Origin of the sequence: Pantoea cypripedii (assembly GCF_011395035.1) — a bacterium.
Taxonomy (GTDB): Bacteria; Pseudomonadota; Gammaproteobacteria; order Enterobacterales; family Enterobacteriaceae; genus Pantoea; species Pantoea cypripedii_A.
Window position 1 is genome coordinate 917,864 of record NZ_CP024770.1, and the last position, 57,671, is coordinate 975,534.

Genomic DNA, 57,671 nt, shown 5'->3' on the forward strand with positions numbered 1-57,671 from the left:
GAGCGGGCTGTCCTGGCTTGCCTGGGCCGCGCAGATACCGGTAGTGCTGATCAGTGGCTTCAGCCTGCCGGGGGCGGAATTTTACACCCCGTGGCGCGTATTCAGCAGCCACGGTTGCAGCGGCTGCTGGGACAGCCTGCATGAAACGTTCGACCACCAGGACTTTTTCTGGTGCCCCCGCCACAAGGGAACCGACCGGCAATTCGAGTGCACCCGCCTGATTACTGGAAAGCAGGTCTGTCGCGTGACGGACCAGCTCCATGCACAGCTGCGTGGGCAGCCATAAAAACGACACACAAGGTGACGTGTTCATCTGCAAACACTAAAACAAGAGAGACAGGGAAATGAATAAAGCTTACAGGATCGTCTGGAGCGCAGCGCGCCAGGCGTGGGTAGTGGCATCCGAGCGGGCTGGCAGCGGTGGACGTCCACCGATGGCGGTGAAGAAAGCAGCATGCGCGATCCTGCTGCTGGGGAGTGGCATCACGTCGCCAGTATGGGCAGTGACTTATAGTGGGACCGTTGTTTCAGGAAGCCAGGTTTCACAAACACTGAACAGTGGTGATACCTCGATCGGCGTTACCGTGACCAGCAATGCCGACCAGTACGTTAGTAGTGGCGGTGTCGCGACATCAACCACACTGACCGGTGGCGGTAAGCAAACGATTTATGCCGGAGGTTCAGCGGTCGTCACCACGTTGAGTGACAGTGCTGCTCAATACGTCAGAAGTGGTGGCGTGGCCACAAACACGACGCTCAGCACCCGAGCGATACAGTATGTGTCATCAGGGGGAACTGCTGCTGCAACAATATTGAATAGTGGCGGAAGCATGACGGTGGCAAACAATGCTTTTGCCATCGATATGACGATTAACTCAGGTGGACGGGCGGTGATTGGAGGTGGCACAGCCAGTTTCATCGCGCTTAATTCAGGTGGATATTTAACCGTAGGGGCCAGCGGTGTTGCGACGAATATCACTCAGCAGTCAGGAGGATCATTAACAGCCGACACCAGCACTACGATCAACGGCACCAACAGCCTGGGGTCCTTTTATATCAGTGGCGGACATGCAGATAATCTCCTGCTGGAGAATACCGGCATATTAACTGTGCTGTCTGGCACCAGCGCGACCAACACCACCGTTGGCTCTGCGGGAGCGTTAGCAGTCAATAGCGGCGGAACAGCACTTGGGACCGTGGTGAACAGCAGTGGTAACCAGATCATCCTCAGCGGTGGTTCTGCCACTGCTACTGTCCTGAATGGCGGAATGGAGACGGTCACCGGGACCGCAACGGGCACCACGGTTAACCTGAACGGGGAGCAATACGTCAGCGCGGGAGGCCTTGCCATCGGCACTGTCCTGAATTCATCAGGGATCCAGCAAGTCTACGGCACCGCCACCTCTGCTACGGTGAATTCCCGCGGCACACAGTATGTTGAGAGCGGTGGCAGCGCCAGCGCAACCACCGTCGCGGGTGGAAATCAGTTCGTCAACATCGGTGGGTCGGCGACTGACACGGTGGTCAATTCCGGCGGCCAGATCAATAACCTCGGCAGCGTCACCTCCGCCACGCTTAATGATGGCGGATTTATGTTCCTCTACAGCGGCGGTTCGACTGATTCGACGCTGGTCAACTCTGGCGGCGGAGAATACGTCAATTCCGGCACATCAAGTACCTCAGCCATGGTGAACGATGGTGGTTACCAGACCATCTACGCCGGGGGTGAAGCCATCGCTGCCACCATGGCGGGTGGCACACAGCAGGTGTTTGGTGAGGCCACGTCAACCACGTTGAACGCTGGCGGCACCCAGTATGTCTACAGCGGCGGTACGGCTAGCGGGACGGTGATCGGTAATGATGCCGCACAGGGCATCTATGGAACGGCCAACTCAACCACGGTGGAGGCGGGGGGCGCACAGTATGTTTACAGTGGCGGCAACGCAAACTGGACTACCGTGACTAACAACGGTTACATGAACATCAACAGCGGCGGCACGGCATCCGATGCCACTGTGAACTCCGGTGGGACGTTGTATGCCGATGATGGCGCTATTGCCACCGGTCTGACGCTGGCATCCGGCGCGATATTGCATACCAGCACCGGCGCAACTCTGGCCGGTACCAATGCGCTGGGGGCATTTTCCATCAGCGGTGGTCAGGCGCAAAACGTGCTGCTGGAGAATAACGGTTTTCTGCATGTGGAAACCGGTGGCTCGTCGCTGGGGACGGTCATTAACCAGGGCGGCTGGGAGTACATCACCGGCACTGCCACTGGCACCACGGTGAACGCAGGCGGGGTACAGTCGGTGAAAGTGGGCGGCACGACGACCGGCACTATCGTCAACTCGGGCGGCGAGCAGGATGTTGAGGGCACCGCGTTCTCAACCACTGTCAACTCCGGCGGTACGCTTTCCGTATTTAACGGCGGCATCGCTTCCAGTTCGGTCATCAACGACGGCGGTCTCCTTGCGGTCAGCAGCGGTGGTACCGCCACTGACACCACGGTGGCGGCGGGCGGTTTGCTGAACATTGCCGATGGCGGCGTTCTGACGCTGGCAAACAGCAGCTTCGTCAACGACGGCGTCACCACCTATGACACCAGCAGTAGCGCATCCCTCAACACCGATATCACCGGCAGCGGCCAGCTCACCAAGACGGGATCCGGTACACTTACGCTGGGGGGCACCTTCAGCCAGACGCAGGTTAACCTGAATGATGGCGCGCTGATTATGGATGGCCTGCAGGCCACCACCAACATTGTGGCGCAGTCCGGTACGTCGTTGTCGCTGGTCAACAGTACCACCCTGACCGGTATCATCGACCCGACTGACGTGAACATTGATGATAGCAGTAGCTGGAATATCACCGGTGACTCACTGGTCGATAGCCTGACGAACGCAGGCAGCATTGCCTTCGTCCATTCATCGGGCGCGTTTACGCCGTATACGCTGACCGTAACCAACCTGATCGGCAATGGCGGCACCATCACGCTCTACACCGTGGCGGGCGACAGCAGTTCACCGATCGATAAACTGGTGATTGATGGCGGGCAGGCGACGGGTAGCACCGGTTTACTGGTGCTGAACCGGGGCGGACTGGGTGCACAGACCACCGGCAACGGCATCGCGGTGATCCAGGCGATTAACGGGGGCACGACCGATGTCGGTGCGTTTACCCTGAATCAGCCGCTGGTGGCAGGTGCGTACTCCTACAGTCTGTACCGCAACGCTGACCAGAGCTGGTACCTGACTTCACAGCTGACGCAGTCGACCGACACGGATACCGGGACTACCACGCCGGACGAGGGCAGCGACACCACGCCGGTCAGCGGTACCACCAACTACCGTGATGGCATGTGGAGCTACGCGGCTCTGCCGTCGCTGTCGCTCGACTTTGACCGCCTGGTCGCAGGCTCGGCTGATACGCGCTTCCACTACGCGCCAGACAGCCGTGTCTGGGGACGTCTGGTGGCGGGCCATCTGCGCCATGCTGACAGCGGCAGCCTGACAGGCGGCAGCGTACCGGAAAGCAGCAGCGCGTACAGCTTCCTGCAACTGGGTGGGGATCTCTGGCAGCTCGATGGTGCGAACGCCGCCTGGCGGGCAGGGGTGTACGGTGCCACTGGCCTGATGCGCAGTGACGTCTGGCGCGACGGCGGCAGCAGCGCGGCGGGCACGGATCGTGACACCTCTTACACCGGTGGTGTGTACCTGTCAGGCCGTAGTCACGCGGGTTTACATGTTGATGGTCTGCTGCAGGCAAGTCGCCACAGCCTCTCGACCAACTCGAACGATGGCACGCGTCTGTCGACCGACGGCACCGGCTGGCTGGCCTCGGCAGAAGTCGGACAGGCTTTCAACGTCGGATCCAACCTGTCACTGGAACCGCAGTTGCAGTACACGGTACAGGGTCTCAACGTGGATGATGCACAGGATGAGGCAGCGTCACTCAGCTGGTCCAACAGTCATCGCCAGTCGGTCCGGGCTGGGCTGAAGCTGAGTACCGCGCAGGATGTGAAGGCGAAGATGAGCTGGTGGGTTACCCCATCGGTAACACAGAGCTACGGTGGTCACAGCGGTGTGACGGCATCGGTGCCGGGCGTAGCTGGCTCGGAAGCGTCGTTCAGGAGCAACCTGTCGGGTACTGGTGTTGGAATCAACGGCGGCATGGACGCGCGTATCCGTCAGAACGTGACGCTGGGCGTGCAGGCTGGCTGGTCTGATGCGCTACACGGTGCGGAATCCGGCGGCTATTACGGCCAGGTCAGACTGGGCGTGTCGTTCTGATAATCAGTGGGTAACAGGCCGGGCATCACTGCCCGGCTTTTTTATTTTCGCTAATAACAACAGTCATTCCTCAATACTTCCTGGCCCTGTTATGGAGCATCCTCATCCCTAAAATAGTGCGCTGGATCTCACTATTTTCTGCTATTTCCTTGCCGAGCCGTACTCGCGATCCTTTCTGATCACCATGAGAAATACCTCATAACAAATTGATAAATAATCAATAAATTTATTAACGGTATCAGTAGCGCAAGATGGCACCCTTTATGCATTATCAAAATCATAATGGCATTATGAAAATGCACTTTATTTTGAGTGAGTGTGGGTTAAGCAGGCCAGGACTTACGTCTGGCGTCGTTTTGCTTCTATGAGGATCTCCCTGTGGCTAAATATGCAATCAGCTGTACCCGGCAAAGAAAAACCATCAGCGCTGTCGTTCTGACCAGCTCAATTCTCGGGCTGTTTGGCGTGAGTGGCACTGCATCCGCTAATCAACTTGCGGACATCAAAGCACATGGCGAGATGGTGTGCGGCACACTCTCCACCACCGAGCCGATGGGTTTTACCGATGCTAAAACCCGTAAAGTTGTTGGATTCGATGTGGATGTCTGTCAGGCATTGGCCGATCAACTCGGCGTGAAGATGGTGCAAAAAACCCTGTCAGTAGAAGCACGTATTCCTGAATTGCAGATTGGCCGGGTTGATATTCTTTCTGCTGCGCTCGGTTACACCGCTGAGAGGGCAAAGCAGATTGATTTCACTTCGTCACATTTCCAGGTGCCACTGAAAGTCCTGGTTCCGGTTAGCGATGGCGATAAATCGCTGGCGGATTTGGACGACAAGCGCGTCGGCATGACCTCCGGATCCACATCCGAATATTGGTTGCGCAAATCTTTCCCGAAAATCAGCGTCGTCACCTATCACGATTCCCCGTCGGCTTTTCTGGCTCTGCAACAGCGGAAAATCAGCGGTCAGGCATTCGCGCAAACGTCAGGCATACGTTATGTGCAGGCGGGTAAAGGTAAATATGCCTTTATTAACCAGCCGATTGGCTGGGAACCCAATGCGCTGGGCATAAGAAAAGGCGAGCCTGAATTTCTGGCGGCCGTTAACGCCGCCCTGGAAAAAATGGAACAGGAAGGCAAACTTGATGCCATCTGGAATAAATGGCTGGGTAAGGGAACCGTTTATAATATTGAGCGGGAGCACAAGTTAGAACCGATTGAACAAGTCAAACTCAGTACCGAATAAATCGCCTGAAAAAATAGATGATGACAATGCCGCATCTGCTGACGGTGCGGTAGCCATGATGTTTTTTTTGCACGCAACGACTGTCAACCTCTATACGCAGTTATCTCATTAATTTTTATTTTTACAGATCTCGCTGCGTTAAGGAGCTGAGTTGAAATGGTAAGTTTTGATCCTATGTCATTACTGCATGGTGCCTATTTGCAGTGGTTGATAACGGGGCTGGAAACGACGCTAAGTCTTTTTGTGTTGTGTCTGTTTTCCAGTTTTATTCTGGCATTATTTCTGACTGCAATGCGTATTTCAGGGATTACTCCTTTGCGGTGGTTTGTCGCTATTTATGTCGAATATCACCGTAATGTCCCGGTATTGGTTCAGTTGCTGCTGTGGTATTTCGGCTTATCGGCCATTTTACCCGATATGTTGTCGCAATGGGTCAATGCGCACGGCAGCGAATTCTTTTTTGCCTATGTGGCGTTGACGCTGAATACTGCAGCATTTATGTCCGAAGATCTCCGCAGTGGCTTACGTTCCATTGCCAGTGGCCAGATGGAAGCCTGTCGGGCGCTGGGGCTCACCTTCGCCCAGGCCATGCGGGATGTGATTTTACCGCAGTCGATTCGCGTCTCTGTCCCACCCTTAATTAATCAGTCACTGGCGTTGTATAAAGCCACCAGTCTGGCAATGGCCATCAGCGTTGCCGAGCTGACGTATGCGGCCAAACAGATTGAAAATGAGACTTTCAAAACCTTTGAGGCCTTTGCCATTGTCTCGGTGATTTATCTGCTGGGTTCGCTGCTGATCGTCGGCATCGGCTTTGCTTACGACCGCTTTATTTACCACGCCGGGAGCCGATAAGATGAACGATATGCTTTCAATCGTGGAGAACTATCGCGACCTGATTCTGGTTGGCGCTTATCCAGACGGCCCGCTGGGGGGATTAGCGCTGACATTGCTGATTGCGGCCGCCGGTTTGATCTGCGCATTCCCGTTGGCGATATTGATCGGCATTGCCCGTACCAGCAAACATAAAATCATCTATGTTCCGGTCACATTCTTTTCCAGCGTCATTCGTGGCCTGCCAGTATTGATGTTGGTTTTCTGGTCTTATTTTGCTGTGCCCTTAATATCCGGCCATGCTATTTCTGGCGTCAAGACGCTGACGGTGGCGCTGATTATCTACGAAATGGCTTTTTTAGGTGAGGTTGTCAGGGCAGGCATCAATGCTATTCCAAAAGGGCAAACTGAAGCGGCGCGCACCCTGGGGATTAGTTATACCCGAACGATGTTTGAAATTATTCTGCCGCAGGCATTATTCAACATGATCCCCAGTATTCTGAATCAGTTTATCAACCTGATTAAAAATACCTCGCTGGGTTATGTCATTGGTGTCGCCGAATTAACCTACTCTGCTTACCAGATCAATACGCTGGAATTAACTAAGCCGTTGCAGGTATTTGGCGTGCTGGCAATTATCTATTTCATTATCTGTTTTTCGCTGACGCGGCTGGTTGGAAAACTGGAAAGCGTTCTCAGGAAAAAACATTAAGTTAACGTGCAGGAGAGGGCAGATGTTAAGAATTGAAAACGTTGAGAAATGGTATGGACCCAATAAAGTCCTCAACAACGTCAGCGAAGTGGTCGATAAAGGCGAAGTCGTGGTGGTATGCGGACCATCAGGGTCAGGAAAATCGACCCTGATCCGTACCATCAACCGCCTGGAAGACATTCAGCAAGGACGGATTCTGGTCAACGGCGTAGACAGCCGTGCGCAAAATACTGACCTGAACCAGTTCCGCAGCAATATCGGTTTCGTTTTTCAGCAGTTCAATTTATTTGCCAACCTCACCGTGTTGCAAAACGTCACGCTGGCGCAGCGCCGGGTGCGCAGGAGCAGCAAACGCGAAGCGGACGAGGTTTCAGTGGCGCTACTGGAGAAGGTAGGGCTGGCGGCGAAACTGCACGCTTATCCCCATCAGCTCTCGGGCGGGCAGCAGCAACGCGTGGCCATCGCCCGCACCCTGGCGATGAAGCCTCCGGTCATGCTGTTCGATGAGCCGACCAGTGCACTCGATCCGGAAATGGTGGGTGAAGTCCTGCAGGTCATGAAGCAACTCGGAAAAGAAGGTATGACCATGGTGTGTGTCACCCACGAAATGGGGTTCGCCAGGGAAGTGGCCGACCGGGTGATATTTATGGATCGCGGTGAAATCCTTGAACGCGCTAAGCCAGAAGATTTTTTCCATCATCCCCAACATCCGCGCGCACAAAAATTCGTCGCCGATATTCGCCACTGACAGGACAAATAACCATGACCATTTTATCCAATACCCTCTCCCGGATTAAACCTTCCGCCAGCAATGCGGCCAGCCAGCTGGCACGAGATATGAAAGCGCAGGGGAAGGATGTTATCGCCCTGAGTTCAGGGGAGCCGGATTTCGATACCCCGGAGCACATCAAGCAGGCGGCATTGCAGGCGATGAACCAGGGCGAAACAAAATATCCACCCATCGCCGGTATTCCCGCCCTGCGTGAAGCGATCGTGGCCAAATTCAGACGCGACAACCAGCTGGCATATAGCGCTAAACAAATCATCGTCTCCAATGGTGCTAAGCAAATCATCTCCAACGCGCTGATGGCGACCATGAACGCAGGTGATGAGGTGATTATTCCCGCCCCTTACTGGGTTTCTTACCCGGAAATGGTCGCGCTGGCGGGCGGAACACCGGTCACTGTCGCGGTCAGTGAGGCGCAGGGATTCAAGCTGTCAGCGGAAGCGCTGGAACAGGCGATCACGCCGAAAACCAAGTGGCTGTTGTTCAACTCTCCTTCCAACCCAACGGGTGCGGTGTATTCCTTTGAGGAACTGCGGGCGCTGTCCGAGGTTCTGCTGCGCCATCCGCACGTCTGGGTGATGTGTGACGATATCTATGAACAACTGATTTATGACGATAACCAGTTTTACACCTTCCCGCAGGTTGAACCCGCGCTGATGGAACGCTCGCTGGTGATCAACGGCGTATCGAAAGCCTATGCCATGACCGGGTGGCGTGTCGGTTACGGTGCCGGTCCGGCCACGCTGATCAAAGCGATGGAAACTATCCAGGGGCAAATCACCTCCGGTGTTTCCTCTATTTCCCAATGGGCTGCCGTTGCGGCGCTGAATGGGCCACAGGATTTCCTGGCGGAGTGGCGTGCCAGTTTCGTTAAGCGGCGCAATTACGTGGTGGAGGCACTGAATGCTGCCCCGGGCCTGACGTGTCAGGTGCCAGCGGGGGCGTTTTATGTCTACCCCTCCTGTGCCGGTGTGCTGAATAAAACCACGCCAGAAGGACGCGTTATTCGTAGCGATAAAGACTTCACCGAAGCGCTGCTGGCTAGCGAAGGCGTGGCGTTGGTGCACGGCGACGCGTTCGGTCTGGCACCAAACTTCCGTCTTTCCTACGCCGCGTCAATGACGCAGTTACAGGAAGCCTGCACGCGTATCCAGCATTTCTGCCGCAGCCTGCATTAAGCCACTGCCCGGGCTTCCACCCGGGCCACATTGCAACCAGAACACCTATTTTTGGCCGATTCACGATGCTGACCAGCACTTTTCCTGTTTTTAAAGAACCGATGACCCGCAGGTATTTAATGGGGCAGGCTGCATCAATCCTCGGTTTATGGACGCAAAACGTTACCCTGAATTTGCTGCTGTGGCAGATGAGCCATTCACCCTGGCTGCTCGGGGTGCTGAACTTCTTGTTGTATTGTCCGTCGCTGGTGGTCCCGTTGCTGTTTGGCAGCCGCCTGACGCCCGCACGGGTGAAAACCATCATGATGAGGATTCTGTGCCTCTCGATGACCATCACCACCTTGCTGCTCGCCAGTGTGATCTTTGGTTTTATCACCCCGGCCTTTGTGCTGGGGGTGGCGGCAGTCGCCGGGTGCATCTCCTCGATGGAGCTGCCGACCCGGCAATTACTGCTGACCAGCAGTCTGCACGATAAATCCCTGATGTATAACGCCGTCGCCATGAACACCATGGTATTCAACATCGGGCGGATGTTTGGCCCCGCTCTTGCAGCCTGGAGCTTTAACCATGTTGGAGCCGTTGGGGGATTCGTCATTTCCCTGTGCGGCCTGACCACCATGTTCTGCGCGGTGCGCACTATTCAGGTGGTGGAAACGGACCACAGCCAGCGCCGTGCCGGGGGGATGCGCAACGCGCTCCGCTTCGTCTCACAGGACAGCTTTGCGCTGCGCTTTTTACCGATGCTGGCCTTCGTCGGGATATTCGCCGGTTCTTATCAGTCGCTGATCCCGGTGCTGGCGGCGCAGAGCTTCCACGACACCGCCCGCTACACCGGCTGGTTTTTCAGTAGTGCGGGCGTCGGTTCGCTGTGTTCAGCCGTGTTTATTTCAAGCCGGGTGTCACATCAGCAGCTGTTGCAATGGCTGCAAGTCGCGCCCTGGAGTGGCGTACTGGCGCTGGCGGGGATCGCCTTGTCCCATCAGCCGCTGCTGACCTGCCTGTGCTTTCTGCTGCTCGGATTATCCCTGACGTTTTTCTCCACCATGATCAATTCCACCCTGCAACACCGCAGCCCGTCAGAGCTGCGCGGCGGGGTGGTCGGCCTGTATAGCATGTCATTTCAGGGCACCATGCCGATCGGAAATCTATTAGTCGGGATGCTGGCTTCAGTGGGCAACATCACCCTGACTTTTCTGGTGATGGCGGCAGCACTGGCCGCTTTGCTCGCCGGGCAGTGGGGGATTTTGAAATGCCGATAACACCCTTCCATCACAACGTAATGAAAGAAAAGAAGATGAAAAAGACAATATTGATGGCGCGCACGCTGCCGGACGAGTTGGTTAAACAGCTACGTGAACATTATCACCTCGTTGGCCCCTTAACCCGTCTGGATGGCAGTGATTTGCCGCAGGGCGCTGAGGCAGCCGAGGTTCTGCTGACCATGAGCAGCATTAAAACCGATAAGGCGCTGATCGATGCATTGCCTAAGTTGCAGCTGGTGAGCTGCTACGGTTCAGGGGTGGAGTTTGTCGATTGCGAGTATCTGAAACAGCGTGGCATCGCCCTTACCAATGCCGCCGGAACCAATGCCAGCAGCGTGGCGGAATTCACCATGGGGCTGATTTTAGCGGGTTCCCGACATATTTTAGCGGGCGATCGTTTTCTGCGTACCGGTCTGTGGAAAGGCAACAGCGTCGAACGTTATCACCTCGTGCCGGGCTTACAGGATTGCCGACTTGGCATCTACGGACTGGGGGAGATTGGCGGCCGCATCGCCCGTCTGGGTGAGGCATTCAATATGTCCATCGGCTATCACAGCCGCAGCCGTAAGTCCGTTCCTTATCATTATCTGGCGAGCCTGGAACTACTGGCTGAATGGGCTGATATTCTGGTGGTCGCCACACGCGGCAGCGAAGAGAACTATCACGCCGTCAATGACAATATTCTTCAGCGGTTGGGGCCGCACGGCTATTTGATCAACATTGCGCGCGGGATGCTGGTGGATGAAACCGCGCTATGCAATGCGCTGGACGAAGGCCTGCTGGCCGGTGCTGCGCTGGATGTTTACGAGTCTGAACCCACGGTGTCTGCCCGCTTACGCGCCATGCAAAACGTGATTCTGACGCCGCATATCGCTGCCAATACGCATTATGCACAGGCCGCTCAACAGAAACGTATGCTGGATAATGTTGAATTATATTTCTCAGGCAGCCAGCTGATTGGCAGGGTATGTTAATGCTAGTACATTACTTTTTATTGAATAATGGCTTTTGTTTACCTGACAGGAAATTATGGCAAGGCAGAAAACTACCGATATCGATCGTTCCGTCAAAGCGGTTAAGCGTACCCTGGCGATCTTAGATGCCTTTGTTGATCACCCTGGTGGCATGACGCTCGGTGAACTGGAAGAAGCGACGGGTTTGTTCAAAAGCGTCATTATGCGTTACATGTTATCGCTGGAGGCTGAGCGTTATGTGTCCAAGCGGGTTGATGGTTGCTATGAACTGGGATCGCGCGCCTATCAATTAGGCTGTACCTATGAACGTACATTCAACCTGCGCGAACATGTTATGCCGGTGCTGAATAAACTGACCGAAGTGACGGTGGAAAGCAGCTCCTTCTTCGTGCGTGAAGGGGATTTTCGCCTCTGTCTGTATCGCAAAGATTCGCCGCAGCATATCCGCTCCAGCGTTCCCGTCGGCACCTTGTTGCCGATGGACGATACCTCTGCGGCGACGGCGTTACGCCATTTTGAGCAGGGCATACCGGAGGGCTGGACCTATTCACAAGGTGTGTTCACCTCGACCGGTGCCGGGAGCAACCTGCCAACCAGCCTGACGGCCTCAATGTCGGTTCCCATCTTCAGGCACGATAACCAGCTGGCGGGCGCATTGGGTATTTCCGGTCCGATTATCCGCTTCAATCCCGAAGATGCCGACAGCCAGCAGCTGTTAATTGAGGAAGCCAGAAAACTGTCCTATGCACTTGGGGCAACCATCTATGAATAAGGGAATGCCTATTTCACGCACCACTCTGCACAGTGAAATAGCCGATGCCATCCGGGAGATGATCGTCAGTGGTGAGCTGGAGCCGGGCGACAGAATACCGGAGAAAGATCTCTGTGAACGGTTTGGCATTTCCCGTACCCCGTTGCGGGAAGCGCTTAAGGTGCTGGCAACCGAGGGTATGCTGGTTCTGCTGCCGCAACGTGGCGCACGCGTGGCGATGCTGACCGATGAAGAACTGTATGAGCTGTTTCCCATCATCGCCAGCCTGGAAGGTCTGGCCTGTGAACTGGCCTGCGAGAAAATCACCGATGAGGAGCTGGCGTCTATTGAACAGCTGCATGCCGAGATGCTGCAAACGTATCAGCAGCAGGACAAACTGGAATACGCCCGGCTGAATCGGGAAATCCATCTCGCCTTATTTGCTGCCGCCCGTAATCAATCCTTGCTGACGCTTTACCGCAACCTGGAACAGCGCATCCGCAACATTCGCCATACCGTGCGCCAGTTGCCTGATGACTGGCGGCTGGCGATGCAGGAACATGAGGAGATCATGATCTGCCTGCGCGCGCGCGAATCTGTCCGGCTGGCGCAAACCATGCGTCAGCACGTCATGAACACCGCCAACGCGGTACGTAACGCGATGAACGCCAGCCGATCCGCGGCCGATTAAAGATTTAGCGGCGAGGCTCCCTCGCCGTTATCCCCTTAGTTTGACTTCCTATGCCCAGGCGCATGATGACGACTTTCTGCAATATGAATTCATTATACATTATTAATTTTCGTTGACGGGATCCTCGCCCACGCTTCATTCTGACCTCCAGCGCTTCCGCCTGCTGTCCCTGTCGGTAGCTGGCAACAGCCGAATTTTCCTTTGATTGCAGTATTTGGCTCACCTCGGAGAGATCATGAAACAATATCTGCCACTGTTAACCGTCATCACCCTGGGATTGTCTGCTTTGCCGGTCGCCGGCGTTGAACTCAACGGAACATTGAAGAAAATTGCCGACAGCGGACAGATTTCCGTCGGGCATCGTGATGGCGCGGTGCCTTTTTCCTATTACGACGACAAGCAGAAGCCTATCGGCTACGCAATGGATATCTGTGGTGCGGTGGTGGACGCGGTGAAAACCAGGCTGAACAAGCCCGACCTCAAGGTTGATACCATGGCGGTGACTGGTGCCACGCGCATCCCGTTGCTGGCGAATGGCACCATCGACATGGAGTGTGGTACCACCACCAACAACGCTGAACGACAAAAGCAGGTGACCTTCTCCACGACATATTTCGTCGCCGCCGTCCGCATCATGTCGAAGAAATCCGCACCGGTGGCGGATATGGCTGAGCTGAAAGGCAAAACGGTGGTCACGCTGTCTGGCACCACCAGCGTGAAGATCATCAACGAAGCGAATAATGCCCAGCATCTGGGGATGCGCATTCTGATGGCTAAAGACCTGGGGGAGGGGATGCTGACGCTGGAAACCGGTCGCGCCGCCGCCTTTATCTTTGACGATGTCTCTCTGGCGGGTGCCCGCGCCACCGCCAAATCGCCTGATGACTATCAGATCTCCGATCAGCCCTTATCGGTAGAGCCGTATGGCATCATGCTGCGCCGCGACGATCCGCAGTTCAAAGCGCTGGTGAATTCCGCCATTGAGGGGCTGTATAAAAGCGGAGCGATTAACGCCATCTATGCCAAATGGTTTACCCAGCCGATCGCGCCGATGAACGTCAACATGAACTTCCCGATGTCGGTACAGTTGACGAAAGCCATCGCTAATCCGACCGACGATCCGAATCCCGAACTGTATCGCTAAGCCGCGAGACATGGGCAGGATAAACGTATGAACTACCACTGGAACTGGGCTGCCTTTTTCGATGTGTCGCTGGACGGCGCCCATACTTACTGGGAAACGCTGATCATGGGGCTGGGGTGGACAGCGGCCACGGCGATCGGGGCTTTCGCCATTGCTTTGCTGCTCGGTTCGCTGGCTGGCGTGCTACGCAACGTACCGTCACCCTGGCTGAACTGTTGCGGCAGTGCCTTCGTTGAAGTGTTCCGTAACATTCCGCTGCTGATGCAGATGTTCCTGTGGTACTTCGTGTTGCCGGAAGCCTTGCCAAAGGAGGCCGGGGATTGGTTGAAACAACTGCCTGACGCCCAGTTTTATACTGCGGTGCTGTGCCTCGGTTGTTATCACGGCGCGCGCATGGCGGAAGTGTTGCGTGCCGGGCTGGAAAGCCTGTCCAAAGGCCAGCGTATGGCCGGGCAGGCGCTGGGACTGACGCTGCCCCAGACTTATCTCTATGTTCTGCTGCCGGTGGCGTATCGCATTGTGACGCCCGCCATCACCTCAGAGTTCCTCAGCTGTACCAAAAATACCTCGGTGGCACTGGCTATTGGCCTGATAGAACTGACGGGCAGCGCCAGGGCGATGCAGGAAAATACTTTTCAGGTCTTCGAGGCTTTTAGCGTCGCCACCTTGCTGTATCTGCTGCTCAATATGACGATCGTCTTCACGATGCGCGGCATAGAAAAACGGGCCGCGCTGCCAGGCTACGGGAAAAAAGGATAGGTTATGCTGTCGGGATTTGACGTTCAAAGCATCATCAGCGCGCTGCCTTACCTGCTTTTGACCGGCATGCGCTTCACCCTCAGCCTGACAGTCTGTGCCACGGTGATCGGCATTGTATTTGGCACCGCTCTGGCGATTATGCGCCTGTGCCGCTACCCGCTGCTGGTGATGATTGCCACGGGTTACGTCAACCTGATGCGTTCGCTGCCACTGGTGTTGGTGATTTTCTGGTTCTACTTCCTGGTGCCTTATCTGTTGCAGTGGCTGACAGGATCCGCGTTTCCGGTGCGGGTGGATCCGTTCTGGTCATCGGTGATTACCTTCACCTTATTCGAGGCCTGCTATTTCTGCGAGATCGTTCGCTCAGGGATCCAGTCGCTGCCGCGCGGGCAGAGCAATGCTGCGCTGGCGCTGGGCCTCACTCCGGCGCAGTCCCTGTTTCACGTGATACTGCCGCAGGCGATGCGCAACATGCTGCCGCTGTTCCTCACACAAACCATCATCCTGTTTCAGGACACCTCGCTGGTTTACGTGCTGTCGATCACCGACTTCCTCGGTGCCGCCGCCAAAGTGGCGCAGCGCGATGGCCGCCTGCTGGAGATGTATCTGTTTGCGGCGGCGGTGTATTTCCTGATCTCTTATGGTGCTTCGCGCGGCGTGCGCTATTTGCAAAAGCGCGTCTCCATTGTGCGCTAGCACGACATTTCACTCTGACGGATGCTCCGATGACTGTACCCCATACCGATGATTTCACCCTCTCCCCGAACGATCCAGATGCGCTGTTACGTGTGGCTGCGGGGCGGACTGAGACGCTGCAAAACGACCGTATCGTGCTCTACGCCGGAGCCAACCTGCCCAGCCCGGCCGCGATGGCCGCCTATGCGCCAGGGCTAAGTGCGTATCCGGCGATGGGTCCGGCTTTTGATAAAGAGCAACCGGATACCGGGTTGGTTTCGGCGCTGGAAGTCGCGCTAACGCAGGAAATCAATAGACTGCTTGGTTCAACCTGGGCAGAGACGCGCCTGCCCAATTGCACCACCGCCAATCTGGCAGTGTTCCACGCCTGCACTCAGCCTGGCGATTTATTGCTGGCACCGGCGGCGGCCCACGGTGGACATCTGAGTCAGCGCCGCGACGGGACACCGGCGCTGGCTGGCCTGCGTGTGGCGGATCTGCCGTTTGACGCAAATCATTGTTGCCTCGACGCGACAGCGGCGGCCGAACAGGTACGCCGCCTGCGACCAACGATGGTGATGCTGGGCCGTTCTGTGATGATCAAACCCGATGACGTGGCACCGGTGGTCGCAGCGGCACGCGAGGTGGGCGCGGTTACGGTGTTTGATGCATCCCACGTGCTGGGCCTGATTATCGGGGGTGTCTTTCCCAACCCGCTGGCACTGGGCGTTGATATACTGACCAGTTCTACCTACAAAACGCTGCCGGGACGCCCGCACAGCATCATTGCCGGGCGTGATATTGGGCAGGGGAAACACGTAGCGCAGCTTATCGGGCAGCGATTTATCGCCAACGCCGACGCCGGATGTCTGCCGTCACTGCTGGTTACCCTGCGCGAGGCGCGTGAAGACGGTGCGCGTTATGCGCAGCAAATTTGCCGCAATACGCTGGCGATGGCCGGGGCGCTGACAGGGCTGGGCATCACGGTAATGGCGGCGGCAGCGGAGCAAACCGCGACTCACCAGTTGCTGGTGCCGATGAGCGACGATTTACCGGCGAGTTGCGTCATCGACAGCCTGGCCCGTCAGGGGGTGCTGGTCGGTACCTGCAACGATCCTCAGGCAGCCGGGAAGTTTGCTTTGCGGGTGGGCACCCAGTTTATGACCCGACAGGGATGTGATGAACAGGCGTTTGTTGGATTCGCGGTACGGCTGGCCGGGCTATTAACGCGCGGGCCGGATGGACGAATGTTTTGCTCTCCACAGATTTCATAAGCGAAAAAGGCCGCCCTTTGGGGCGACCTCTTCCGGCACTTCCTTTTGCGACCATCCGTTATTTGTACAGTTCGGCGGTCATGTGCACACGGTTATTGGTGTTGGCTTCGGTAATTTTATACTGATCGCCATGCTGTGCAGCCTGAGCGGCAACCTGAGCTTCAGCACCGTCCAGAGTATCGGCGGTAACGGAGATGCTCTGTGCGAAGCTGGCAGCTGACATCAGAGAAAGAGCGGCTGCGGCGGCGATGGTCATTGCTTTGATAGTTTTCATGGTCTTATTCCTTAGTTTGTATGGTGGAAGACAGTGTGTCTTCGATGGGAATAATGATAACCATGGTAACCATTATCATATTAACAATAAATGCGGGTATTGTGATCATGCTAACTATTGCGGTGATAGGGAAAATCAATGAACATCATCCCCGGCAGGTTTCTGATATCTAAACCGACCCATAGTGGGTGGATAAGCAAATGAATGTGATGGGAAATATTTTCAGGCTTGTTGTTCTTAGTTTTTTTCTGTCCGGCCCTGTGCTGGCGGCCGATCCGGCGCAGGTCTTGCTGGTTGGAGGGCAGGCCAGAACCTTTGCCCTCCATGTGCCTGATGGCTCCCCTCCGGGTGGCGGATTTCCGGTGATTCTGGCCTTTCATGGCGGAGGAATGAAAGGAGCCGGGATGGCGAGAATGACTGGACTCAATGCGGTGGCCGACAAAGACCGTTTTATCGTCATTTATCCTGATGGCGTGGATAAACACTGGAATGATGGTCGCACCACTATCAAAAATCCGCAGGATGATGTCAGTTTCGTCGCGGCTTTGCTCGACCAGGTTCAGCGTAGCTATGCCGTCAATCGCAGGCGTATCTTTGCCACTGGCATATCCAATGGAGCATTGTTTACCGAGCGTCTTGGTTGTGATCTTTCATCGCGTATCGCCGCCATTGCGTCTGTGGCGGGTTCACTTCCTGCTGATCTGGTCCCGGCTTGTCGGCCTGAAAAGCCAGTTGCGGTGATGCAGATAAACGGCATGGCTGACCCCATCATGCCTTACGAGGGTGGATGGGTGGAAGATTTTGGCGGCAGGGGGGAAGGGGGACAGGTCACATCTGTGGCTGAAACGGCTGCGTTTTGGGGCAGACACAACGGATGTACTGGTCAGTCCAAACCCGTACTCCTGCCGGTTGTTGTGATGTCCGATCCCACAAGGATCGTGCGTACTGATTACAGCAACTGTCCACCTGTTGGTAAGGTTACCGTCCTTGCGGTGAGGGGAGGAGGTCACGTCTGGCCCGGTAACAGCCAGTCTTTCCATCCGCGTATTACCGGGCAACCGAGCCTGCAGATTAACGCCAGCGAAGTGATTGCACATTTTTTCTTATCTTTACCAGAGAGATAAACAGGCGGATAGATGGTATTAGTTACAACAAACTGAACCTGCCGAGTTAATCTTCCGCCCGGTGAATTCATTGCGAAGCTTACCAGCAAGCTGAGGACGCAATGTATTGAGTGATTCTTAGAGGCTGTTGTAACTAAGTGGCTTGCCTTCCCTGTACAAACAGGAAAGGCAAGATATTCCAGGGACAACGATGAGCCTATCGTTTAAAGCGGGGTTATTGCTGGTCGTATTGGGGAGTCTGCTGGCTATTTATGCCGGAACCAGGATCCAGGGGCATAGACTTCCTTAATAAGGTGTGGAAATCTAAACCCTGACGCGATAAAGGCCGGATTGCGAATGGGGTTCTGTATGGAACTTAATGACGGGTCACTTCATATCGAAGATAACATCACAGACGCGGTCTGGAATGATGTGAAATCATTGTTATTGGGCCTTGATGACATAGCATTAATTTTCACCAATGCCACTGTTTCCACTGAAATCATCGACATACCTGACTCCGTAAGTTCAATACAGTTTGAGGACTGTGACTTCAACGCACCAACTGAGCTATCTGGATTAAAAAATGGCAGAAGCGTTATTTTTAAAAATTGCAAACAAGATTTACTCATAGGTAACGTTACAATAAAGGAGATTGTTTGTAATTACTTTGAAATATCACAGGAAGGGATGAGTGATTCACCCGGCTTACTAATACCTGATATTAATGAATGTATTTTTAGTTCATGCGTATGCGTTGGAAAAATGCCAGCCGCATTTAAACATGTATCTTTTATAGATAAAATTAGATTCGCCAAAAATACTAAAACACCGAAGATTGTCGCAGAAATCACGGCCAGTGATGAGGAAGAAGAACACGAACATTTATTTTTTTATGATTGTATTTTCCAGGATTACACCGAAATAAACATCAACATCCACGCAAAAATTTCAATCCATCTCGAAAGCTGCCTTGTAAACAGTACTGGTGAAGAGTTTTATCCATCAATAACATTTCCTGCCAGTTCTGAAATTATAACGATAAAAATAGTAAAATCTAATCTTCGTAAATTAGGTTTATCCTTGTTTATGTCTTCCATCGAAAACCTGTCCATAAATGATAGTACTTTAGGAGCCTTGCAATTATCCACGATAGAAAACGATGAGAAAAACGCCATCTACGGCATAGCAATTACGAACTCCATTGTTGATGAGTTAAGTTTACGGTACCGGGATGTCGTACATGCGTTGGTATTAACTGATACCATTTTCAACACCGCACCTCAGATGTTTGGCGCGAAAATTTCCGAAGGAAGCCTGTTTCCCAAAAGGAAGTATTTCATGCGTAGAAAGGGGGAGCATGATGCCTCATGTTATCGAACACTCAGATACATCATGGAATCACAAAGAAACCGCGATCTGGAGGGCATGTTTTTTTCACTGGAACAAGAGAGCTTACTTAATACGAAAAATAAGCTACATCGATTATTCAGTATCAGTAATATGTATTATTTATTGTCAGATTACGGCACCAATTATCGCAGGCCATTACTCATCTTTCTGTTATCAATTCCATTGTTCACCATAATTTACTCGTTAATCAGATCTCATACTATCGCAGTTGAGTTACCGATAGACTGGAAAAACATCACCAACTCCTTAATATTCACGTTGAAGCAAACATTTCAACCTTTCGATAATCTTAAAAACACGCAAGAGATACAGAAGGGTGACTTAATAAAAACGATATTGTTATCATTCGTGGCAATAACGAACACCTTATTTTCTTTCCTGCTGCTTACTTTATCAGGATTAGCAATAAGGTGGCGTTTTAAAAGAGGGTAAGGGCAAATTGTACTGACTTTGAGCAACAAGTTACGCCGCGAAAATATATCTTAGTATTATTATGTTTTATGTGATTAATTTCGCTCTTTAATTGATCAAAAATGTTTAAGCGGGAATGCAAAAAGTAAACAATTGTGATGTCTGTTACATGGGTATATACTGCGCAGCCGTAATATAACTACATATATAGCGGTGCGCGTATTATGAATAAAACTTTTATCACAGCAATTCTTGTCGGTTTACCAGGGATAGTCAGCGCGGCAAATACAGCAGACACACTCCCTGGTGAAGTGGCAAAAACAAACTCACCCAGCGTGACTAATAAAACGTCTCAGAAGAATAAAGAAGGGCAAATGGTCGTAACCGCTGCCGCCACAGCGGACAGTGCCGCCGATAGCCAGGCCGGTGCCGGTTTTACCACCCCGGATATTAATGTCGGGCCTCTCGGCAATTTATCCTGGGTGGATACGCCTTACTCGACCACCACCGTCACTCATCAGATGATTGATAATCAGCAGGCGAAAAGCGTCAGTGAATTGTTGAAATACTCGCCCAGTACGCAAATGCAGGCGCGTGGCGGGATGGATGTGGGCCGTCCACAAAGCCGTGGCATGCAGGGTAGCGTGGTGGCGAATAGCCGCCTTGATGGTCTGAATATCGTTTCAACCACTGCCTTTCCGGTTGAAATGCTGGAACGCCTGGATGTACTGAATAGCCTGACTGGCGCACTTTACGGGCCTGCAAGCCCGGCGGGCCAGTTTAATTTTGTCGCTAAGCGTCCCACCGAACAGCCTTTACATCGCGTCACACTCGGCTATCAAAGCCGCAATGCTTATAGTGGCCATGTCGACCTCGGTGGACATTTTGGCGATGATGATAAGTTTGGCTACCGTCTGAATCTGTTGAATGAAGATGGCGAAGGGAATGTTAAAGACAGTACCTTGCGCCGCAAACTGATCGCGCTGGCACTGGACTGGAATATTCGCCCAGGCACCCAGTTGCAGCTTGATGCCAGCCATTATGAGTTTTTGCAAAAAGGCTATGTCGGCGGTTTTAGCTATGGTGAAGGTATTCAGCTGCCAAAAGCCCCGAGCTCGAAAAATAAAAACTATACCTTACCCACCGCCGGTAATGACCTGACCACCGATACCATCAGCACTCATCTGATTCATTACTTTAACGATAACTGGTCGGTTAATGCTGGCGTTGGTTACCAGCAGGCGGATCGTGCAATGCGCACAGTTTCCAATACGCTGACCGATAATGCCGGCACGATGAGTCGTTCGCTGAGCGATTCTGCTGCTGCCGGGCGTTTCAGAGTATTGAGCAACACCCTGACATTAAATGGTCATGTCGATACTGGCAGCATTGGCCATGATCTGGCCTTTGCAACGACAGGTTATGTCTGGTCAATTTATACTGCCAAAGGCAGCAGCCAGCGTTATAACCTGGGTACCACTAATTATTACGATCCCAGCGCGATGCAGGAACCGGGCGACGGGAAAATTATCACTGATGGTGCGCGTTATAAATCCAGCGTCACCACCCAGCAAAATATCACCGTGGGTGACACCGTCACGTTCAATCCACAGTGGTCGGCAATGATGTATCTCAGCCAGTGTTGGCTTGAGACCAGTAACTACAATAATTCCGGGCAAAAAACCGGGGTGATCAGTCAGGACGGTTTAAGTCCGAACCTGGCATTGATGTATAAAATTACCCCATCGTTGATGGCCTATATCAGCTATGCCGATTCCCTTGAGCAAGGGGGAACCGCCCCTACGGGTGAAGGGGTGAAAAACGAAGGCCAGACGCTGGATCCGTATCGCAGCGAGCAATATGAAATTGGTCTGAAAGCCGAAGTACAGGGGCTTAATCTGGGTGCTGCGCTATTCCGCCTTAAACGCCCGTTCGCTTATGTTGACCCCACCGATATGGTGTACAAGCAGCAGGGTAATCAGCTCAATAAAGGGCTGGAACTCACTGCCAGCGGCAATGTGTGGCAGGGCCTGAATATCTACAGCGGCGTGACTTTCCTTGATCCCATGCTTAAAGACACCGTATCGGAAGATACCAGTAATAAGCGCGTCGTGGGTGTTCCGAAAGTGCAGGCCAATGTCCTTGTTGAGTACAGCCTTCCTTCTATGCCAGAGCTGGTTTACAGCGCCAATGTGCATTACACCGGCAAACGGGCTGGTAACGACCTGAATACCACCTGGGCTGACAGTTACACCACTCTGGATCTGGGCTCCCGTTACACCATGAAGCTGGGAGACGTGCCGACCACGCTGCGACTCACCGTGAACAACGTGACCAACGAACACTATTGGGCCTCGATTTTCCCGGGTGACACCGATGGCAGCGGGAGTTCAGCCAGTGCCTTTGTGGGTACCGGGCGTGAAGTGCGTGCTTCAGTCACTTTCGATTTCTAATCTCAGGAGCGGTGCCTGCGTCACGAAGGCACCGAATCACCATGCTTTCATTGATTCGCCGCTTGTTCATTGTCTTATTGTTTTTGCCTGCCACTGTTTTTGCCACCACCACGCCACACAGTGACATCCGGGTTGCTTCGCCCTGGCCGGCGCAAAACACCATTATTGCTATGCTGGGCTACGGCCAAAATATCGTTGGCACTTCCGCCATTGCCCAACGCATCCCGCTGTTCCGCCAGATCTATCCCGGCATTGATCAGGTGCCAGTGATCAGTGTCACCAGCGGTCATGAAGTCAATCCGGAACAGGTTATTGCTCTTAAGGCGCAATTGCTGATCATTCCCTCCAATATGCATCTGACACAACCAGAGGTTTTGGCACAAGCCGGAGTGAAAACGCTGGAATTGAAGGCCAACTCGATGGCTGCATTGCGCGAGCGCGTGACACTGACAGCGCAGGCTTTAGGGCCGGATGCTCAGGCAAAAGATAATCTTTACCAGCACTATTTCGACCGTAATGTGGCATTGATTCAGCAACGGTTGAAAGGTTTACCCGCCAGCGAACAGGTCAAAATCTATCACAGTATGGGCACACCTCTGACGACCAGTGGCCGTCCGTCATTAAATCAGGACTGGATGGATTTAGCCGGAGCGCACAATGTCGCGGAAAGCTGGTTTGGCCCCAAAAGAAATGCCAATGGTGAAGTCCCGCTGGAGAAAGTCGTCGCGGCCAACCCAGATGTGATTGTTGCCATGAATCGCCGGGATGCTGAAGAATTCCTGCATTCTTCTGCCTGGCAGGGAGTATCCGCGGTGCGGCTTCACCGTGTTTATGTCAATCCACAAGGCATGTTCTGGTGGTGCCGTGAAACCAGTGAGGAAGCAATACAAATCCTGTGGCTGGCGAAAACGCTGTATCCGGCACGTTTCAGCGATATTGATATGGTGAAAGAAACGCATGATTTTTATCAGCAATTCTTTGGGATTTCCCTCACTTCACAACAGATTGATGGCATTCTGAACCCAGGAGCTTAGACACGACGGAGATAAGAGTGGGGCAATCAGAACAGACATGGAAGCATGTACGTCTTGTTCACAGATCGAATCTTCCTTCATCGTTAACAATATCTGTTCGATCTGCCATAAAATCTGCGCCAGCTTTTTCGAGTTGGGGGAATGAACTCCAGGTCGGGCGGACCGGACGCAGAATGATGCTGTCACCTTCACGGACAATCTCCAGCTCGCTTACGCCTTCGAAATCAAGGTCACGTGGCAAGCGTATTGCTCGATTATTTCCGTTTTTAAAAATTGATACGGTTCTCATGACGTTCCCCAGGTTGGTTGACTTCAATACAGAGAGTCTTTCACATATGCTTATGTATATCCAGATGCCTTGTATATGTGCAACATGAGTGATCTCAGGAAAAACGACATGCTCTTAACACGGCAGGCGACGCTACGTGAAATCTGAGGAAAGAGCAGGGCCATGATGGCAGAATTTTGCCATAGCGGCGTCAGATTGGCACATGCCGTAGCGGCGCGATTTATCGCGCAATCCAGTGCGCGGTGTCAAAAAACCGCGCGATAAATCGCGCCGCTACGAGTGGGGGCATTCCGGGTGTGCATCAGGACGACTAATTTAACATAACTATCATTACGCGCATCAACAACGCAACCCGGAGCAGACAACGCGGTTACCAAAACCGCGTTGTGCGAGTTTATCTGGTTGTAAGCGCGTTATTCATCATCGCCGTAAAATTGTCGATGATGGCATTTTCTGCACAGCCTCGTTCCACCGGACTTCCCTGGACCTCGAAAATCGGACGATCATAAGCTGCATCGTCCGGCAGGTAACCTACCCGATCATTCACTATGGACATCAGTAGCAGATTTTTTACTGGCGCCTGTTCAGCAAGATGACGGCCAATTGCCGTGACCACTTCGCCAGAAACACCGGCCAGCGCCGTCTGGTTCAACATGATCAAACCGAGGTGCAGATTAACTTTATCCACTTTTTTCTGATTCATATTTCCCATGTCTGGCGCGCCAGTGCGCATCGGGCAGCCAACGACGCGTTCACTGGCCGTTAGCGATACTGACGAAGTCATTTGCCGGATGCTGTCCGCCACCCGAACAATTTCGTCACCTGCCATCGCCCCCTGTGCATTAACCGCTTTCCATGCGAACTCCGCATCATTGCCCCGGCCTGCCTTTTGCCCGGCGTTAAAAATTCGCGGATTCTGATCGCCAACCGTGCTGAGCGTCCAGAGCGAAACGACATCGCCACCGAGTTTCTCCTCCACGTAGTCAGCGGCCGCACCGGCCAGGTCACCACTGACCTGATTAATACCGAGGCTCACAACGGAATGAACTGCATAGTTAGAAACTACGGCGATCGGTTTACCAGCGGGGGTTGCGAACTTCATCACCCACAGCGTTTTATCGGATGGACCGTTCGCATTGAACCCAATATCCCATCCTTTGGCGCTGTAACGATCGCGGTTAACATTAATATCAAGCTGACCGCTGGCGACACCAAATCGAGCGGGCTGAGCCCGGCTTTTCGCCTTTTGCAGTGAGGCGATCATCTGCTGATAAAGCCACTCACTCCATTGATTCGAGGCCGGGGTGCCGTCATGTGCCAGCGCGCCCGGAGAGACATTGCCCACGCGAGGAGCACTGTGATCATGCGTTGCAGTAATAAATACATGGTCCGCAGGAATGCCTGTCTCCGTGGCAATACGCTGACGCACTTTCGTCATATCACCGACCTCAATAGCGTCGAGAGAAATTAACGCAACTTCCACACTGCCATTATTAATCAATACCGTCCGCATATGAATAGGATCATGGACCCCGGTAAAATCACCGCCCATAGGATTCATATCATGCAGATTTTTCGGTGTAATATCTGTTTTCACCGCCCCGACAGTTAATGGACCACTTTGCGCTGCCTGGGCAATATTCTGTCCAGCGGCAAGGACGAACGCTCCGGTTAAGACCAGATTCCATAACAATTTCTTTTTCATTATTTCTCCACAGAAAGATATCTGACGAATAAAACCCCATCAGGCTTCAGAAGCCATAGTAGATACCGAGTACCAGTTTATTCCCTGTGCCAGCAAACAATCCGCCAACGTTATTGGTGTAGTCATTATTTTTCATCATATTTAAAAGGAAGTCGGCATACACACCCGCATGCGTATTTAACGCATAGCTGGCACCCATTTCGATATAATTAGCCATTGCAGCTTTCCCTCCTTTAAAACTTCCGCTACTTTCCAGATCTCCCCCTTCGGTATAAACCCAGGACAGCGAGGGGCGCAGGCCAAATTCTGTCTGATATTGACCAATAACCTCATAATTACGCGTTTTATTGGCGAAGGTATCATTTGCCTGCAACGTCAGGTTACGAGTCTCGGCATAGACGGTGCCAAAATAGAAATTACCCGGTTCCCATTTCATGCCGACTGCCCAGGATTCTGCATGGCTCCCTTTTCCGTCTGCTTTTTGTAAGGTCGTCCTGTCTGACAGGCTATATCCGCCAATAACACTGAATTTCCCCAGGCTATAAGAGAGCGTGCTGCCAATGCCGTCACCGTTTGATTTGACGAACGTCGTATCATTTTTTCCCTGAAACTGCACCGTAAGATGCAGATTTTCATCAAGTCCAAGCAGATCGGTGTTTTTCCATGTCAGGACACTGTTGGTACGGTTCATCATGTAATTATCATCAGCAGCCCAGGTTTTTCCTGTCACAGATGGGGCCATATCGGCATAGGATTCGACGTTGTACATCACGCCGAAAGTACGCCCGTAGCTGAGATAATCATGCTTCCCGATTTGCAGGCCAGCGTAAGCCTGACGAACCTCTTCAGTCTGACTACCCTCTGCTGCTGAGGTATAAAAACGGTATTCAACAAAACCAAAACCTTTTAAAGTGTCATTGATCGTGGTTTGCCCGTTAAAACCAATTTCAGAGAAACTGGTATCTCCGCGACTGGCTCTTGCCCCGCTGGTGACATTACTGAATTCGCCAATCACCACACCAAATAAATCTAAACGATTATTATCTTTATCATAAACGACGGCTGAAAACGCATTGGAAGAAATAAAACATAGCGCTACAGCCAGGATCTTTTTATTCATTTCCATACACCAGAAAAAACGATTTTGAAATGGGGTGTGTAAAACACACCCCTCCCAGAGATTTTTAATTTTTTATATCACCCCGAAAAAACCAATTCTATTAACCCACTCCTCCTTATACAGAATAAAAACACGGTACGATCTGCCAATACGAGCAATGAATCACTCATCACTCACTTATTTCATTTCAGTTTATATTTATTACATGATTGGTTTTTCTATTTAACACAGGAAAAACTCGAAGCCAGATTAATATCACCCTTCCCAAGGTATCGCGATTTTTGTGGATAAGCACATAAAGGCCGGCTGCGTACCACTTTGCCTTCGACTACTCTGAGTGCAGTGATTTGCACAGGAGCTTTGTCATGTTCAAACCAGTCATTAAGTGCATCAATTTTATTAAATGTGTCGCAGCCATCACCACTGTGACAGTGAGCCATGCCTGGATTGATAAACAATCTCAGATAATCATTAACCTGTTTCCCTGAATGTTCAATCAGGCCGTTGTAATAAGCCACGGCATCCTGTGGATTATGAAAATCATTCCAACCGATAAACATCAGAATTTTTCCTCCTCGTTTAAAGAAGGGCTTCAGATTGGTATCGACCCCCAGCCGACCATTGAGCACGTTTTTTGCGTTGACAATATCTTTATGCCAGTCGAAATTTTTCCAGTCCCACTGAGGATTCTGATATACCGCATAACGGAACAGGTCCAGCGCGGTCTGATGTGGCTGACGCAGATAATCGTCAATTTCCAGTTCACTGCCTTTAGCTGGCCCCTGAAAAATACGTTCTCCCGTTTGCGGGTCGGTCGGACCACGATAGATAGCTTCCATCAATGAAACCTGTGGTGCCGTAAGACAATCGCCTTTCTCACCCGGCTTGCACATCAGCTGCTTAGGCTCAAATCCACATTTATCGGGTTCTTCCACAAACCCCTGCTTCTGGCCAACCGGGCTGGCACACTGCTTAAGCACCGCCTGATGAACCCGTTCAAGTTGCTGGCGTGTCAGGTTCATCTCAGGATGTTTGTTTACCAGCCACATCGGCCACAGTTGAGCAGCATTAAAATTAAGTAATGGATTGGGTGGTGCACCCACCACCATGCCATCGTAATCTTCGGGGAAATTCTTTGCCTCAATCAGCCCTTCTATGCCACCCAGTGAACAACCAATCCAGTATGAACGCTCAGGTGCCTGGCCGAAGAATGCCTTGATAATGGTTTTCGCATCGCGGGCCATTAAATGATGTGCGCGCCAGGCATAATCGGTAAATTTTTCCGGGTGCCCGAGGATAAAGCGGCCCCCCTTCTGTGCCGGATTGCCTTCATCATGACCGTTATCGGTACTCGCAGTGGCATAACCTTTTTCCAGGCCGCTCAACATAACCGGGTACATGAAATAGCCACCCCAGCTGAAATTGCCGGTGCCCATGAACTTACCATTCCAGTTTCTGAGCGGTAGCCAGACCTCCATTTTAATTTCCGAATCTGCCGTGGGGCGCTGTAAAACGCTGACCCGGCAAAAATCGGGGTTCGTTGCCAAAGTTGTCTGTCCGGCGGCATTAATACCCGTTATTTTTTCCAGCAATGCCATGGGCCCCGGTCCATCCGGAATTTTAAACTGCCCTTTTTTTACGATTTCGGCAGAAAGGATTTCCATACCAGGGAAAGCCTGTTTTACCAGATTATCGCAGTTCACCTCGTTCGCTTTAGCCTGAGCAAAAAAGGAAACCGAACCCCCGATAACGCCCATCATGCAGCAGATCAAAACCCGGCTGGATGAAATAGATACTTTCCCGCCTCTTCTTTTTTTGCTCATAACTCAACTCCCTATGACAGTGTTCTGAAATCAGGCCATTCAAAGTGGTACCAATGAGTACCATTTTTACTGTTTTTTACAATGGGATTTATTTTTTTAGTAGAGAAGGATCACAAAATTGATGGGTGTAAAAATTCCCGCCATGCAAGATTTCTTCTCAACATGTTGATTTTAATCAAAATGATCAAGATGAGGATTTTCAAGCCGGGATTTTCACTGCAAAAAATGGGGCTATCTTCAGTGAGCAACATGAGGGGAAAGGGAAAACAATCACACAAAAAAATTATCAGTTAACATTAATGCCTTTTAAAATTATGTCTAATGCTGCAATGATATGTTTTTTTCTGGACGGGAAGTCATCCCTTGCGCGCCGCTTTGGCGTTAATGCACCAAAAACAACATCCATGATCATAGAACATATTACACCTAGCTTTTCTGGTGATTGGGGTGCTAATTGCCCAGCAGCAATTTGCGCTTCCATCCAGTTAAGCAAACGTTCTCTATGATGAATTACGCCACTGGCATACATGGCATCAAAAATATCCGGGTGTTCAATGCCGTCTTTCAATAGCATTGTCAGAAACTTATACCTTTCATTTTCCTTATCAACCCATGAATCATTCTCCAGATGGAATATTTTTATTAACCCATCCTCCATCGTCATGGTTTCATGCTGTTGCGGAATATCCAGCACCTTATCTGCATTTTGTGCCACGACCGCCATATATAAATCCTTTTTCTCTGGAAAAAATTTATATATTTCCCTTTTTGATATCATGCATTTACTGGCTATCATATTGGTGGTTGTGGCAGAAAATCCATTTTCTATAAAAAGAAGAAAAGCATTATCCAGCAAGACATCTAATTTATCCTGTTCTTTTTTTCCCGTTCTGGACATCCTTTAACCTTATTACGTGATCAGATATGGAACATTTATACACTAAATCAAGATGTTCGGCCATAGCCCAAAAGACTTATCCACTCGCTGTTCTCGTTATCGTTATAGGGCACTCCCTGATTGACATATCTGTGTAAATAACATTATGGTACCGACAAGTACCATTTGGAAACTAGCTGAGAAATCGAGGCTATCTTTAAATTTCGAATGAGCCTTTTTAACGGGAGCAACGATATGCCACATCGCAACGCAGATTTAGCAACAGGGTCTTGTCCCATCAGTGATCCCGTGTTCCTCAAGGTGATCTCACGTATGAACAGCGAACGGCGCCACCCGACGCCTGAGACTTTTGCAGAGGGAGCAGCCTGGAACCCATATGCTTTTGCTGAGTACGGCTTTTCAATCCATCCAGAGCAGGGAAATCTGATTTACCTGCTCTGTCGCGGCATGCGTGCACGACGCGTAGTTGATTTTGCGACCTCAGTTGGCATGTCCACTCTCTACTTTGCCGCCGCGATGCGGGACAACGGTGGGGGTCTGGTCATTGGTTCTGAATTTGTCGAACAAAAAGCTGAAATGGCCAGACGCAATCTTTCAGATGCTAACCTTCAGGGCTATGTCGACATCCGTATTGGAGATGCCAGAGAAACGTTGCAAGAGTTGGGCGGCCCGGTGGATTTTGTGCTCATTGATGGCTGGCCAACGGCTGAAGGTCCTTCCCTGGCACTGCAGGTACTTAAGGTAATCGCGCCACAGCTACGCATTGGTGGCTATATCCTGAATGACAATGCGGAACCTGACTTTCTTGAGTACATACGCGATCCGGCAAATGGATTCATTTCCGTAACGCTCCCGATTAAACGCGGCACCGAGCTGGCACTGAAAATAGCCTGACTTCAGGCTGCTCATCTTCAGGAGTTAAATTTGACATCACGACGGACTGTTTTGAAAACAGGTGTTGGGCTGGTCGCAGCAACACTGCTCAAAGTAAAACCCGTTATGGCCAGTTCGAGCGAAAATACCCTGCTGCGCGCAGGTGTCGGTCGCAGCAACGTTAATTTGACAGATCTGTTGCCAATCGGGGATTTCACTGGTGAACACGACGCGCTTTTTATCAGAGCCTTGTTGCTGAATGACGGCCAGCTATCGCAGGCAATGGTGGTGGTTGATCTGACATCGCTTGCCCTGTCTTTGGTGGCAGATATGAAGGCCATTGTGCAGGAAATAACCGGCATACCCGCTTCACAGGTCATCATCATCGCCAGCCATAGTTTTTCCACGCCCCATATCCCCGACACAACACGGGGGGACAGCTTATCCCCTCAGGATAAAAAGCTGATTGAAGCCTACTGCGATGCCTTGCGTATAGCCATAAAGCAAGCTTTTTCCGGTCTGGTGCCAGCAAAAATGGGTGCGGGAGCGGGGTTTAGTCGTATCGGGGTAAATCGGGATGTTGAGACAGCATCTGGGTGGTGGCTGGGGGCAGATGAATCAGGATTCAGCGATCCCCACACAGGGGTTGTGCGCATTGATGGTCGCGATGGTCAGCCGCTGGCGGTGTTGATTAACTATGCTGTCCAGCCTGCCGTTATGGATGCTTCACGAAATGCAGCAGGCGGGAGACTCATCAGTGCCGACCTGGCCGGATTTACCGTGAGCCATGTAGAAACCTATTTCGGTGCAGGCACGGTCGCCTTTTACCTTCCCGGTGCCGCAGGCGATCAGGTTCCCTATCTCCAGGCAAACCGCCATGTTAGCGGAACGGATGGCAAACCTGCACGAAAGGATGTCCATGAAGCGGGTTTTGTTATTGCAGAGATGTTGGGAGAACGGCTGGGCAATGAAGTCGGAAAAGTGTGCTCAGCGATCAAAACCGGTCCAGTAAAGCCGCTCGCACTGTTCAGGAAATCAGTATCCGTACCTGTGGTGAATTTTTCTGCTAAAAATGCGCCCACAGGTCCGCTCAGTGCTTTCCGTTACACCCCGGCTGGGTATGCCGACATGCCAATTACCTTGATGCGATGGGGTGACATTGTATTCGTCTGTGTCCAGCCGGAGCTCAACGCAGTTACCGGCGCCCTGATACGCAATGCCTCACCTTTCCCTCATACATTCATCGTGACCATGGCTGATGGGGCAGCAAAATATATGCCTGACAAACAGAGCTACACCCGTTTTACCTACGAAGCTCGCAGCTCGCCTTTTGCGCCAGGTGCAGCTGAGAAGGCAGCCGCTTTTATCGTTGCACAGCTGGAAAACATCAAAGAGATAGCGGGCTGATCAATGTGGCAGACAAGTCATCAACCCCTTGTATTTTATCATTATCATATTGAGTAAAAAGAGATGGCAGGAATATCAAGAAGAAGCTTTATGGCGGTGGGAACGGCTCTGACGGGAGCTGTCATGACAGGTATGGTCAGTGGTGCCAGGGCATCCGGTGGCGGCAATGGGTTCATGGCAGCCTCTTCATCCCTGGGCGACGGTGAAAACAGCAAAACGCTTTCTCCCGGTCTCCAGCGTATTTATGCCCTGACGGAAGTCACCGGTGGTGGCGAAAAGGTATATGGCATCGCTGCCGAGTATGATACCGATATTGATGCAGCCGGGCTTAATGCTGCCAGTTTCCACGCTGCTGTGGTGCCTGCAGCAGCAGGATATTTTCCCGGAATGCCTCAGGCAGCGGATAAAAATGCTACACATGCGACGGCCATTTCGAGAGAAATTGACCGTGTCTACACCAACTCCGTCCCGGCATTACAACCGGCTGGGAAAACGGTTGCGGGAAAATACGTGATCATCGAGTTTCATCACGACACGGATCTGAGCCTGCCGACGAAAGACAGCGACAGGGTCGAACTTATTCAACTCGGGGTGGTAAAAACACTTTCCGGAGTGACCTATGCTGGCAGTAAAAATATCTGGAGTAACAGTGGTCAGCGCGGCAATAACGTCGTAACCCGCGGTCTTGACGGCTGGGAACAGAATCACTGGTGGTGGGATGACTCACGTTCAGCATGGCTGGAGTACAGCATTTTCCTCCCGTCATCCTTCCTTAAACCCGGCGGCGAGAAAAAATCTTATCCGCTGTTGCTCGCGGTGACCCATTCCGGTACCAGCTATGATGGCACCTGCGCGCAAACACTGACCGAACAATGCATCGCCAGCATCTGGGGCTTGCCTGAAGAACAGGCACGTCATGAGTGTGTGGTGATCACCCCTCGCTATGAACGCACGACGATGAATGATTATTGGGAACACACCAGCGACGTTGAAAACACACATCGCCTTGTGCAATCACTGCTGAGCAATACCTGGAATTACGGTAATCCAAATCTTGATGATCGCCGGGATAAAGAGCTCAAAATTGATCCTAAACGGGTCTACTGCACTGGCTGGTCAATGGGGGCAATGACTTCGTTATGGCTGATGGCGAAATATCCGGGCACTTATGCCGCCGGTCTCATTATTGCCGGACAGCAGCGGCCCTCTGATGTTGTCACCCTGGCTAACCAGAAAGTACTGATTATTACCGGTTCAGATGACACTAAAGCTACTCCGTGGAATGAAAAATGCGTCCCCGTATGGGAAAACGCAGGTGCTAAAGTCGTTCGCCCATCTGAGCTCCTGGACCCGACATTAATCTTCCCGGAAGATAAACAGGATAAACTGACCGAACAAATGAACGGTTACCTCAGGCAAAACGGCAACATCACCTTTCTGACATTTGCGGGTGTTGATCATATGGGATCGGCCAGGAAGTTTTTCTATATCAACGCGGCCAGAGAATGGTTATTTAATCACAGTTTATAATCCACTCCCCTTCATAAAAGAGGGGGAGTCAGAATCAACACCACCGATATTTCGATGGTTGTTTAGCCGTTGGTTACCGTGTTATTCCGCTCTTTTAAGTTCGAGGCGTTTGATCGGACCGACAATCACCACAAAGCTGAAAATGGCGATCAGCGCATGAATGGCGACGAACACCAGCGCCCATTCAAAGTGCCCGGTTGCTTTGACGATGTAGCCAATAACCACCGGGGAAACAATCCCTGCAAAGTTACCACACAAGTTGAAAATGCCACCGGCCACACCCGCCATCTCTTTGGGTGCGGTATCGGACATCACCGCCCATCCCAGTGCGCCAATTCCTTTGCCGAGAAACGCTAAAGACATAAATAAAACAACCAGATAAATCGAATCGACATAGTTACAGAACACCATCACCATTGACAGCAACATGCCGAGGACAATCGGTGTCTTGCGTGCAACGGAGAGAGATTTTGTGATGCGCAGAATACGATCCGAAATAACGCCCCCCATCAGCCCGCCCAGGAAACCGCAAATCGCCGGTATGGCAGCAATAAACCCGACTGTTTTGATATTCAGCCCTTTTTCCATCGCCAGATACAGTGGGAACCAGGTAATAAAAAAGAAAGTCAGAACGTTAATGCAATACTGACCAAGATAAACCCCCAATAACATACGGCTTGTCATTAATTGTTTTAAGGCGTTTAAATCAAATCCGGCTTTTGATTTGGTGTTACTTTGGTCCATATCCACCAGTGCCCCACCCTGACGGATATAATCAATTTCTTCGCTATTAACCCGGGGGTGATCCAATGGATTATGAATTACTCTTGCCGCTGTAAAAGTAATCACAATTCCCAGCACGCCCATAAAGATAAAAATCGATTGCCAACCATAATTGAGTGTCAGCCATCCCATTATCGGGGCGAAAATAGCCGTGGCGAAATATTGTGCGGAATTAAATACTGCAGCGGCAGTAGCACGTTCTTTAGACGGAAACCAGGCAGCAACAAAACGGCTATTGCCCGGCATCACCGGCGCTTCGCACAGGCCGACAAGGAAGAGAAGAATGGTGAAGCAAACAACGGCACCGAGACCATGGAAAATTTCCACACAACCTTGCAACAAGGTAAAAACGGACCACAGACACAAGCCGCACAGGTAAATCTTTTTCGAACCAAAACGGTCGAGTAACCAGCCACCGGGAATCTGCGCCAGACAGTATGCCCATGCAAACGCCGAGAATATCCATCCCATCTGACCGGGGTTGATACCCAGGGCAGATGTCATATCTTTACCTGCAATTGCCAGCGTTGAGCGATCCCCCACACTCACTGCCGTTATGATAAATAAAATAATAACAATATGCCATCTGACATTGGTTTTCCTGTCATGCGATATGTCATCAATTTCATTTAATTGAGCCATGTGACACCACCTTAAACTTGTTAGAAGATCAAAAATGCAAATAATGAATTATTCAGGGCACAGGAATCTGATTAATTTATTATTTGTACTGTAATGAAATGTCTTTCTACTTTGTATAATATGGGGCCATGATTTAATAACAGTTTCTTTTGATAAGAAGAAGATATGATTCCTGGCGAAACAAGACAATGTGCATTTGCATAACAAAGTGATTTATTTTTTCTGTTTTTATGTTATTTAAATAATTTATTTGAAGTGGATCACAAAATTTAATTAATATTTGAGGGCAGCCAGAGGGGGCATCGACTTACACCCTGCTGGTTGTTTGTTATTTGCTGCCAGATTGTTATAATTATTGAATGCTTTCTTTCGTGCGATCCGAATATTAATAATTATAACCGCAGGTAAGAAGGAAATATATTGGCAATCATTTAATCAAAGACAATCATCCCGTTCAGGATGTTGCAACATTGAGACGGATTTTTGCGCGCTAATATGAAATACTTAAGCGCTATTTGGGCAGTTACAGTGGTTTGGTTAAGTTCCCTGAAGAAGGAAAACCTGCGGCAATGCTAAAACGGATAGAGTATCAGATAGAGAAGTACAGCTTCATGGAGCTAAACGAAACGCCTGACCGCACCCGTCAGTGGGCCGAAGTTCTTGAGGAGTGCCGTCAGTTGCAGGCGGGTGCGGAAGAAAGGTTGCGTATTGCATTGCTGCATATGGATTACGTCACCAGTTTTGAGTTGCCTTTCCGGCTGTTGCTGGTACGAACCCCGCAGCTGATTGCCAGATTGCGTGATGAGCTGCTTATTACCCGTAAAAGCGCTACGTTCAACGGCAAACGTTTTGGCTGTACCTGGAGCCTGAAATCAGACTTAAGCAGCATCCCAGATGAATTCCAGTACCGGCTGGTAACCCGTATCCGGCGAATAGATTCTGCCGGAGCAACAGCCGCCCCTTACCAGCAAATCGCCAAAGAGACAAAAGCGCCGCGCGAACGTCTCAAACGCGCACTGGAAGAAGGATTATCGGTATCGGCGCTGGACGGTTTATTCTGGTTTGGTCAACAGCGTATCGCCGCCGATGTGCTGAATCTGCGCAAGAAAGGGATGATCATCAGTACATCTGAAACTGAAGTTTTCGACAATCTTACCGCTACGACCAGGCTTGTTCCCATTTATAGCGCCGGGGAGAATAAATGATGCCCTGCTCCCCGGTCGCGTAACCTGTTTAAATATCGACGCTGCTGACTGTCTCAGTTGCCTGCTCAACGGTTTCCATCGCCTCGAACAGCACTTCCGCAGTGACGTTAACCGGCATCAGGTGAATGGTCTCTTTCGCACGCAGGGTATGGGCAATCATCGCATCAATTTGTGCTTTGTCTGAGATATCGATACCCAGTTCGCGCAGGCTGGTTGGCAATTTCAGCTGACGATAGAAGCTCAGCAGCATTTGCAGCTCCTGCTCGTCCTTCATCAGTGCGACCTGAACCAGAATCCCGTACGCCACTTTGATACCATGCAGAATGCTATGCGTTTGCGGCAGTACCGTCATACCATTGTGTACCGAATGAGCCGCAGCCACGCGGGTGAAACGTTCGCCCAACCCGCCGATTAATCCGCCACCGGCAATCACAGCATCCACCACAGCGATAAAACGCGCGGTCAATGTTCCATGGCATTGATCGGCTAATACGGTTGCACTGTCACTGAGCAGCAACTCCCTGAGTCCGTGCGCCATATTGAGTGCGGTACGTGCGAGATAAGGCACTGTAGCGGCCTCGGCACTCCCCACCAGAACGCTGGCCTCATACCACTTGGCTAACGTATCGGCGATCCCCGCCAGCAGGTAAGGCGCTGGCGCTTGCAGAATGATTTCTGGCTCAACTAAAACCAGATGGTTCGCCTGTTTAAAGATCTCATAGCCGATATTCTCCCCCTGTGGGTTATACCAGACGGAGAGCGGCGTCCAGGCTGCGCAGGTCGCCGCAATGGTGGGAATCAACACCACCGGTAATTGCATACGGGCTGCCAGCGCTTTCGCACTATCCATCACCGTGCCACCACCAACGCCAATAATGACTTTGCAGCGCGGTCCGGCCTGTTCAGCCAGACGGCTTATCAGCGGTTCATTACAGTGCTCACGGATACAGGCTTTACCGGCAGATTCAACCGTAAATGCCTCTGGCAACCAGGCCTGAGCGGCCTGCAAGGCTTGCTCGCCATACAACCACATCGCGTGCTGTAAGTCAGATTCGCTGTAGAAATTGTTTAATTCACGGATCGCGCCCGGAAAGCAGTAATAGTTAGCCGGCCCCGGTACTACCTGAATTTCAGTAAAAGACATTTTTTCTTTCCTGGATAATTATCGTATTAACGCTGCACAACATCGGCATAATCTTCAGCATCGATGTCATAGCCAGCAGGCTCCCAGCGGATCGCAAACAGTGCCAGCAGACCCAACACCGGCGACAGGGCAATCACCCAGAACAGGCCGGTGTCCAGACTTGCGGTCAGAAGCGGGAATAAAAACAGCGCGATAGTGGTGGCGAAACGGGTGATGGTCTGATTCAGCCCTACCCCAACCCCACGTATTGATGCCGGGTAGCTCAGTGAGGCATACACCATGGTCTGTGCACCAGGTCCAAACCCCTGTCCCAGCAGAAATAGCGCCAGATAAGCGCAGCATAAGGCCGCCTTCAGCTCATCATCAGGTCGTCCCGCCAGCGCGAGTCCCAGCAAGGCCACTAACTGACACGCGTACCCTGCAATACTCATCGCTCGCGCACCAAAACGCGGCACCAGCCTTACGGCAGCCAATCCACCGGTAAAAGCGAAAAACAGATTGAGCGCCAGCGAAACTAAAATGGTGGTCAGCATCGACTGCTGGAACAACGTGGAAACGATGATCGGTAACCCAAAAGCAATGGCACCGTAAGCAAAAGGTGACACGAAAGACATCACACTGGTCAGGATGGTACGGCGCAGGTAGTGGCCCCGCAGCAGTAAACCGTAGTTCTTCCAGCTCGCTTTATGTCTGATAGCGGTTGACGAACCTGCTGCTTCCGCCTGTGGAGCGGCCACTGCCGGAATGTTGTAGGACACCCGCAGAATTTGCGCTGCCTGCTCCAGGTCACCCTGATTGGCGGCCCATACCGGAGATTCCGTCATATAACGCTTACGAATCGTCAGGATCACCAGCGCGGGAACCGCACCAAATCCGACAATATAGCGCCACAGGGATGCAGTCTGACTTTCCGGCAGCCAATAAAAGAAGGCCAGCACCAACAGGTAGGAAACCGAGATGGCGGCGTACCAGGTCGGACACCACATCGCGATGCTGGCGGCTTTGTTGCCCCGCCCTTTTAGCCGGGAAAACTCAGCCAGAAAAGCCATCGCTACCGGGAGGTCAATGCCGATACCCAGCCCCATAATAAAACGGCTGATGCCGAGCACTTCGGCATTCGGTGCCAGAGCACCCAAAATAGCGGCAAAGACAAAGAAAAACATATCCGCCATAAAGACACGATAACGGCCAATCTTATCAGTCAGATAACCGCCGATCAGCGCGCCGACAATGGCACCCATGGTGATCGCGGAGACCACCAGACCAATGCCTTTTGGGCCAAGACCGAATTCACGCGTGATGTCTTTTACCCCGAAGGCCAGTGCACCGAGATCGTAGGCATCAAGAAAGATACCGCCGAGCGCAATGGCAACAATGATGCGTGCATTGCTGCGCGCCTGGGTGGAGTTGTTGACTAACTGGCTGACATCGGAAGCGCTGCGGATGGTGTGAACAGCTGAGCCTGGTGATTCAGTCTGCTCTATTTCATTAGTTAAAGTTAGTTGCGTCATGTTTACTATTTATAGTTGTCATCATCTAGATGTTTGGATGTCCAGACGGACAGATTTCCACATTCATCCAGATCTGGCAACCTTTTTGGCGTGATTAGTTATGAAATATCGTTATATGACAGATAAATAACCAGAATTTAACATTGACTCAATTTGTCACCCCTTACCTGGAATGGCTCATCTTACAGGCAGTTTTTTGAGAGGAAGTGAACTGAATGGATGCAAAGATAGAAAGGATTGGTATCCATTATGGCGGCAATAAATACCGCCATAATCATTACATTTTTTTGGCAGTGCGTAGGCGATGACCTTATCTCAATTTCCTGTTATTCCATCATCAATTTAGCTTTGCTGATTTCTGAATCATTATCGCTCGACGAATTAACATAGAACATCACGACAACCGACATCAACAATGAAATAGCCATAAAGGTATAGGATGCGCCTGGCGAGTGAGTGAGACCATTTAAATAACCGACTAACCATGCTCCAAGAAATGCCCCTAACGCGCCACAGCAATTAATCAGCCCCATTGAAACGCCTGCCACATTCTTCGGTAATATTTCCGGAATAAAAGCGAAGAAGGGTCCATAGGGGGCGTACATACAAGCCGCAGCCAATACCAGCAAACCGTATGAAGTCCAAAAATGCTGGGAACCCATCAGCCAGGAACTAAAGAAGGTTATCGACGCAATCATTAATAATGGCCAGATAAATACCTTCCTGGTTTGAAATTTGTCCGATAACCAGGAAACCAACAGCATGGTAACAATGGCGGCAAAGTATGGCACTGCGGTGAGCCAGCCAACGGAGACAATATCAATGGTGGCGGCCATTTTCAGGATGGAAGGCATCCACATCATAAAACCATAAACACCCACACTCCAGAGTGCATGCACGAAGCACAGCATGACCACTTTTTTTGACCGTAAAGCCTCGCCATAATTGCGCATCGGCTTAATGTTCTTTTGTTCTTCATCCAGTTGGTTTTGTAGAACGCGCTTTTCCTCAGCATTTAGCCATGTCACCTGCGACGGCTTATCTCTGACCAAAACCCACCAGACAAATGCCCACAGCACTGCAGGGCCACCTTCAATGATAAACATTTCCCGCCAGCCCCAGGCGTCAATCAGGTATCCTGATACGATTGACATCCATAGCACAGTCACAGGATTCCCTAAGACAAGGAAGGTATTCGCTCTGGAACGTTCTGTCCTGGTGAACCAGTTACTGATATAAATCAACATCGCGGGCATCACCGCCGCTTCCACAACCCCCAATATGAAACGGATAACCATCAGCATGGGAATATTGGTGACGAATCCCGTCACGGTCGCACAGCAACCCCACAAAATTAAACTAACGAAAATGAGTTTCCGCACGCTGCGATGAACGGCGTAAAGGGCACCCGGAACCTGAAAAAAGAAATAACCCAGAAAGAACAATGCGCCAATAAGCGATGAAGTCGCATGAGATATACCCAGATCTTTCTCTATTCCCGATGCTGCGGCAAATCCATAGTTTGCCCTATCCAAATAAGCCAGGCTATACGTTATAAAGATGACTGGCATTAAATACCACCATCGTTTAGCAGGTAATGCAATATTATTCTTTTCTTTCATCAGTGCGCCCCTGGATATGAAAGTCACGATTGGAAAACAAACATGACAACTTAACAAAGTCACCCAATCTGTTACCCGTAACCCTACAGGAATCGCAATGATGAAAATTGTGATCGATGTCTCAACCATGTTTTTACACCCTGTCCTGTCACTTAATTTTGGTAACAGGCCTTTGTAACATTACGCAACAACAAAACACGTCAACTTAAAACAGGCTTTCAGCAATAAAGATAAAAAAATACCAGCCACGAGAGATTCGGCTGGTATTTTCCTGTGACAGGAATTTTTCAGAACGATGCCGTCACTCCGGCAGAATAAATTCGAACTCGCTTAGGCAGACGCTTTTAATTGCTGGATAAAGCGGCTGCGCCAGGGTTTGAGTACCAGTAAGGCCAGCAATGCGCACACAATATCCAGCGTGATGGCGCAGGCGAATACCAGGCTCCAGCTGCTGGTATGTTGATACAGTAATGCCGCCAGCGGGCCGCCAAAGATTGAGCCAATTCCCTGCGAGATATACAACCATCCATAGTTAGCCGTTGCGAAACGGGTGCCAAATGTATCTGTTAGCGTGGCCGGGAATAATGAAAATATCTCTCCCCAGCCAAAAAAGACCACCCCGGACAGCAATACAAACAGCAGGGGATCATCTTTGCACAACAGCCATAACGCCATGGCACAACCTTCCAGACCAAAAGCAATGAACATCATCTTTTCACGACCAATACGATCGGAAATATAGCCGCAGACCGGTCGCGTCAGGCCATTCATAAAACGGTCAATGGTCATTGCCAGCGGGAGCGCAGCCATACCCAGTACCGTGACCGAGGTAATACCAAAATCGCCAGCAAAGATGGCCATTTGTGATGTCACCATCAGGCCAGAAGTCGACATCATGGTCATCATGATAAACATCAACCAGAAAAGTGGCTGACGTAACATTTCTCTTGAGGTGAAGTGTTTGCTGCTGACATTGTCAGGCGATGCAACACCCTCCGCAATGGAACGATGGGGTGCCCGCAACCCCTGGCTGGCAATAAAACCCACCACAGCCATCATCAGGCCAAACTGCCATAAGGTATTTTCCAGCCCTTTCACTGCCAGAGAAGTGGTGATCGGAAACGTCGTCAGCACCGCCCCCATACCATATCCTGCTGCCACCATGCCGGTAGCAAACCCCCTCTTCTCAGGAAACCAGCGCACCATCAGACCAACGACACCAATATAAACAATGCCGGTGCCTAATCCTCCCAACACACCATAATAGAGATACAACTCCATCAGTGATTCCATGTGCGCAACCAGCATCCAGCTGAGTCCGGTCAATACGGTTCCGACAGCAATCAATTTACGTGGACCAAAGCGATCAATAAGCTTGCCCTGGATGGGTGAGAAGAAAGTTTGCAGAATAATCAGAATTGAAAAGGTAATCTGAATTTCGGCGAGCGGAGCATGAAGTTTTTCCATTAATGGGCGGGTAAATAATGCCCAGACATACTGTGGACTGGAGATCGATATCATGCAAAGCAAACCTAAAGCCAATTGACTCCATTTTTTCTTTTGACTAACGACGACGTCATTAGTCAATGCTGTATTGGTCATATTATTGCTCCGACTGACAAGTGAGTCAGTCAGCGATGCATATACCATGCCAAAGTGCGTGCGTTAAACACACGCATCAAATGGCGTTAGCGCAGCTGCGCCGAGTAGTGTTCCACCGCGTCATCCAGAACCAGCATATGCCCGGCGTAGTGGGTAAACAGGTAAGCGCACCCGAGGGCGGGCAGCACCTGCTGCGGTGTGACACCGCACGCCCAAAACAACGGCACCTGCCCGGATTTCACCCCAGGGAAGACACCGAAGTCAGGTGCTGCCAGATCAGTGATACCGATCCCGGCAGGATCACCGATATGCAACGGCAAACCATGCGCAGAAGGATAGGCAGCGCTCAGCGCCACCGCTTCATCCACTTTATCTGCCGCGACGGGGCGCATACTCACGGCCACGTATCCCTGCATGCGGGCGGTGGGCTGACACGGAACCTGCGTCAGATAAACCGGTGGTGCGGCAAGGCTCACCGGGATGCCAGCACGGCGCAGGGCACCATCCAGCGAGTGGCTGCATCCCAGCAGGAACGCCACGGCATCATCCTGCCAGACATCGAGCAGATCATAGGGTTCATCCACCAACTGTCCCTGTTGCCAGACCCGATAACGGGGAAACATGGTGCGCAGGTCAATGCGGCTCGTTCCCATTAAAATTTCGGTTTCCCCCGGTTCACTGACCGCTAACACCGGACAAGCTTTGGGATTGCGCACACAAAACAGCAGGAATTCATAGGCGGCGGACTGTGGTAACACCACCAGATTTGCTTGCTGATAGCCATCCAGTAGCCCAGCGGTGGGCTGACGCCATTCACCGCGCGCTATCGCGGCGCGTAAAGCGGCTGGGGTGCTAAAAGGGGTCATTTCAGCACCTCATTATGGGTATCTTTGAGGCGCAGCAAAGTCCATAAGCTCAGTAACGCCGCGCATGCCATAAAGATGCCCGGAACCAGCAGGAAACCGGTTTTATTGATCAGCAGCGTCACTAAATAAGGCGTGATGCCCCCTCCCAGAATGGCCCCCATATTGATGCTGATCGCCATGGCGGTGTAACGCATTGCTGTCGGGAACTGCTCGGCATAAGTGGGATATCCCACCGACTGCACAATCGGCATCGGCAGCGTAGCAATGAACATTGCCAGCGCGGCCAGCCAGATATTGTGGTGATCCATCAGCATCATCATGGGGATCACCAGCACCACATAGCCGATAAATCCGACGCGCAGAATGGCGCGACGGCCATAGCGATCTGACAGACCGCCCCAGAATGGCATCATGCTGGCCATCGCCAGGCTGATACAGGCCATCAGCCAAAACACCTGTTTTTTGTCAAAACCCAGCCAGGAGGTCAGATAGATATTCATAAAGACGAGGCCAATCCAGTAACCCGCGTTCTGACCAAACGTCAGCATGATGACACGTAACATGGCGGGCGTTTGGGTACGGAAGACATCGCTGAACGGACGTTTTTGAATTTTGTTGCTGGCAAGAAACGCTTTAAAGGCCGGGGTTTCTTCGACCTGATGGCGAATTAACGCCGAGAAAATCACTAAGGGTATGGTCAGCAGGAAGGGAATGCGCCAGCCCCATGCCGCAAGCTGAGTATTGTCCAGCAGATTGGTGGTCACCCCGCACACCAACGCGGCGAACCCGCCACCGAGCGCCACCCCCACCGGGGTGAATGCGCCATAAAAACCGCGTCGCCCGGTGGGGGAGGATTCAGCGACAAATGCCGCCGCACCGATGATTTCAGCCCCGGCAAAGAATCCCTGAATCAGGCGCAGTACCACCAGCAGCAGCGGGGCCGCAATGCCGACAGCGGCGGCGGTCGGTAACAATCCAATGGCTGCCGTCGCGCCCCCCATGCCGAGCACGGTCAATAATAATACTTTGCGTCGACCGATACGGTCGCCAAGTCTGCCAAGCAGAACACCACCTAATGGACGAATTAAGAACGCGCTGCCAAATACCGCCAATATCGAAAGCAGTGCAGCAGTATCATTTCCACCGGGGAAAAACAGCGGGCCAATAATAACCGCCATAAAACCATAAATGCCGAACTCATAATATTCAATGGCGGTGCCGGTCATGGAAGCCATAGCAGCACGACGGGCGACGCTGCTCTCGCGATACTGTGGCCGGGTGTGCCCACGAGGTAAGGTTAATTGTGATTCAACTTCATACGACATTTGTCACCTGCCTTATAAAACAATGAAATGGAGGTTCAATCTCAGCCGGGCGGCTATTCTTTTTTCTGAACACTGTCATTGATCTGGAGCAAGAGAAATGCCATTTGTCGAACTGATAAAAATGTTTCGTGCTTAGTGCCACTGAAGGATAAAAATGATGGATGGATGAATTAAATGATTTTTATTTTCATTTGCGCGGTTATTTTTCCGCTTATTTCCCCCTCTGTTGATCCGTTAAAAGGGAAATAAATAATACTTAGCAGGCGATCATTTATTCCGCTGCACGCTATGCAGGCAATATCCTCATTTTGGTGCAGCCAGATAACAGGGATAAAAAAACCGGTCATTGACCGGTTTATATTTACCGCAGATAAAATACCCCTTACGTGCACAACGCATTCAGCCATTCAGCACGCTCAATCGCCAGTTGTTGTGCCTGATCGACGCTGATCAGCCGAAACCGTATTTCATCGCCAGGCAGCATTTGTGCCAGACGGGGCAGATCAACGCTGGCGACATGGGCAATTTTTGGGTAGCCCCCGGTGGTTTGCGCATCGGCCATCAGGATGATTGGCTGGCCATCGGGTGGCAATTGCAGGGTGCCGTAATCCACCGCTTCCGAAGGCAGTTCCATGGCCTGTTCCCGGGTAATCACTTCCCCCTCCAGGCGGTAGCCCATACGATTCGAATCCTGTCCGATGCGATAAACAGCAGTGAGAAAACGTTGCTGCATATCAGCAGCGAGTTGCTGCCAGTGACGTCCGGCCATCAGGCGAATGGGTTGTTGCGCACGGGGGAACAGTGCGGGCGCGTTAAAAGGCAACACGCGGGGCGTCGCGTTGGCAAAGGTATTGCGGGTAATCAGATGGTCACCCTGCCGCAGATAGCGACCGGCAAAACCGCCAAATTGCGCCATCAGGCAGGTGCTGTGGCTGTTCATGGTGGGTGAAACGTGAAAACCACCATGCACGGCCAGATATGCTCTCGCCCCCTGTCGGCGTTGACCAAACCCTAGCACCGCCCCCGCAGGGACAGCGACCGTTTGCTGCACCGGCACCGGCTGGCCGTCAATGTGTGGTGACAGATCGGCTCCACAGATGGCGATAACGGCACGACGCCAGAAGCGTAGCCGCGGCCCCAGCAGGGTAATTTCCAGTGAAGCGCAGTCCTGCTGATTGCCAACCAGCAAATTGGCAAGGCGGTGTGAATAACGATCCATCGCACCACATATCGGAACACCCGCCTGCTGAAAGCCGTAGCGTCCTTCATCCTGCAAACTGCTGGCCATGCCGGGGTGTAACACCTCAAGCGACATAGGGCATTTCCTCCAGCGCTTTGAATTCCGCTTCATCAATGGCCCGAAAGCGCACACGATCACCGGCCTGCAACAGACATGCCGGTTGGCGTTCGCTGGAAAACAGGGTCAGTGGCGTTCGCCCTATCAGGTTCCAGCCGCCCGGTGAGGTCAGTGGGTAAATCACCCCCATCTGGTTGGCGATACCGATCGATCCTTTGGCGACAGAAAGACGCGGTGTGGCGCGACGCGGCAAGGTAAAGATCGCATCCAGCGCCCCAAGGTAGGGATGACCGGGTAAGAAGCCTAACATCAGCACATCGACTACTTTCTGCTGGTGACGGCTGATCACTTCTTCAGGAGATATCCCGCAATGCTGCGCTATCGCCATCAGGTCTGGCGCGTACTCGCCCTGATAGCAGACAGGAATGACCATTTCGCGTCCCTGCTCCGTTTCCTGCGGGGAAAAGCGACTCAGGATGGCATCCAGTCGATTTACCAGCTGGCTGTAAGGTGACAGAGAATGATCGATACGCCACAGCACTTCCGGCTGATAGTGAATGCCCAGCGAATGTGCCGCAGGGACGATATCACGCACGCCAGGCAGTGGATTCGCTTGCAGAAATCGCGCGAGCTGGGAAAGCAGAGAATGGGGTGTGGGATGCCCGGGTAAGGTGACAATCATGCAGCGTTCACCCGAGGGATCGCGCCGCCACGTTAATGTTTGCTTGACCATAGTGTCCCGTGATCTGGCGAGGCGAACCTCGCCCTGGCAGTGTCTTAACGAGCGAACAGCTGGCTCATATCTTTAAACGCTTTAAATTCCAGCGCATTGCCGCACGGGTCAAACAGAAACATGGTTGCCTGCTCGCCCACCTGCCCTTTGAAGCGGACATAGGGTTCGATCACAAATTCAGTTTTGAAATCGCGCAGACGGGCAGCCAGCGCTTCCCACTCTTCCCAGCTCAGAATAATGCCGAAATGCGGCACTGGCACATCGTGGCCATCGACAGGGTTGGTATGAGCATGATCCTGGGTCGCGGTTTTAGGATGTTCGTGGATCACCAGCTGGTGACCATAAAAGTCAAAGTCGACCCACTGGGTGCTGGAACGGCCTTCGCTCAGACCAAAGACTTCGCCGTAAAAGCTACGCGCAGCAGCCAGATCGTAAACAGGAATCGCAAGGTGAAAAGGACTTAACGCCATGTTGTGCTCCAGAATCAGGGTTGTATTGGTGTCGTTGTGATTCTGTGATAATAAGGATAAAATTTTTTATTAAAAGCGAATATATTTTTCGTCAAACAACAATTTTTTCGATGAGTGTGGATATTATGCTCCGTGAGCTAAAGACCTTTGTGGCAGTAACTCAGTTAGGATCTTTTGCTGCCGCCGGGCAGCGGATTGGTTTAACGCAGTCGGCAGTCAGTGCACAAATTCGCAGTCTGGAAGAGGCGCTGGGGATGCAGCTGTTTGACCGTTCCGGTCGCACCGCCATTCTGAACGCTGACGGCAATCGCGCATTACCGATGGCCGAAGAGATTCTGCAAATCTTCTCCCGCATGGCGCAGCCGGAAAATTTAAATGATTACCGCGGCTCGATAAAAATTGGCGCGATTTCTTCGATTCAGACCGGCATGTTGCCACGGGCATTGACACAGCTGCACGCCACCGCGCCAGGACTGGAAACCAAACTGCTGCCGGGGGTTTCTTTTAACCTGCTGACCCAGGTTGAAGCGGGGAATATTGACCTTGCGGTGGTGATCAAACCAGGATTCCCGCTGGCGAAAGAGCTGTGGCATAACACCCTGGTGCGCGAACCTTATGTGCTTATTGCCCCCGCCACGCTTACGGGCGATGAACCGCTGCCGCTGCTGCGCAGTCAGCCGTTTATTCGCTATGATCGCACCTCGTTTGGTGGGCGTCAGGTCAGCATGTTCCTGCGCGAACATCGTCTGGAACCGAAACTGGCGCTGGAAGTGGATGAAATCGATGCCATCGTAAAAATGGTCGAAAACGGTTTAGGTATCGCACTGGTTCCCTGGGCCGGATTGTGGACGGAGCGGCAGTGTGCACTGCGGGTGATCCCCCTTGGCGACCTGACGTTTTATCGTGAACTGATCGTCGTCACGCGCTACGCCAACCATAATGCCCCGTTACATCGTCTGATCATCGAATGCCTGCAACAGGCTGCCACCCCGCAGGGAGAATCTCTGATTCCTGGCGGCTAATGTGCCGCGTGCAACATTTTGCACATATGTGCAAAAAGGTCGCAAAACTGTAACATTGCGCCGATATATTCCTGTCTGTTTTCAACCGACAGGGATGCTTCTGTGTCTTATCCAACCGAAACTCACCCTCGCAACTTAGCGTGGACCCGACTCCGCCACGCGTTGTCCATCATCAGTCAGGAACCGGCGAATCTGCTGGGTGCGCTGCTGCTGATGCTATTTAGCTGGATCATTCTTGCCCCGGTGGTTGCGGTACTGCTGAATGCCGTGCTGGTACAAAGCGGTGACGCAGGTCGCACCGATGCCACTGAGGGCGCATTCACCACTTACTACCTGCTGCGCACCCTGACCTCAAAAATGTCGGATCTGCTGCTCTGGACGCCATTGCTTAATACGCTGGCCGTGGCTCTCAGCACCGTAGTGGGTGCATTGATCGTCGGGATGACGCTGGCCTGGCTGATCAATCGTACCGACGTCGCGGGCAGAAAGTGGTTCGCCACCCTGCTTATCGTGCCGTTTATGCTGCCTTCCTGGACCTTCGCCCTGGCGTGGACCACCATTTTTAAAAATCATGCGATTGGCGGCCAACCGGGCTGGCTGGAGGCGATGGGGATCCAGACACCGAACTGGATGGCCTATGGTTACTTCCCGATTGTGGTGATCATGGTGCTGCACTACGCGCCGCTGGTGATCCTGATTGTCGGCAATGCCCTGAAGCGCATGGACAGCCAGATGGAACAATGCGCCAGGGTGCTGGGCGCATCCCGCAGCACCATTGCCTGCAAAATTATCATTCCCCTGATGCGCCCGGCGCTGTTGTCTGCCGCGTTGTTGATTTTTGCCGACTGTATCGGCGAGTTCGCCCTGCCGTATATTCTCGGCCTTCCGGTTCACTTCGATACCCTGTCCACCGGGTTATACCGGGCGATCGGTACGCGTCAGTCCGGCGTCGCGGCGGTGATCGCCACGGTGATTATGCTGATGGGCATGATCACCCTGATTCTCGATATGAAGATGCTGCGTGAGGCAAAACGCTTTGTCACCGTTGGCGGTAAAGGTGTGATGGAACGTCGCCGCCCGCTGGGATCATGGCGCATGCTGGCCTCCGCCATGCCGCTGGGCTTTGTGCTGCTGGGGGTGGCGATTCCGCTGATCACCCTGTTTCTGTCAACGGTAATGACGCTGCCGGGTCGCTTCACTGCCGATAACTTTACGCTGGCGTACTGGATTGGTCATAACCTCGATACCGTCGCCCTGCGTAACGGCATCCTGCTGACGCCGGAATTCTGGCATACGGTGTGGAACACGCTGCTGATCGTCGGTTCAGCCTCCATCATCTGCGGGATACTGGGATTGCTGGTCGGTTACGCGGTGATGCGCTGCCATTCGCGCTGGATCGCGGCGTTGTTACGTCAGTTAACTTTCCTGCCGTATCTGGTGCCCGGCATCGCGTTTGCCGCCGCCTTTCTTTCGCTGTTTGCCGTGGCCCGAGGCCCGGTTCCGGCGCTGTATGGCACGCCGCTGATCCTTATCCTGGCGCTGATTGCCGAAAAAATGCCTTATGCCAGCCGTTCCGGCATTGCGGCCATGACCCAATTAGGCAAAGAAGCTGAAGAAGCGGCGCGTATCGCGGGTGCCGGGTGGTTCGCGCGTATTTCCCGCATTGTCATCCCCATTCAGGCGGCCCCGCTGGCCACCGGGATCCTGCTGCCGTTTATTTCTGGCATCAAAGGCGTGAGCCTGTTCGTGATTCTCGCGACCCCCGCCACGGATGTACTGACAACCTGGTCCCTGCGTCTGATTGACTACAACTACCAGCAGGCGGCCAACGCCGTGGTGCTGATGATTGCGCTTATTTCCTGGGCTGGCACGGTGATGATTCAGAAAATCACCGGGACTGGTCTGGCTGATGGTCTGGAGAACTAACATGCCCTCAATCCATTTAACCCATCTCACTAAAACCTATCCCGGCAGCAGCACACCGGCGGTAAATAACATCAACCTGACAGTCAAAGACGGCGAGTTTATGTGTCTGCTGGGGCCGTCTGGCTGCGGTAAAACCACGATTCTGCGCATGATCGCCGGGATTGAACATGCCAGCGGCGGCGAAATCATCATCGGGGACAAAGTGGTGGATTCCGTCATGCAGGGAACCTGGCTGCCGCCGGAGAAACGCGGCATTGGTTTGGTTTTTCAGAGCTACGCGCTGTGGCCGCACATGACCGTCGAACAAAACGTGGATTTCGGCCTGCGCCTGCAAAAAATCCCGGCGAAAGAGCGCGTTGCCCGTTGCCGTGACGTGATGGAAAAACTGCGTATCGCCGATTACGCCGGGCGTTATCCGGCCCAGCTCTCTGGCGGACAACAACAACGCGTCGCCCTGGCGCGTATGCTGGCGGTTAACCCCGGCGTCCTGTTGCTTGACGAGCCGCTGTCAAACCTCGATGCCACGCTGCGGCTGGAAATGCGCGCGGAACTGCGCCGCTTACATGCCACCTTCGGCACCACCATTGTCTTTGTCAGCCACGATCAGTGGGAGGCGATGACCCTCGCCACCACCATTGCGGTGATGAGCGCCGGGCAGATGCAGCAGGTCGGCACGCCGGATGAAATCTATGCCACCCCGGCTAACCGTTTTGTCGCCGAGTTTATCGGCACGCCCAGGCTGAATATGATCCCACTTGATCAGCCGTTAAGCCCGCTGGCGCAGCATTTACAGCAAAGCTTTTCCCTGGACGCACCGGCGCAGGTCTGCGGGATCCGGCCAGAAGAAGTGGTGATAAGTGAGGAATCGGTCTGCAACAGCGTGCCGATGACCATCGATAACATCATGCCCACCGGCGGCAGTTGGGTGATTGAACTGGTGGCCGGTAACGATCGTTTGTTTCACTCCACCCAGTTGCGCCCGCGCTGGCAGGCACAGCAGCAAGTGCATTGCCAGCTACCCGCTCACTCCCTGCATTTCTTTAACCATCACGGGCAACGTGTTCCCGCGATTTAACCCTGATTATTTAATTGATGATGGAAGCAAAATGAAACGTCGTTTAACTGCCCTTTTCGTCACCAGTGCCCTGGTCAGCGGCCCGCTGGCCCATGCGGAATCCTTCGATTTGCAGGCCCTGATCGCCGCAGCCAAAAAAGAACAACCCATCACCGTCTATGCCTCCACCGGGAAAATTGTGCAGCAGGCGAAAGCCTTCAGCGAGCAATACGGGATACAGGCAACCGGGGTAAAAGCTGATGCCCCGCAGATCATTGAAATCATGAGCCGCGAAGCGCAGGCAAACAATGTCAGGACCGATGTAGCCATCGTTGAAGATGCGCCAGCAGGCATGACGCAGCTGATCAACAAAGGCTATGCCCAAAGCTGGGTGCCGGACGATCTGCGCGGCAACATTGCCGCCCGCTATCAGCAACCGCTGACCGTGGTGCTGGCACCGAACGTCTTTGCCTACAACACCGAACATCACACCAGCTGTCCGGTCACCAATATCTGGCAGCTCACCGAGCCGCAGTGGCATGGCCGGGTAGCGATGCAGGATCCCACCAGCAAACCCGCGTATACCGACTGGTTCAGCCAGATGGAGACCCATTACGACCAGCAGATCCGCGATGCATACCAGCAGGAATTCGGCAAGCCGCTGCAAACCGATGAAAAATCGGCCACTGCCGCTTTCGTTAAGGCGCTGGCGGGCAACGGTGTTTTGCTCACCCATTCCGATAACGATGCCGCATCGGCCATTGGCGCGCCGGATGGTAAAACGGACTTTGTTGGCCTGGTTTCAACGGCCAAATTTCGTGACAACAAGCTGGGAATGAAACTGGGCCTGTGCAGTGGCATGAAACCCTTTATTGGCTGGAATTACCCGAGTCTCGGCGTGATCGCCACCGGCAGCCATAGCCCGAATACGGCTAAACTGTTTATTCATTATCTGTTAACGGCTGAAGGCATCGCCCCACAGGGCGTGGACGGCAAAATGTCCACCAATCAGACGGTAAAACTCCCGGCGGATGAAGCCTCCGGCATCGAAAAATACCGGGCAGAACTGATGGAATACCTGACGGCAACCGCCAAAAACGACTGGAAAAGCCGTCAGGACTGGCAGGATATCTGGAGCCTGAACTATCAAAAGTAGCGATTGACCAGACCCGGCAATCACCTTTTTCCCCTTTATCACAGGCAGATAACCTTGACCACTATCGACATAGAACAACGTGAAGCGGCGCTGAAGCGCATTATCATCGAGGCGGGAGAGACCGCGCTGCGCTATTTTCAGTCGCGCAAAGCGGGTGAATATCAACTCAAAGGCCATCAGGATATTCTCACCGAAGCGGATACTGCGGTTGAAGCCCTGGTGTTGCAGGCTATTAATGACGCCTTCCCTGACGATCTGGTGTTGGGCGAAGAAAGCGCCCGACCACCCGCCAGCGCGGAAAGTTTATGGGTGGTAGACCCGATTGATGGTACGGCCAACTATGCCCGCGGCATTGCCCATTTCTGCGTGTGTATCGCCTGGGTTCACCAGGGGGTGACCGAGCTGGGTGCCATTTACAACCCGGTCAGTCACGAGCTCTACCAGACACGCCGTGGCCACTATGCGGTAAAAAACGGCCTGGCGTTACACTGTAACGAGATTAACGATATGCAACGGGCCTCTTTAGAGCTGGGCTGGTCTTCGCGCCACAGTCAGCGTCGTTATCTCGATGTGATGGCGGCGATGCTGAACCAGGGAGCCAGCGTGCGTCGCGCCGGTTCCGGTGCACTGGCGCTGGCATGGGTCGCAGAAGGACGCACCGATGGTTATGTGGAACTGCATATGAATGCCTGGGATTGCCTCGCCGGTTTGCTGCTGGTACGCGAAGCGGGCGGCCAGACCGGGCCTGTTCCCGGCGATGCGGCAGGTATTTTCAACGGTCTGCCCGTGCTGGCCTCCGCGCCGGGGATCGCTGCATCCGTCGCGCGCGCGGCAGGCATCCCGCTGGACACAGCGGCAACCACACATTATCCCCGTCCGGCCCTGAGCCTGATCGTCAGCGATTTTCCCGGCTGGGACGTGGATATCTATATCGGCGGTTCCAGCGGCGTCTGCGATGCAGCGCTGCTGGCAGAACATGATATTGGTATCGTGATTAACTGCGCGGTGAATCTGGATATCGACTGGGTGACCACCCCGGAAGACCAGGCCGCGGCGCATCTGCTGAATCACGGTGCCGGGGCGGTGCGTTATTACAAACTCGGATTGATTGACGGTGACGGCAATGCACCGGAAATGCTGCATGCCGGTTATTATTTGATGCGTTCCGCGCTCCAGCAGCAGATTCCCGATAAACCCTCCTACCGCAACCGCAAAAGGGGCAACATTCTGGTTAACTGCCGTGGCGGACGCAGTCGCTCGGTCGCACTGGTGGCGTTGTTTATGCATCTGGAATGCCCGCAACGCTATCCAACGCTGGAAGATGCCCTTGCCGTGGTCCGTGACAAGCGTCAGCTGCATCCGGATGAATGGTTTGAAACACCAAAGCCGTCGCTGACCCGGCTGGCCGAGCATGCCATTACGCTCGAAAGCGCGCTCCATGCGGCAGGTTTACGTCATGAGCCATAAAAATACGGGTTTTGCCAGCGCCACCGAGGTGGCGCGCCTCGCTGGCGTTTCCCGTTCAGCGGTGTCGCGCACCTTTACCCCCGGCAGCAGCGTCTCGGCGGAAACCCGGCGCAAAGTGCTCGCGGCCGCAGAGGCGCTCAACTATCACGTCAATCATCTGGCGCGCGGCCTCTCCAAAGAAGCCAGCCGCCCGGTGTGTATCCTCGGTGGCAATCTGTCGTCACCGTATCAGGCCAGTTTGCTGGAGCACCTCACCCGCAGCCTGAATAAATATCGCCGGGCGGTGATGGTGATCAACACCGATGACGGTGAGGACAGCGCCAGAGAAGCCCTGCAACAGACGCTAAATTACCGTTCTACGGCCACCATTGTGCTATCAGGTAAGCCTCCCAGCTCACTGATTGAGATATGCCTGCAAAGCGGACAGCAGGTGATTGTGATCAACCGTATGGGGCAGTTTGCCGGGGCCGATAGCATTGAGATCGATTACAGCTCGACCATGAATGAAGCCTTTAACCTGCTGGTTAACGCGGGTTGTCAGCAGATTGCGCTGGTTTCCTCCTCTGCGCGCTCGCCAAGTATGGTGATCCGCGAAACCCGCTTTCTGGCGGCAGCAGCGCAGGCCAATACCGAGGTCGCGCTGGTCAGGCCCGGTAACACCAGCTATCAAAGCGGTGTTAATGCCGCGCGGCAATTACTGAGTCAGACGACGCGCCCGGATGGCGTATTCTGCGTGACTGACCTTCTCGCCTGCGGGTTTATGGATGCGGCGAGATATGAGTTTGGTTTACGCATTCCCCAGGATATCAGCGTGATTGGCTTCGATAACATCGAACAGGCCAGCTGGCTGGGTTATCAACTCACCACCTTTTCCCAGCCGCTGGCAGAGATGGCCGAAGCTACCTGCGAGCTGCTGCTGTCTCCCACCTCCGCAACGCCGAGCCGCCGGGTGTTTCAGGCATTGCCGGTACTGCGTAATACGTTAACCTCCTGAAACGGCAGCCGGGTTAAGCTGGTCAGGGATGGTGCAGAAAAAGTCAAGGGCACAGCCGTGAATACAATGCCAACAACCGTGTATGCCCCCTCAGGAATGGATATTCAACCCACTAAGCTGGGTTGTTTCCCCCGTCTGTCGCATAGCAGCTGCAAATCGTCCTTGCGATACCAGTCCCCGCAGGGAAGCAGGTGGAACATCAGCTCGCGCAATGCGTCGCGATGGCCGGTCAGTTCTTTACGCACCACACTGGGTTTGACTTGCAGCAACCGAATAAATGTTCGGGAAAAAGAATTCTGGCTCTTGAAGCCATACTCAACGCTGATGGCCGCCAGGCTTTTTTCTGTGAAAGCCAGATCATAAGCGGCATTCACCAGCCGCCTTGCCCTGATGTACTCCCCCAGTTTCCAGCCGCTGACCTCAGTAAAACGGCGTTGAAAATGCCAGTGGGAATAGCCGCTTTTCTTCGTCACCCTTCTCAGTTGCAGATCCTCACCGAGGTTTTTCTCAATCCAATCCACCATATCCACCACAACATTGCGGAACTGAAGGTCAGTGTCGGGATTTGTATTGAGAGTCGCCGGGTTCATGGGGGACGGGTTCCTGTTTTGGGTGTTAAGCGTGTCGGGCATGACCGTTATTATTATTTTGTAATCGATTACTTTCAAGATAAAAATAAACAGTGGCTGACGCCATTGTTTATCCCATCAGGGTGTCCCCGGCTGCGCAATGTTGCCCCTCGTTGGCGGTGCGTCAGGACGAGCCAGCACCATGCAGTTTCTCAGTCGCAACAAAATCCGACCCGGAAAGCGGTTGTCTTGCTGGGCTATTATAATTTTTTAATTCAGGGATAGCCGGTAATAATGATATTAACGATTTGAACACCTGCTCAGACGTAATATTACTGACATTATTATCGTTACCCTGAAGAATAGAATGCGGTACTTTCCACGGATGCCAGTTGGCCGGATCGCTGTTACCGTACATGGCAACCACCGGTAATCCGGTCGCCGCACCAATATGTACCGCCCCGCCATCACTGCTGATCATCGCATGGCAATTTGCCAGCACTGCTTTAAGATCTTCTAACGAATCGGTATAGATCGGCGTTAAATTTATATCTTTACAGGCGGAGGTGATCATTTCCGCTTTAATATTATCGCCAGGGTGCGTCAATGATCCCTCTTCACCTGGCGACCACAGCAAAACAATACGAAAGGGTGTTCTGTCGGATATTTTCTTCACCAGTGAGATAAAACTTTCCAGTGGCCAACGCTGGCATTTCTTGCGCGAGCTGATTTGTATCGCAATCAACATCTGATTTTCCTTGTTATTGATCAGGCGTCGATAATGGTCAACAAGTTCGGTTTTGGGATAAATATCAAGCTCCTCAGGCTCAGAGGCACCATCAAAAACACCTTTTGCCAGGTTGAAAAACACCTCTGCCACGTGGAGTTTACTGTCCTGGAGCGGCAGCAGTGTGGTAATCCGCGGATGGCTATCCTTACCAAAGGCGACAATTTCTTTTGCACGAATAATGTTAGCCCACTTCAGCGAATGTTTATCCCATATTGATTTAGCGATAACTACGCAATCATATTTTTCTCTGTTGAGTGCAAGACAAAGTTGTAGCCTTTCCCATAACGACTTAAGCGCCGAGACTCGGCTTTGGCAATGTTTAGTTTTACTGTAAACCCAGACCTTTCCGACATACGGATTTCCATCAAATACCGGCGAAGCATAGCTATTGGTCAGAATATCTATTCTTCCTTCATTTTTCCTGGAAAGATACTTTATTAGCGGCGTTGCAAGCAAACTATCACCAATATTATCCCGACAGATTACCAGTATCTTTTTATTCTTCATATTGCTCACCATAGAAACACATTATCATGCCTCCATGAAGACATTGGCGTTTCGTGATGGTTGCATAGCGGAATGAATTTTACGGTTTCCTGACAATAAAAAGATCAAAAACCAGGAAAAGAAATAGCTGGGAAGAATATTATTTAATCACTGGAATGAGCCGTCCCTGGCCCCTGTTCAACAGTCGGAAGCGTTATTGCAATTCCGGCAGATTATTTTCCGTCTCCAGTGGAACGTCATCGCCGCTAAAAGTCGCCGGTACCAGGCGGCGTCGATTAACATCGAGGTTAAAAACATCAAAACGATTGTAGTAACCGACCACATCATGCAGTTGCTTGACCTCGATGATCTTCTTCAGGTCAAACGTCGCCCAGGCAATGCCCTCTTCATTTTGCAGCGTGTCACCAATCGGCGTGCCTGTTGGATCAACAAACAGGGTGGCGGCCTGTGGGGTGTTTTCCAGAATATCCGCGACGGAGCTATCCCAGTTAGTGAGCATGGCTTTCATTTCATCATCCATCACTGAAGCACTCATGATGCCAAAGCATTTTGCTTCAAATGAATGCGCCCCGGCACGAATACGATTGGCCGTCAGATTATCGAAATTCCCCCCGGCGGAAGGTCGCTTAGTCGGCCAGATCGAAGGCCATTGCGAAATGTGAATCTGTTCCCCCTGAGCCATCAACGAATAACGCGCCAGTGGGTTAGTATTTTCGCCGCATATCAATCCGCCGACGCGACCAATACGGGTTTCGCACACCTTCAGACCGGCACCATCCCCCGGTGCCCAGACCATTTTTTCATAGAAAGTTGGCACCAGTTTGCGGTGATGATTAATAATCTGCCCACTTTGATCGATAAGCACCGACGAGTTCCACAGGCATCCCACACTTACCGGGCTGCGCTCACTGAACCCCATGCAGATCAGAATATCGTGCCGGGCAGCAGCATTGCACAGTGCCTTGATTTCAGGACCATCAATCAGCAGACTGTTTTCTGCCATTTTCTCAAACCAGCTGTGGTTATGGATCGGTCCCCAGAGGGCCGCCCATACCGGGAATCCAGGAATAAAGGATTCAGGGAACACCACCAGCCCGGCACCGTTACGGCTGGCTTCCGCAATATACGCCAGCGCTTTTTCCAGCGTGGCCTGGGCATTCATGTAAACCGGCGCAGCATGCACCGCAGCGACTTTCACTTCAGGTAAAAACATCATTCAGTCCTTATGTAGACAGCCGGATTCATTCACGGCTGAGAGTTCATTTCAGCTGCGGTCCCAATTCCCTGCGAACCGCCAGTTCCGGCCATAAACGCTCGGAGCGTTCGTCACGGAATAGCAGCGAGAAGACAATTACCAGCAGGAAACCCGCAGGTACTGAGACGATGCCCGGATTGCTAAGCTCAATCAGCGGCGCTTTCAGGCCAACAATGCTGGTGGCGTTATCCGGGATTGCCTCGATTTGTGTTTGCAGTGCCTGACGTGCCGCTAATGTCGACGACGCATGCGCCTCATCCGCGACCAATGTTTTTAGCTGGCCTTCCAGTACGGCGCGCTGATGCAGTGGGTAGCTCATTGAGGGTGAAACCATCACCATGACGATGGCCAGCACGGTGCCGCCGACGATACCGGCGATCACCCCAGCGGTGTTACAACGCCGCCAGTAGAGTGACATCACCAGCGCCGGCAGATTGGCGGAAGCCGCCACCGCATAACCCAGACCGACGAGGTGCGCCACGTTTTGGCCTTTTGCTTCGATTCCGGCAATGACCGCCACCACGGCCATCAGTAGCGTGGCAATTTTCGCCGCCGCAACCTGCTGGCGTTCGGTGGCGACGCCATTCTTCATCGCACCCACATAGACGTCATGAGCCATGGCAGAAGCAGCGGCCAGCGTCAGCCCAGCAACAACCGCAACGATGGTGGCGAAAGAGATTGCGGCAACCAGCGCCAGCAGGAAGTTGCCCGCAAAGCTTTCAGCACCTCCCCCCAGATATTGAGCGAGTAAAGGTGCCGCCAGGTTGCCACCTTTATCCGCCGCTTTGACCGCATCCGCACCGAGGTAATGTGCACAGGC

The 57,671-nt window shown here is 52.4% G+C and carries 49 protein-coding genes (2 of these 49 running past the window's edge); 29 read left to right on the forward strand and 20 right to left on the reverse strand.

Going from position 1 to position 57,671, the window contains the following annotated elements:
- From CUN67_RS27680 to CUN67_RS27750, 15 genes are all read left to right on the forward strand, one after another.
- Positions 1 to 286, forward strand: partial view of an autotransporter strand-loop-strand O-heptosyltransferase gene (locus tag CUN67_RS27680; protein WP_254711439.1) — the 3' portion only. 950 nt of this gene lie to the left of the window's left edge; the window shows 286 of its 1,236 coding nt (coding positions 951-1,236); its start codon lies beyond the left edge, outside the window; its stop codon occupies positions 284 to 286.
- A gap of 58 nt (positions 287 to 344) precedes the next feature.
- Positions 345 to 4,289 (forward strand): AIDA repeat-containing protein, encoded by a 3,945-nt coding sequence (locus CUN67_RS27685; protein ID WP_208718657.1) that lies wholly within the window; start codon positions 345 to 347, stop codon positions 4,287 to 4,289.
- 378 nt (positions 4,290 to 4,667) lie between these two features.
- On the forward strand, positions 4,668 to 5,537 hold the full coding sequence (locus CUN67_RS27690; RefSeq protein WP_254711440.1) for a transporter substrate-binding domain-containing protein: 870 nt from the start codon (positions 4,668 to 4,670) through the stop codon (positions 5,535 to 5,537).
- Positions 5,538 to 5,693: 156 nt separating this feature from the next.
- Positions 5,694 to 6,392 carry an amino acid ABC transporter permease gene (locus CUN67_RS27695; RefSeq protein ID WP_208718658.1) on the forward strand — a complete coding sequence of 233 codons (699 nt, stop codon included), beginning with the start codon at positions 5,694 to 5,696 and terminating at the stop codon, positions 6,390 to 6,392.
- A gap of 10 nt (positions 6,393 to 6,402) precedes the next feature.
- Positions 6,403 to 7,083: an amino acid ABC transporter permease gene (locus CUN67_RS27700; protein ID WP_208719563.1), complete on the forward strand. Its 681-nt coding sequence runs from the start codon at positions 6,403 to 6,405 to the stop codon at positions 7,081 to 7,083.
- 22 nt (positions 7,084 to 7,105) lie between these two features.
- A complete protein-coding gene (locus tag CUN67_RS27705) occupies positions 7,106 to 7,831 on the forward strand; it encodes an amino acid ABC transporter ATP-binding protein (protein WP_208718659.1) in 726 nt (241 codons plus the stop codon).
- A gap of 14 nt (positions 7,832 to 7,845) precedes the next feature.
- A complete protein-coding gene (locus tag CUN67_RS27710; RefSeq protein WP_208718660.1) occupies positions 7,846 to 9,048 on the forward strand; it encodes a pyridoxal phosphate-dependent aminotransferase in 1,203 nt (400 codons plus the stop codon).
- Between the two features lie 65 nt (positions 9,049 to 9,113).
- Positions 9,114 to 10,307 carry an MFS transporter gene (locus CUN67_RS27715; protein WP_302882501.1) on the forward strand — a complete coding sequence of 398 codons (1,194 nt, stop codon included), beginning with the start codon at positions 9,114 to 9,116 and terminating at the stop codon, positions 10,305 to 10,307.
- Between the two features lie 35 nt (positions 10,308 to 10,342).
- A complete protein-coding gene (locus CUN67_RS27720; protein ID WP_254711442.1) occupies positions 10,343 to 11,284 on the forward strand; it encodes a 2-hydroxyacid dehydrogenase in 942 nt (313 codons plus the stop codon).
- 55 nt (positions 11,285 to 11,339) lie between these two features.
- A complete protein-coding gene (locus CUN67_RS27725) occupies positions 11,340 to 12,056 on the forward strand; it encodes an IclR family transcriptional regulator (protein WP_208718662.1) in 717 nt (238 codons plus the stop codon).
- A gap of 4 nt (positions 12,057 to 12,060) precedes the next feature.
- Positions 12,061 to 12,726 (forward strand): GntR family transcriptional regulator, encoded by a 666-nt coding sequence (locus tag CUN67_RS27730; protein WP_254711443.1) that lies wholly within the window; start codon positions 12,061 to 12,063, stop codon positions 12,724 to 12,726.
- Between the two features lie 235 nt (positions 12,727 to 12,961).
- Positions 12,962 to 13,870 (forward strand): transporter substrate-binding domain-containing protein, encoded by a 909-nt coding sequence (locus CUN67_RS27735; protein WP_208718664.1) that lies wholly within the window; start codon positions 12,962 to 12,964, stop codon positions 13,868 to 13,870.
- A 27-nt stretch (positions 13,871 to 13,897) separates the two neighbouring features.
- Positions 13,898 to 14,629 carry an amino acid ABC transporter permease gene (locus tag CUN67_RS27740; RefSeq protein WP_208718665.1) on the forward strand — a complete coding sequence of 244 codons (732 nt, stop codon included), beginning with the start codon at positions 13,898 to 13,900 and terminating at the stop codon, positions 14,627 to 14,629.
- Positions 14,630 to 14,632: 3 nt separating this feature from the next.
- Positions 14,633 to 15,325 (forward strand): amino acid ABC transporter permease, encoded by a 693-nt coding sequence (locus tag CUN67_RS27745; protein WP_208718666.1) that lies wholly within the window; start codon positions 14,633 to 14,635, stop codon positions 15,323 to 15,325.
- A gap of 29 nt (positions 15,326 to 15,354) precedes the next feature.
- Positions 15,355 to 16,578 (forward strand): glycine hydroxymethyltransferase, encoded by a 1,224-nt coding sequence (locus CUN67_RS27750; RefSeq protein ID WP_208718667.1) that lies wholly within the window; start codon positions 15,355 to 15,357, stop codon positions 16,576 to 16,578.
- 58 nt (positions 16,579 to 16,636) lie between these two features.
- On the opposite strand, the gene CUN67_RS27755 is transcribed toward CUN67_RS27750, so the two are convergent.
- On the reverse strand, positions 16,637 to 16,852 hold the full coding sequence (locus tag CUN67_RS27755; RefSeq protein ID WP_084872098.1) for a YdgH/BhsA/McbA-like domain containing protein: 216 nt from the start codon (positions 16,850 to 16,852) through the stop codon (positions 16,637 to 16,639).
- A 200-nt stretch (positions 16,853 to 17,052) separates the two neighbouring features.
- On the opposite strand from CUN67_RS27755, the gene CUN67_RS27760 reads away from it, so the two are divergent.
- From CUN67_RS27760 to CUN67_RS27775, 4 genes are all read left to right on the forward strand, one after another.
- On the forward strand, positions 17,053 to 17,976 hold the full coding sequence (locus tag CUN67_RS27760; protein WP_208718668.1) for an alpha/beta hydrolase family esterase: 924 nt from the start codon (positions 17,053 to 17,055) through the stop codon (positions 17,974 to 17,976).
- Between the two features lie 348 nt (positions 17,977 to 18,324).
- On the forward strand, positions 18,325 to 19,800 hold the full coding sequence (locus CUN67_RS27765) for a hypothetical protein (RefSeq protein ID WP_208718669.1): 1,476 nt from the start codon (positions 18,325 to 18,327) through the stop codon (positions 19,798 to 19,800).
- A gap of 353 nt (positions 19,801 to 20,153) precedes the next feature.
- Positions 20,154 to 22,232, forward strand: coding sequence for a TonB-dependent siderophore receptor (locus CUN67_RS27770; RefSeq protein WP_208718670.1), 2,079 nt, complete (start codon positions 20,154 to 20,156; stop codon positions 22,230 to 22,232).
- A gap of 41 nt (positions 22,233 to 22,273) precedes the next feature.
- Positions 22,274 to 23,266 carry an ABC transporter substrate-binding protein gene (locus tag CUN67_RS27775; RefSeq protein WP_208718671.1) on the forward strand — a complete coding sequence of 331 codons (993 nt, stop codon included), beginning with the start codon at positions 22,274 to 22,276 and terminating at the stop codon, positions 23,264 to 23,266.
- Between the two features lie 58 nt (positions 23,267 to 23,324).
- On the opposite strand, the gene vapB is transcribed toward CUN67_RS27775, so the two are convergent.
- The 5 genes from vapB to CUN67_RS27800 all read right to left on the reverse strand — a co-directional run bounded on the left by vapB (position 23,325) and on the right by CUN67_RS27800 (position 29,101).
- Entirely contained in the window at positions 23,325 to 23,555 is a 231-nt protein-coding gene (gene vapB, locus CUN67_RS27780; protein ID WP_208718672.1) for a type II toxin-antitoxin system VapB family antitoxin, read from the reverse strand.
- A 394-nt stretch (positions 23,556 to 23,949) separates the two neighbouring features.
- Positions 23,950 to 25,260 (reverse strand): neutral/alkaline non-lysosomal ceramidase N-terminal domain-containing protein, encoded by a 1,311-nt coding sequence (locus CUN67_RS27785; protein WP_208718673.1) that lies wholly within the window; start codon positions 25,258 to 25,260, stop codon positions 23,950 to 23,952.
- A gap of 46 nt (positions 25,261 to 25,306) precedes the next feature.
- Positions 25,307 to 26,380 (reverse strand): porin, encoded by a 1,074-nt coding sequence (locus CUN67_RS27790; RefSeq protein WP_208718674.1) that lies wholly within the window; start codon positions 26,378 to 26,380, stop codon positions 25,307 to 25,309.
- 218 nt (positions 26,381 to 26,598) lie between these two features.
- Entirely contained in the window at positions 26,599 to 28,203 is a 1,605-nt protein-coding gene (locus CUN67_RS27795) for a tannase/feruloyl esterase family alpha/beta hydrolase (RefSeq protein WP_208718675.1), read from the reverse strand.
- A gap of 286 nt (positions 28,204 to 28,489) precedes the next feature.
- Positions 28,490 to 29,101, reverse strand: coding sequence for a TetR/AcrR family transcriptional regulator (locus tag CUN67_RS27800; protein ID WP_208718676.1), 612 nt, complete (start codon positions 29,099 to 29,101; stop codon positions 28,490 to 28,492).
- Positions 29,102 to 29,335: 234 nt separating this feature from the next.
- Between CUN67_RS27800 and CUN67_RS27805 the strand changes: the two genes are divergently transcribed.
- From CUN67_RS27805 to CUN67_RS27815, 3 genes are all read left to right on the forward strand, one after another.
- On the forward strand, positions 29,336 to 29,995 hold the full coding sequence (locus CUN67_RS27805) for an O-methyltransferase (protein WP_208718677.1): 660 nt from the start codon (positions 29,336 to 29,338) through the stop codon (positions 29,993 to 29,995).
- A 30-nt stretch (positions 29,996 to 30,025) separates the two neighbouring features.
- Positions 30,026 to 31,381: a hypothetical protein gene (locus CUN67_RS27810; RefSeq protein WP_208718678.1), complete on the forward strand. Its 1,356-nt coding sequence runs from the start codon at positions 30,026 to 30,028 to the stop codon at positions 31,379 to 31,381.
- Positions 31,382 to 31,444: 63 nt separating this feature from the next.
- The gene (locus tag CUN67_RS27815) at positions 31,445 to 32,911 is read left to right on the forward strand and encodes an alpha/beta hydrolase-fold protein (RefSeq protein ID WP_208718679.1); all 1,467 of its coding nucleotides are present in this window, start codon (positions 31,445 to 31,447) and stop codon (positions 32,909 to 32,911) included.
- A gap of 81 nt (positions 32,912 to 32,992) precedes the next feature.
- On the opposite strand, the gene CUN67_RS27820 is transcribed toward CUN67_RS27815, so the two are convergent.
- Positions 32,993 to 34,336, reverse strand: coding sequence for an MFS transporter (locus CUN67_RS27820; protein ID WP_208718680.1), 1,344 nt, complete (start codon positions 34,334 to 34,336; stop codon positions 32,993 to 32,995).
- 569 nt (positions 34,337 to 34,905) lie between these two features.
- On the opposite strand from CUN67_RS27820, the gene CUN67_RS27825 reads away from it, so the two are divergent.
- On the forward strand, positions 34,906 to 35,541 hold the full coding sequence (locus CUN67_RS27825; RefSeq protein WP_208718681.1) for a DNA-binding protein: 636 nt from the start codon (positions 34,906 to 34,908) through the stop codon (positions 35,539 to 35,541).
- 28 nt (positions 35,542 to 35,569) lie between these two features.
- On the opposite strand, the gene CUN67_RS27830 is transcribed toward CUN67_RS27825, so the two are convergent.
- The 9 genes from CUN67_RS27830 to CUN67_RS27870 all read right to left on the reverse strand — a co-directional run bounded on the left by CUN67_RS27830 (position 35,570) and on the right by CUN67_RS27870 (position 46,111).
- On the reverse strand, positions 35,570 to 36,685 hold the full coding sequence (locus CUN67_RS27830; protein ID WP_208718682.1) for an oxidoreductase: 1,116 nt from the start codon (positions 36,683 to 36,685) through the stop codon (positions 35,570 to 35,572).
- 26 nt (positions 36,686 to 36,711) lie between these two features.
- On the reverse strand, positions 36,712 to 38,196 hold the full coding sequence (locus CUN67_RS27835) for an MFS transporter (protein WP_208718683.1): 1,485 nt from the start codon (positions 38,194 to 38,196) through the stop codon (positions 36,712 to 36,714).
- 326 nt (positions 38,197 to 38,522) lie between these two features.
- Positions 38,523 to 39,818: an MFS transporter gene (locus CUN67_RS27840; protein ID WP_208718684.1), complete on the reverse strand. Its 1,296-nt coding sequence runs from the start codon at positions 39,816 to 39,818 to the stop codon at positions 38,523 to 38,525.
- 330 nt (positions 39,819 to 40,148) lie between these two features.
- A complete protein-coding gene (oxlT, locus tag CUN67_RS27845) occupies positions 40,149 to 41,420 on the reverse strand; it encodes an oxalate/formate MFS antiporter (protein ID WP_208718685.1) in 1,272 nt (423 codons plus the stop codon).
- An 86-nt stretch (positions 41,421 to 41,506) separates the two neighbouring features.
- Positions 41,507 to 42,286 carry a D-glutamate cyclase family protein gene (locus tag CUN67_RS27850; RefSeq protein WP_208718686.1) on the reverse strand — a complete coding sequence of 260 codons (780 nt, stop codon included), beginning with the start codon at positions 42,284 to 42,286 and terminating at the stop codon, positions 41,507 to 41,509.
- Complete coding sequence (locus tag CUN67_RS27855) at positions 42,283 to 43,611, reverse strand: MFS transporter (RefSeq protein ID WP_208718687.1); 1,329 nt, start codon at positions 43,609 to 43,611, stop codon at positions 42,283 to 42,285. The genes CUN67_RS27850 and CUN67_RS27855 overlap by 4 nt, the downstream gene beginning before the upstream one ends.
- Positions 43,612 to 43,993: 382 nt before the next feature.
- Entirely contained in the window at positions 43,994 to 44,926 is a 933-nt protein-coding gene (locus CUN67_RS27860) for a biotin-dependent carboxyltransferase family protein (protein ID WP_208718688.1), read from the reverse strand.
- Entirely contained in the window at positions 44,916 to 45,641 is a 726-nt protein-coding gene (gene pxpB / locus CUN67_RS27865; RefSeq protein WP_208718689.1) for a 5-oxoprolinase subunit PxpB, read from the reverse strand. The genes CUN67_RS27860 and pxpB overlap by 11 nt, the downstream gene beginning before the upstream one ends.
- A 44-nt stretch (positions 45,642 to 45,685) precedes the next feature.
- Complete coding sequence (locus CUN67_RS27870; RefSeq protein WP_208718690.1) at positions 45,686 to 46,111, reverse strand: VOC family protein; 426 nt, start codon at positions 46,109 to 46,111, stop codon at positions 45,686 to 45,688.
- 125 nt (positions 46,112 to 46,236) lie between these two features.
- On the opposite strand from CUN67_RS27870, the gene CUN67_RS27875 reads away from it, so the two are divergent.
- From CUN67_RS27875 to CUN67_RS27900, 6 genes are all read left to right on the forward strand, one after another.
- The gene (locus tag CUN67_RS27875; RefSeq protein ID WP_208718691.1) at positions 46,237 to 47,133 is read left to right on the forward strand and encodes a LysR family transcriptional regulator; all 897 of its coding nucleotides are present in this window, start codon (positions 46,237 to 46,239) and stop codon (positions 47,131 to 47,133) included.
- A 102-nt stretch (positions 47,134 to 47,235) separates the two neighbouring features.
- The gene (locus tag CUN67_RS27880) at positions 47,236 to 49,059 is read left to right on the forward strand and encodes an ABC transporter permease (protein WP_208718692.1); all 1,824 of its coding nucleotides are present in this window, start codon (positions 47,236 to 47,238) and stop codon (positions 49,057 to 49,059) included.
- A 1-nt stretch (position 49,060) separates the two neighbouring features.
- The gene (locus tag CUN67_RS27885; protein WP_208718693.1) at positions 49,061 to 50,134 is read left to right on the forward strand and encodes an ABC transporter ATP-binding protein; all 1,074 of its coding nucleotides are present in this window, start codon (positions 49,061 to 49,063) and stop codon (positions 50,132 to 50,134) included.
- Positions 50,135 to 50,165: 31 nt separating this feature from the next.
- Positions 50,166 to 51,269: an ABC transporter substrate-binding protein gene (locus CUN67_RS27890; protein ID WP_208718694.1), complete on the forward strand. Its 1,104-nt coding sequence runs from the start codon at positions 50,166 to 50,168 to the stop codon at positions 51,267 to 51,269.
- Positions 51,270 to 51,323: 54 nt separating this feature from the next.
- On the forward strand, positions 51,324 to 52,736 hold the full coding sequence (locus tag CUN67_RS27895) for an inositol monophosphatase family protein (protein ID WP_208718695.1): 1,413 nt from the start codon (positions 51,324 to 51,326) through the stop codon (positions 52,734 to 52,736).
- The gene (locus CUN67_RS27900) at positions 52,726 to 53,730 is read left to right on the forward strand and encodes a LacI family DNA-binding transcriptional regulator (RefSeq protein WP_208718696.1); all 1,005 of its coding nucleotides are present in this window, start codon (positions 52,726 to 52,728) and stop codon (positions 53,728 to 53,730) included. Before CUN67_RS27895 ends, CUN67_RS27900 begins: the two co-directional genes overlap by 11 nt.
- 104 nt (positions 53,731 to 53,834) lie before the next feature.
- Here CUN67_RS27900 and CUN67_RS27905 read toward each other — a convergent pair whose 3' ends face one another.
- From CUN67_RS27905 to CUN67_RS27920, 4 genes are all read right to left on the reverse strand, one after another.
- Complete coding sequence (locus tag CUN67_RS27905; RefSeq protein WP_208718697.1) at positions 53,835 to 54,320, reverse strand: helix-turn-helix domain-containing protein; 486 nt, start codon at positions 54,318 to 54,320, stop codon at positions 53,835 to 53,837.
- A gap of 163 nt (positions 54,321 to 54,483) precedes the next feature.
- The gene (locus CUN67_RS27910; RefSeq protein WP_208718698.1) at positions 54,484 to 55,596 is read right to left on the reverse strand and encodes a glycosyltransferase family 9 protein; all 1,113 of its coding nucleotides are present in this window, start codon (positions 55,594 to 55,596) and stop codon (positions 54,484 to 54,486) included.
- A 193-nt stretch (positions 55,597 to 55,789) separates the two neighbouring features.
- The gene (locus CUN67_RS27915; protein ID WP_208719566.1) at positions 55,790 to 56,809 is read right to left on the reverse strand and encodes a carbon-nitrogen hydrolase family protein; all 1,020 of its coding nucleotides are present in this window, start codon (positions 56,807 to 56,809) and stop codon (positions 55,790 to 55,792) included.
- A gap of 46 nt (positions 56,810 to 56,855) precedes the next feature.
- On the reverse strand, positions 56,856 to 57,671 hold the 3' portion of the coding sequence (locus CUN67_RS27920; RefSeq protein WP_208718699.1) for a solute symporter family protein. 1,002 nt of this gene lie beyond the right edge of the window; only the last 816 of its 1,818 coding nucleotides appear in the window; its start codon lies beyond the right edge, outside the window; the stop codon is at positions 56,856 to 56,858.

Bases quoted from the DNA above. Each gene is read 5' to 3' on its own strand.
- CUN67_RS27850 (WP_208718686.1), bottom strand. From the start codon at position 42,286: ATGACCCCTTTTAGCACCCCAGCCGCTTTACGCGCCGCGATAGCGCGC.
- CUN67_RS27855 (WP_208718687.1), bottom strand. From the start codon at position 43,611: ATGTCGTATGAAGTTGAATCACAATTAACCTTACCTCGTGGGCACACC.
- CUN67_RS27815 (WP_208718679.1), top strand. From the start codon at position 31,445: ATGGCAGGAATATCAAGAAGAAGCTTTATGGCGGTGGGAACGGCTCTG.
- CUN67_RS27740 (WP_208718665.1), top strand. From the start codon at position 13,898: ATGAACTACCACTGGAACTGGGCTGCCTTTTTCGATGTGTCGCTGGAC.
- CUN67_RS27825 (WP_208718681.1), top strand. From the start codon at position 34,906: ATGCTAAAACGGATAGAGTATCAGATAGAGAAGTACAGCTTCATGGAG.
- CUN67_RS27820 (WP_208718680.1), bottom strand. From the start codon at position 34,336: ATGGCTCAATTAAATGAAATTGATGACATATCGCATGACAGGAAAACC.
- CUN67_RS27840 (WP_208718684.1), bottom strand. From the start codon at position 39,818: ATGAAAGAAAAGAATAATATTGCATTACCTGCTAAACGATGGTGGTAT.
- CUN67_RS27885 (WP_208718693.1), top strand. From the start codon at position 49,061: ATGCCCTCAATCCATTTAACCCATCTCACTAAAACCTATCCCGGCAGC.
- CUN67_RS27905 (WP_208718697.1), bottom strand. From the start codon at position 54,320: ATGAACCCGGCGACTCTCAATACAAATCCCGACACTGACCTTCAGTTC.
- CUN67_RS27785 (WP_208718673.1), bottom strand. From the start codon at position 25,260: ATGAAAAAGAAATTGTTATGGAATCTGGTCTTAACCGGAGCGTTCGTC.
- pxpB (WP_208718689.1), bottom strand. From the start codon at position 45,641: ATGGTCAAGCAAACATTAACGTGGCGGCGCGATCCCTCGGGTGAACGC.
- CUN67_RS27730 (WP_254711443.1), top strand. From the start codon at position 12,061: ATGCCTATTTCACGCACCACTCTGCACAGTGAAATAGCCGATGCCATC.
- oxlT (WP_208718685.1), bottom strand. From the start codon at position 41,420: ATGACCAATACAGCATTGACTAATGACGTCGTCGTTAGTCAAAAGAAA.
- CUN67_RS27775 (WP_208718671.1), top strand. From the start codon at position 22,274: ATGCTTTCATTGATTCGCCGCTTGTTCATTGTCTTATTGTTTTTGCCT.
- CUN67_RS27755 (WP_084872098.1), bottom strand. From the start codon at position 16,852: ATGAAAACTATCAAAGCAATGACCATCGCCGCCGCAGCCGCTCTTTCT.
- CUN67_RS27900 (WP_208718696.1), top strand. From the start codon at position 52,726: ATGAGCCATAAAAATACGGGTTTTGCCAGCGCCACCGAGGTGGCGCGC.
- CUN67_RS27715 (WP_302882501.1), top strand. From the start codon at position 9,114: ATGCTGACCAGCACTTTTCCTGTTTTTAAAGAACCGATGACCCGCAGG.
- CUN67_RS27765 (WP_208718669.1), top strand. From the start codon at position 18,325: ATGGAACTTAATGACGGGTCACTTCATATCGAAGATAACATCACAGAC.
- CUN67_RS27685 (WP_208718657.1), top strand. From the start codon at position 345: ATGAATAAAGCTTACAGGATCGTCTGGAGCGCAGCGCGCCAGGCGTGG.
- CUN67_RS27710 (WP_208718660.1), top strand. From the start codon at position 7,846: ATGACCATTTTATCCAATACCCTCTCCCGGATTAAACCTTCCGCCAGC.
- CUN67_RS27700 (WP_208719563.1), top strand. From the start codon at position 6,403: ATGCTTTCAATCGTGGAGAACTATCGCGACCTGATTCTGGTTGGCGCT.
- CUN67_RS27830 (WP_208718682.1), bottom strand. From the start codon at position 36,685: ATGTCTTTTACTGAAATTCAGGTAGTACCGGGGCCGGCTAACTATTAC.
- CUN67_RS27745 (WP_208718666.1), top strand. From the start codon at position 14,633: ATGCTGTCGGGATTTGACGTTCAAAGCATCATCAGCGCGCTGCCTTAC.
- CUN67_RS27695 (WP_208718658.1), top strand. From the start codon at position 5,694: ATGGTAAGTTTTGATCCTATGTCATTACTGCATGGTGCCTATTTGCAG.
- CUN67_RS27725 (WP_208718662.1), top strand. From the start codon at position 11,340: ATGGCAAGGCAGAAAACTACCGATATCGATCGTTCCGTCAAAGCGGTT.
- CUN67_RS27720 (WP_254711442.1), top strand. From the start codon at position 10,343: ATGAAAAAGACAATATTGATGGCGCGCACGCTGCCGGACGAGTTGGTT.
- CUN67_RS27795 (WP_208718675.1), bottom strand. From the start codon at position 28,203: ATGAGCAAAAAAAGAAGAGGCGGGAAAGTATCTATTTCATCCAGCCGG.
- CUN67_RS27890 (WP_208718694.1), top strand. From the start codon at position 50,166: ATGAAACGTCGTTTAACTGCCCTTTTCGTCACCAGTGCCCTGGTCAGC.
- CUN67_RS27835 (WP_208718683.1), bottom strand. From the start codon at position 38,196: ATGACGCAACTAACTTTAACTAATGAAATAGAGCAGACTGAATCACCA.
- CUN67_RS27705 (WP_208718659.1), top strand. From the start codon at position 7,106: ATGTTAAGAATTGAAAACGTTGAGAAATGGTATGGACCCAATAAAGTC.
- CUN67_RS27800 (WP_208718676.1), bottom strand. From the start codon at position 29,101: ATGTCCAGAACGGGAAAAAAAGAACAGGATAAATTAGATGTCTTGCTG.
- CUN67_RS27910 (WP_208718698.1), bottom strand. From the start codon at position 55,596: ATGAAGAATAAAAAGATACTGGTAATCTGTCGGGATAATATTGGTGAT.
- CUN67_RS27805 (WP_208718677.1), top strand. From the start codon at position 29,336: ATGCCACATCGCAACGCAGATTTAGCAACAGGGTCTTGTCCCATCAGT.
- CUN67_RS27750 (WP_208718667.1), top strand. From the start codon at position 15,355: ATGACTGTACCCCATACCGATGATTTCACCCTCTCCCCGAACGATCCA.
- CUN67_RS27870 (WP_208718690.1), bottom strand. From the start codon at position 46,111: ATGGCGTTAAGTCCTTTTCACCTTGCGATTCCTGTTTACGATCTGGCT.
- vapB (WP_208718672.1), bottom strand. From the start codon at position 23,555: ATGAGAACCGTATCAATTTTTAAAAACGGAAATAATCGAGCAATACGC.
- CUN67_RS27735 (WP_208718664.1), top strand. From the start codon at position 12,962: ATGAAACAATATCTGCCACTGTTAACCGTCATCACCCTGGGATTGTCT.
- CUN67_RS27875 (WP_208718691.1), top strand. From the start codon at position 46,237: ATGCTCCGTGAGCTAAAGACCTTTGTGGCAGTAACTCAGTTAGGATCT.
- CUN67_RS27915 (WP_208719566.1), bottom strand. From the start codon at position 56,809: ATGTTTTTACCTGAAGTGAAAGTCGCTGCGGTGCATGCTGCGCCGGTT.
- CUN67_RS27860 (WP_208718688.1), bottom strand. From the start codon at position 44,926: ATGTCGCTTGAGGTGTTACACCCCGGCATGGCCAGCAGTTTGCAGGAT.
- CUN67_RS27770 (WP_208718670.1), top strand. From the start codon at position 20,154: ATGGTCGTAACCGCTGCCGCCACAGCGGACAGTGCCGCCGATAGCCAG.
- CUN67_RS27790 (WP_208718674.1), bottom strand. From the start codon at position 26,380: ATGAATAAAAAGATCCTGGCTGTAGCGCTATGTTTTATTTCTTCCAAT.
- CUN67_RS27760 (WP_208718668.1), top strand. From the start codon at position 17,053: ATGAATGTGATGGGAAATATTTTCAGGCTTGTTGTTCTTAGTTTTTTT.